Below are 43,532 nucleotides of genomic sequence, written 5' to 3'. Positions count from 1 at the left end.
CCGATGGCATGCATGTCGCCTGTAAAATGCAGGTTAATGTCTTCCATTGGCACTACCTGGGCATATCCGCCGCCTGCGGCTCCGCCCTTTACGCCGAATACAGGTCCTAAGGATGGCTCACGGAGCGCAACCATAACGTTTTTGCCAATCTTGCGCATACCGTCTGCCAGACCTACGGTAGTTGTTGTCTTGCCCTCACCGGCCGGTGTCGGAGAAATTGCTGTTACCAGAATTAACTTTCCATCCTTCTTATCGGTGTCACGAAGCATGTTATAGTCAATCTTAGCTTTGTAGTTTCCGTACTGTTCCAAATATTTTGGATCAATACCTGCTGTTTTTGCAACCTCCATAACTGGCTGCATCGTCGTTTCCTGTGCAATTTCGATGTCTGATTTGAATCCCATTGTAAAATCCTCCCTTTCTGAAATAACCGGCTTTCGCCAAATTATTTACAACCAATTGCAAAATTACCGTTTCACTGTCTCCGGTGTCTTTCTCCTCATTTGGGACATAGACTTGGTTACCAGACCAGTCAGCGGGCTTCTGTAAAGCGCAAAAACCAGCATACTGTTCACTGCCGTTAAAAGCAATGTCTGCACAGCTCTTGTAGAATACAAAACTGCCCAGGGCATACCTGTATACAGTCTAAGCCCAAGGGTTGCAAATCCCAGGGACCCCACAATCCCGTGAAGTGCAACAACGCCGAAAAACCGGAAGATATCCGGTTTCCTGGTCACAAACCCTTTTAACAATCCCGGAAGTACTCCTGTAAGTACAGAAGATACCAGAATCAATGGATTTGGCGCATACCCTGAAACCAGGCATCCGAGAAGATCTGACAATCCCCCGCAGATCCCTCCAACGAAAGGTCCAAACCAGAACCCTGCCAGGTAAATAGGTGTAGCGCTGACCGTAATGCGAAGTGAGCTTCCAATATTAATTGCCACCACTCTGGAAAGAATAATATTCATGGCAATCAATACACCGGCAAAAGCGATAACTCTGCTATTCAGTTTTTTCATGATGTATGTTCCTCCTTAGGCATACAAAGGCCTTCTTCAGGTGTATAGTAGATCTACACCAAAGAGGCAATACATCATACTCTTTAATGCAGTAGCGGATGCAATATTACATCGTGGTAGAATTTCACGGCCACCTTCGTCCAAGGGCAACTTCCCATCCCAAGGCACTTTACGCGCAATATTTACTCTACTATATCATGGTTGACAAGTTACAATTTATCAAAGCATCCGTAAGGATGTTTCGACCGGCAGGAAAAGTTACAGCTGTTTCTCCAAAGTTTTCAAAAGGCCGATAGAAATATCGCCCACCACTGCCATATCCTCTGCGGAGAAAGCAATGGGAAAATTATCTGAGAATAGTATCTGGGATGACGGAGGAAATTCCTCATCCCCTTCCCACAAGATAAACCGTACAAACAAGTCATTCATAAATTCAAATTCATAGGAGGCATCTCCCAGATCAAGCTTATTTGCCCCCAGATGTTCCATAATTTCCTGAAATCTGGTAATTTTCGTTCCATAGCCAAATGCCAGCCTTGCCAGGCATCTCCCCTGAAAATTTCTAAAATAGAATTCTCCCCAGGGAACTTCCCGATATGTGAGATATTCGCCGGCAGAGGGTGCCCGGTTTCCCTCCACCAGATAGCGAAGTGCCAGAATCTTGGCATTCATGGCCGTTTCCAGGGGATAACTGCCTACAGCATCCTCTCTGTGTCTGATTTCATACTCCGGATAGGAAATCTCATAGGTGCTTCCCATAAGACGAAGAATAAAATATCTATTCTCTTCGTCATACGGGATCCCGGTTCTCTCACTTATCTCAGCCGGGTCCATACCCTGGTATTTCTTAAAATAATATTCAAACGGCCGTTGTTCTTTACTGTCTTTTGCATAATCAAAATTCATATATCACCTCAGATTATTCAGGATTCTGTCCAGTGAGCTCAACGGATGGGAATAATGCTGCATCTGTATGCGGTATAAAGCAAGAAGCAACAAATTCATCCATATACGTCGGAACTGCACTTAATTCCAGATAAGTCATATTCTTAGCAATTTCATAGCATTTTTTCTCTGCTGCTGTAGACAAGAGCATAGCATAAGAGCCTGACAGAGAAGAATTCCCAATATAGTGGAATTTATCCAGAGGGATGTCAGGAAACATTCCGATTCGGACTGCATTGCCCATATTAATGCCGCTTCCGATCCCTCCTGCTACATATACATCTTCAATCATAGATATATCAAAGTCCACAGAAGAAAGCATTGTCCTGATCGCAGAGAAGATAGCACCCTTGGCTCTTATAAAGTTATCAATATCCACTTCATTGATCTCAACATCCTTTACAGACCCGGCATCCTCGGCAAATGCGAGCACATAGCTTCCCATACCGTATTTGTCATGGCGGACACGCTTGCCGTTTCTGATAAACTTGCCCTTTGGATTAATAATTTTTGTCCGGTAAAGTTCACCGATCACATCGATAATGCCGGAACCGCAGAGTCCGATCGGCTTAGTTCCTTCTTTTCCAATCACATGGAAGCTGGGTTCCATGGTTTCCGCATCTATAGTACAAGCTTCTATAGCCCCGTCCGTGGCCCTCATTCCGCAGCTGATGTCTCCGCCCTCAAAGGCAGGACCTGCAGAACAGGCACAGCTCATTAAAAAGTCTTCATTTCCGAATACCAGCTCTCCGTTGGTTCCCAGATCAATGAAAAGAGAAAATTCCGGACGATTCCAGATCATACTCACCAATGTACCTGCCGTAATGTCACCGCCCACATAGCTGCCGATATTCGGCGCCATAATGATATGGGCATCCGGGTTCACTGTAATACCCAAATCAGAGGCATACAGAGAATTCGTTTTATAGAATGTAGGGATATAAGGTTCCATACGGATAGGATCCCCATTCATCCCTGTCAGTAAATGGTTCATGGTTGTGTTGGACGCCACGCTCATCCTGTAGATATGGCGGGGATCAAACCCCGTAGCACGGCACATCTGCTGAACCATAGGATTAATCGTTTCTTCAATAATCGCCTTCTGCAGTCTCTCGCTGCCTCCGGGCTTCACAGACTCAATGATGCGGTTAATGACATCCGCGCCGTAACGGATCTGTCCGTTTCCTGCGGAAGCTTTGCCGATCACCTCACCGGTCAGCATATTGATCAATAGGGCAGATACTGTAGTTGTACCAATATCGATTGCCAGTCCGCCGATTACAACATTCTCAGTCTGCGGATAAATATCATATACAAAGGCATCATCACCGGCTACCCGTATCACGGCTTTTACTTTAAAATCGCTTTCCCGGAACACATGAGACATTTTTCTCAATGCAGAATAAGGTACCCGGACACTCTTTAGCCCAAGCTCTTTCTTCAATGCTCTGGTAAATCGCTCATTGTCCGGCATCGTGTCATCCAGGGTAGGTACATTCATACACACATCTACCGTTCTCAAACTGTTTTTGAGGACAATACCGGCCTGTTCGATGTCTGATTTTGCTTTCTCGAAGATGGCGATCTCTTCTTTTGAGCTTAAATCCGCAACTTTCATTCTGCTTCGATATGCTGATGCAATATCGGGAACTACCACTTCCACATCGCCGTTTATTTTGCTGACACAAGCCAGCCTCCAGCCCTGCTCGTACTCCTCCTCAAAAATATGGCGCGTCTTCTGGGAGTCTAACATTCCGCTGATTAACCGCACTTTACATTTTCCGCAGGACGCATTGCCGGAACAAGGGGCATCAATGGCAACATTTGCCTTTCTTGCTGTTTCCAGAAGGTTTTCCCCTTCCTGAGCGTAAGTCGTGACCTTTTCGCCGCTCTCGAATCTAAAAGTTACCTGAAACATAGCTTCATTCGCCTTTCTTCAATATAATTTTACAATTATGTATGTTCGCCAAAACCAAGCTGCAACAACTGTAATTGACCAGCAATTTTTTGTCAGATTGACAAATGCTTGTCAATATAAATATACCTTACTCACCCCTTTACTGTCAAGCAAAAGGGCACTATCCAAAGCAAAAAAGAGAGCAGCGTCCAGGCCTTCCCGGGCGCCGTTCTCTTATCCAGATTCCTGCTCTGCCTCTAACCGCAGCCTTTCTTTTTTCTCTAACTCCCGCAGCTCCTTTTCCTTTTTTGCTCTGGCTGCCTTTCTCTTCTTTTTAAGCAGCTCCAGCTGCTTTCTTTTCCTCTCCTCCTCAAACTTTTTAAACTCAATAAGTTTCTTCTCTTCCTCCGCTTTTATCTGTTTTTCCCTCAGTTCCACATCAGCCATCGCCTTGCTCTCCAATACAGGGTCTTCAAACAGCAGAAATTTCTTAAAAGAGTCCGGATAAATAAACTTTTTGGGAACCTCACAGCCGGCAAACTTCACCATTATATGGGAGATACTTGCATCCAGCACTTTTCCCCTACCATATTTCTTATGTACTACCTGTGCACCAACCATATATTCCTGTCACACCTCCAGCTGTCACATTATCAATCTAAGTATCCGTCCGTCTTGTAAGCATTATACTGCTTCTTCAACTTCACAACAATAGAACCGTCCCCCTGCTTTTCCTTACTCTCAATGGTATACTTGGTTCCCTTCTTGTTCAGCTTATTGCAAAAAATTTCTAACTCCTGCTCGGAATTGTCATTATTCATTGCGTCAAACTTCATCGTCTGCAGGAGACATGCACTTGTAATTCTTCTCATAATTCATACACTTCCTTTTCTTTAACTTACTTATATTTTATCATTGCAGATTTAATATTTCTAATTCATTTTTATGTTTTATAAAAACTTTGTAACTTTTTCTAATTGAAACAGGAGGTGTATTTATTCAAAATTACTAAAAAGATAGTTTTGTGTATGTGAAGTTCGGGGCGAAATAGTCGGCCAGCGCAGCGTTGCAGACGGACGGATATAGAAGGGAGCACCGGGGAGACAGGGCCAGGCCGGGGTATAGGGACAAGTCAGCTCGAGGCTCCGTTCTCCTTAGCTAAGTCCTACCAGCTGCTAAACTCGTCAGGAAAGCCTTCCTCGTTAATCAGCTGGTGGACTGGATCTTCGGCTCACTCCGCTTAACCTCCCTGACCTGTCCCTATACCCCGGCCTGGCCCTGTCTCCCCGGTGCTCCCTTCTATATCCTGGCAGAGACTTACTTCACATTCACTGAAAACGGGTGGGGAAGGTCGAGAGTTGTACACTTTTCTTCTTGTTTCGCACGATTTGTAACTCGATGTTTTAGATAACGCCCAAACTCATTACAATGATTAATTCCACTCTATCTGAAGATATCACAGCTATATTCTATCTGACAATTTTACAGCCATTTCCCATGTGCAAAACAACGTTCCCCATCTGATAAATCTCCCCCCTGGAACACCCTATACCCAGGTGAGAGGAATCCTGCGGCAGCGGGCGGGCTGGGTTGGGCGGGAGGAAGGCTTAAGTTCCGCGGACGGTTCCGGAGGAGTGACTAGAGAGTCTTGGGCAAAACCGGGATTCCTGCAGGAGATTTTTTCGGCAGTCCGGGCCGAAAAAAAGTGAGCATGTGCAGAGAATGCACATCAAGCATTCTTTGCACATACGAACGGTGCTCCGGCGGGGATTCCGGTTTTGTCTTAGACCCTCTTCACGACGGAGGTGTCCCCGGAACTTAAGCCTCCCTCCCGCCCAACCCAGCCCGCCCGCTGCCGCAGGATTCCTCTCACCGTCCCCTTACCCCCCATACCTTCCGACTGGGCAGTATCAAGCTTATGAAGTCAAATCCCAATTTCATCCTCTTCGACAATAGTACACCTATATTCTATGTAAAGGACATAAGTTCCCTTTCTGTTAACATGTCTACCCTGAAACCTTCCTATACAAAATAAAAGAAAGCCGCTGCTTTGCAGTCCCCATAAGGTACCTGCTTCACAGCGGCTCAATCACTCACCTATATAACGTTCCAATCCTTATACTAAAATCCCGTAATTACAGTTCCAGATAAGAATCAGCATATAATGTATTATTTTTGAATACATCGCAAGATTTGATGGTTTCCATTAATCTTACGTCGCATGGGTTAACAATTGCAGATGTCAGACCCTGCATCATACACATAGCAACCATTGCGGAGTCCATGATTGGTCTGATGTGTTTTGGCATACCATTGGAGTTGTTGGATAATCCACCGGTAGAATTCAGGCCCATATCGCTGAACATCTTGATAGCTTCCAGAACTTCCATCTGTTTGTCCTGCATACCTTTTACAACTACGAATAATGGGTCAAACCACAGATCCGTTGGTTCCATGCCCAGCATCATACCATGCTCTAACATAGTCTGGCAGTGTACCATACGCTCGTCATTGTCTGCAGCGATTGGTCCATTGGAGCAAAGTGCGATTACGATGGCATCGTTGGCAGCAGCTAAGTCAATGTAGCTCATTCTGTCACCGGCGTCAGCGGAGTTAACGATTGGTTTTCCTTTTGCTCTGTTATATACAGAAATACCTGCCTCAATAGCTTTTTTGTTAGCTGTATCCAGTGCTAACGGAACATTGTCGAAGTTTTCCTGAAGGAGCTGAACTGCCCATTTCATTAAATCTTCACCGTCATTCTCAGCAGGTCCAATATTAACATCTAAGTATGTAGCTCCAGCTTCTAACTGCTCTTTCGCACGTTTTAAAATAGCCTCTGGATTTCTTGTTGCCATTGCCTCACGAATTGCTGGTGAAATACAGTGAATTCTTTCCCCAATTGTAATAAATTTTGCCATGCTCATTCTCCTTTTCATGTAAGAAATTATATTTCATTCCCCGGATCCGGGATTATGCAGATCCGGGGTGCTTTCATGCAGATAAGCCTGTCCTATTAGCCCTGCATATCTTTTAAGAACTTAACTAACTGAACAGCCTCTAAAGGACCAACGATAACTTCCCATCCTGGAAGTTTTGCTTCAATATCGCCCTTCAATACAGCTACTTTACCCGGAATAACCAGTTTTCTGCATTTAATCTTATCTTCAACCTGCTCTGTGATGAACTTAGCAACAGATGTGGAGGATAATTTACCGGCAGCCCAGGCTGTCAGTACGGATAATCCGCCGGCATCGCTGATTAATAAGTTGCATGGTACTCCGGATCTTTCCAGCTCGCCGGAAACGATGAAGTATGTAAGAGCAAAGTCAACGGTTGTCAGGCAGACAGAATTCTCATCAGCACCGTTGATTGGGTAGATGCCAGGCTCAACCTTCATTGGCTTCTGAGGATCTGTAAATACATTCTGTCTTAAGCCGAATAACGGAAGTGCTTCTGCATATCCCAGTTCTTCCATAACAACGATGGAACCATATTTCATGGTGAATAAGGATACCAGAGCCTGCTGTAAATACTTATCTCCCTGCGCTAATTTTGCAACATTTACAAGAGAAGGATAACCGAAGGTTCTGTCCTGATCTTTCACTGCTGCTCTTCTGATCTGAACAGCTGCTGCGAATGCATCCTTAACAGAAGCACATCCAACATCCAGTATCAGATTCTTGTTTCCTAATTTTTCAAGTGCTGCTACTGTATCATATAATTCATTGAGATCAGCTCCGGTTACACCGAGAACAACACCGGCCTCTGCAGCAACAGCATTCATAGCTTCATAGTTAGAAGCGTCAGCGCCGTTTAATACTGGTTTGCCGTCTTTGCATACTGCCAAAGCAGCTTTTGCCACTTCCGGATCCTTACATCCCAGAACTAAAGTTCTTCCTGCAGCGTTTGCCTTTTCAACTAAAGCCACATACTTGTCCTGTCCGGCTTCCTCAGCGTAATTTACATAGAGCATTTCCACGTACATTCTCTCGCCAATACGCTCATAGTCTACTGCTGGAATCTCAGCTAATTTAGCTTCGATGGCTGCATCGTCCATGCCGCTGCACAGAGATACTGCATATCTTGTCTTGCTTACATATGTTTTTTCATGTCTGTAGAGAACAGTCTCTCCGCCTAATGTATATTCACCGTCTCCGGTACCAACTTTAATTGTTTTCATTGGAGGTGCAGTAGCCTCAGATAAAGAAGCCAGTGCTTCCTCTGACATATGCGGGCAGGCTGAGATATCTACAGCGCCCTGGGCAACCTTCATAGAAAATGCCATACATGTTGGTGAACCACAGTCCTTGCAGTTGGTTTTTGGTGTCATTTTAAATATTTGAATACCTGATAAAGCCATAATATTTTATCCTCCTGTTCTTCCGATTATACTAATTCTTTAATCATTTTTGAAATGGTTGCAACAGATTGAGGATGTTTTAATATAACTGCATTAGAACCTGCTGCTAAGTCAGCGGAAGCTGTCATGATCTCCATGGCAATACCTCTTTCTTCCTTGGAACCCCATTCTGGCATATCATCTTCAGAAGCCATGGACTCTTTTACGTTCCATGTTTCATCTGCTACTGGTGTAATGATAGGCATCTGAAGCATAGCATCATCCTGAGATAATGCCGCTGCTTTGATTCTGTCCATGGTAGATACCACGTATTCATAACCATAACCTGCAGCTGCAGTACCAACGTTCATAACAATACTCTCAGCTTTTACGCCTAACTGTGTTGTAACAACATTTAACTGTTTTGCAAGGTTGATATCTACGGCTGATTCAGCACCAACTTTCTGATTGTAAGCAAGTCCGGCAGCTGCGCCCACTGCTTTGTAATTCTCTTCTCTTGCAGAGAGAAGCAGCACGTTCTTTCCCTGAAGGGCGTCTGCTACCTTGGCTAATAAGTCAGCATCTTTTTCTACGTTCTTGCAGCCTTCTACTACTAAAGGACAGGTAACAGCATCTGCCACCTCTTTAGCAACTGCAACTAATTCTTCTACAGATTTGTTCTCTCCGTTTGGATCTCCGCCTTCCAAACGCAGACAGATAAAATCAGCACCTTCCATAGCTTCAGCTTTTTTCGCCATCTCAGCAGGTGTCGCTGCATCTCCATAGAATTCTTTCAGTCCCGGAACAGCATCTCCCAGTCCTAAATCAGAGATTTCCACACCTACCTTAGGTGCATTGTCTATTGGGCCGTCAAATGTGTAGAAAGGAAATACACTTTCTCCACCTAATTTGATAGCTTTTTCCCCGCATCCAATCTCAACTGTGTTAATGGTTGCATTGAACTTTTGTGGTTTTTGATTAAACGGCATTTTAATTAGCCTCCTTTAATAATTTTAGTGCGTACGCCGATAGAAATTCACGCACACTCTCGTAAAATAATTATACTACATCATAGGGTTCATTGACAAGGCTGGATGACCTTGTTCTGTCAAAAATGCAACAAGGGTTTCCGGATCCTGAGCAATGGTTTCGTCTGCCACCATTCCGGTGAAATTATCGATGCCGTAGAGCTCTTTGGCAGTCTCGTTCAGACGCTCTGCCACCATATCCTTCAATTCCTTGGGCATCCATACAATTCTCTCAATCCCGCCCTCTGCCTTCATGAATTTCTTAGATGCAATAAAGTGCTTTCCATGTCCCATAAAGCCGGGTGTCTGCACACCGCCGCCGGTCATGGAAGCCAGTTCCGGGAAGGTCATACCAAGAGGAGTCATACCCGCATACTCCCTGTTCGTAATCACAACGCCGTTTGAGAATGGCTCAATGCCGCAGATACACTCAAAGCATCCGCAGGACGTCATCGGCTTTTCCATGATGGAATACAGTGACACTTCTTCCAGCGCCCCCTGGGACAGCTTATGAACTGCCTCATTCACATCCTCAAACTCGCCGATTCTGTCGTCAATACATTTTTCTTTTGTGATTACCTGGCAGGGTCCGTTGGGATCCAGCTCATTGGTAGCTTTTGCATCCAGCCAGGATACCGCTCCGCACAGTCCCAGTCTCTCCGGCGTCACTACGCATACATGTGAAGGCGAGAACGCCTGGCACAGAATACAGCTGTAATAAACATCTACCGATTCATCTGTCAGATTGCGCAGTCTGTCATCTCTCTTGTCAAATGCAGGTACGGCAAGTTCATGGCGCAGCTTTGTACAGTCTTCCGGCATTGTATAGATCTTTACCTGGCACTTGTCAACCACTGCCTCAAACTCACTCTTTACCTTTGCGTAAAGCACCTCACCGATGTGTTTTGCACGAAAACCTACCTGATATGCGTCCTTGCTGATACGCACCCGGATCATATCTCTCTGGCCTGTATGCATCACACCTTCAATACAGTTAATGTAGCTGTGGAACTTACGTTCAAATACCGGCTCAAAGTCCGGCTGCATATTTTTCCCTGCCACCTCTACAATATAAGCGATACTCTGTTTGCTCCCCTCAGGGAACTCGTCGATCTCAGGACCAATGATCTCAATCCTGTGATCCTCGATCTCTTCCATATCTTTAGACTGCACTAACTCAAAACAGTCTACCCTGGAGCCGTCGAATTCCACCTGCATATCGCCCCGGCGGATAATTTCTCCTTCAAAAGCAGAGGCAAAGGCTACAGGAATATCAATGTTTGTAATCTTAATCTTTATATTCCGCGCTTCCAGAGAAGTCTTATTAAAGTCTTCCACCTTTGCAGGAATCAGTGCGCCCGGAACCTCCGCGATTCCTTCTGTCTCATTGGAGATTACAGGGAATCCCAGCTTGATTGCACCTGCGCCTGCAGCCAGAATCACGTCGTCAATCGGTGCGAAAGCGTTCACAAATGCGGGAACCCTCTCCGCAGTATAGGCCAGAAGAGCACCTGCATCCCCGGGCGTTACATTTCCGAAGATCAGAGCAGCACGAATAGCCACGGATACAACGTGGATGACAGATGTAACATCTTTCCCCAGAGGAATGACACGGACGTTCGCCCCTGTCTTATATCCCAGTTCTTCACACTGATCAATAATTCCCCCTACCAAAGTCACCAGAATTCCCTGTGCCTGATAGCTCTTGATGAGGTCAACCCCTTCTTTAGCTGTAGGAGCACTTCCCAGGACAACTGCCACACCCGGGATATCCCCGGTTACCAGAGGCACACCTAATTCACGAATCACCGCATCTGCAAGATGACCGTAGCAGGGTTCTTCATAGGGAACTGCTCCGTCCACATATTTCAGAGCCTCGATAAACTCCGCACACAGTGCAGTGGCAACCCCTGACATCAGCGCATCATCCAGTGCATGTTCTCTTGTCATCAGTGTTTTCACAACGCCGACAGCTTCTTTCAAATCTCCCAGTGTCTTGACTTTCACACCGGTTACAGCATAATAACACGGCAGACAATAGGCTGTATTTGGAAATCCAACCGCCTTATCTGCCCCGTTTTTTGCTATTGCATCGTCAATAGCTCCCACTGTTAACCCGTAAACCGCATCATTTCCGTTAAAGATTCTGTTAATTAACAAATTCTCATCTCCAATCCAAGTCCTTTGCGATTTTAGCACTGCCCCCGAAGGGGCAATGCTAATTGTCCTACAAGTTCACTATAGAATTACATCATCGGATCCATGCTTAATGCAGGATGATTCTTTTCTGTCAGGAATGCTACCAGTGTCTCAGGATCTTCTGCAATTGTCTCATCTCCCACCATATCTGTGAAGTTGTCAATTCCATAAAGTTCCTTAGCGGTTGCATTTAATCTTTCAGCAACTGTCTCTTTCAGTTCCTTAGGCATCCATACGATTCTTTCGATACCGCCTTCTGCCTTCATGAACTTCTTGGAAGCAATGAAGTGTTTTCCATGTCCCATGAAGCCAGGTGTCTGTACACCGCCGCCGGTCATGGAAGCCAGCTCTGGGAAGGTCATTCCAAGAGGAGTCATACCAGAGTACTCACGGTTGGCAATGATAACACCGTTGGAGAATGGCTCGATACCGCAGATACACTCAAAGCATCCGCAGGATGTCATCGGTTTTTCCATAATGGAGTACAGGGATACGTCTTCCAGAGCACCCTGGGAGAATTTGCGAACTGCTTCGTTAACATCTTCGTACTCACCGATTCTTTCATCGATACATTTTTCTTTTGTGATAACCTGACATGGTCCAGCCGGATCCAGTTCGTTGGTAGCCTTAGCATCCAGCCATGAAACAGCACCGCACAGACCAAGTCTCTCAGGTGTTACCACGCAAACGTGGGACGGAGAGAATGCCTGGCAGAGGATACAGCTGTAGTATACGTCTACAGACTCATCGGTCAGTGTCAGAAGTCTTGCATCACGTTTGTCAAATGCAGGGATCGCTAACTCATGACGGAGTTTTGTACAGTCTTCCGGATTTGTGTAAATCTTAACCTGACACTTGTCAACAACAGCGTCAAATTCATTTTTAATCTTAGCATACAGCACTTCACCGATATGCTCCAGTTCAAATCCTGCTGCATGGGCATCCTTGCTGATACGCACACGGATCATATCTCTCTGGCCTGTGTGCATCACACCTTCGATACAGTTGATGTAGCTGTGGAATTTACGCTCGAATACAGGCTCAAAGTCAGACTGCATGTTCTTTCCTGCTACCTCTACAATGTAAGCAATGCTCTGCTTGCTTCCAACTTCGAAATCGTCGATCTTCGGTCCGATCACTTCGATCTTATGATCTTCTACTTCTGAAAGTTCTTTAGTCTGAACTAACTCGAAGCAGTCCACTCTGGAACCGTCGAATTCGATCTGCATATCGCCGCGGCGGATAATCTCGCCTTCGAACGCAGATGCAAAAGCAACCGGAATATCAATATTTGTAATTTTCAGTTTGATGTTTCTGGCTTCCAGAGAAATTGGGTTGAACTGAGAAACATCTTCGTATTTGATCAAGCTCTTAGGTACTGCCGGTGTGTAATCCATGTCGTTTGTAACAACAGGGAAGCCGTAGTAGATAGCACCTGCACCGCAGGCAACTGTCTTCTCATCCAAATTCTTGAATGCGTTGACAAAAGCAAAGATTCTGTCAAATGTATATTTCTGTAATGCTGCTCTGTCTCCAGGTGTTACATTACCGAAGATAAGAGCTGCTCTTAAAGCAACGGATACAATGTGGATAACGGAAGCAATGTCCTCTCCCAGGGGAACCACACGTACGTTGAAACCAGTCTTATAGCCCAGTTCTTTGATCTGCTCGATGCATTTTCCAACCAGAGCTACAAAGATACCCTGTGACTGATAACTCTTAACCAGATCTACTGCTTCCTGCGCAGTGGGAGCTTCACCGATAATAACGGCTACACCCGGGATATCGCCTGTTACCAGGGGCACACCCAGTTCACGGATCTTGGCATCAGAAAAGTGTCCTTCGTATGGCAGTTCGTATGGCTGCGCACCATCAATATATTTTAAAGCCTCAATAAACTCAGCGGAAAGTGCTGTGGCAACACCTGACTGGAACGCGCTGTCCAGACGTCTCTCTCTTGTCATAAGAGATTTAATGTATCCCAGAGCTTCTTTCATTTCTTTTAATGTAGAGATCTTAGTACCTGTCTCTGAGTAATAGCATGGTAAGCTGTAAGCAGTCTCAGGGAATCCAACCGCCTTGTCCTCACCGTATTTTGCAATAGCGTCATCGCATGCTTTTACCGCTTCTTCATACATGGCATCATTACCATTAAATACGATATCAAATAATAACACTGTTATACCTCCTATCAGATCATTGATCCTGATCGATTCTATCTTTGATTTTTATAATTTCTTCTGTTGCCGTTTTGCTGACATCATAGGGGGATTTGCCCTGACGGTCAGCGTCAATCACTTCCTGATTGTAGTGAATAAAGCCAAGTAAATCCTCAGCCGGGATCTTGCTCTTGATAAATTCCTCGTCCTCTTCGTCCCGAACCTTATTGGCAACCACACGCACCTGCTTTACGCCCAGGTCTTTAGCCAGACGCTTCACATTCTTGTATGTCTGGATACTTCTGGCTCCGGGTTCAATGACAACGATAAACTGATCCATCCCTTCGGTAGTTCCCCGCCCCATGTGTTCCAGGCCGGCTTCCATATCCATGATTACCACGTCATCCCTGTGAAGCACCATATTGTTTAAAATACGCTTCAGCATCACGTGCTCGGGGCATACGCATCCGCCGCCCCCTGTCTCTACAGTTCCAAGCACAAGAAGCTTCACTCCGTTGCAGGACTTTCCGTAGGTGTCCGGTATGTCATCTACCTTTGGGTTCAGTTTATAAAATTTATTGTCGCTGCTGGCTCCGGTTCTTTCTTCTACCAATTTTCTCATTTTTGAGATTGGTACAATAGAATCCAGAACTTCCTCTGAAAATCCTAAAGCCAGCCCAAGATTTGCATCCGGGTCTACATCTGCAGCCAGCACCTTTCTGCCTTCTTCAGCATAAAGTCTTGCCAGTGTCGCCGCAAAAGTTGTCTTTCCAACTCCGCCCTTTCCCGTTACTGCAATTTTCATGTCTATTCACCTTTCTATTACACGATTTTGAGAAGCTGTTAGATACCTAACGCAGCTCTCTTTTCTTCAATTCTTTCAATCATAAGATCGCCTAATTTATCAATATCTGATTCTACAGTATAAGCTGCCTCTACCCAGTCTCTTAATCCGCCCTTCAGCAGAGCATCTACTTCGCTGGAGCCTGTTGCATAAGGTTCAACGCCAAGATAAGTGTCAATACCGGTAGATACAACGTAGTTACCGATAGATACCGCTTTTTCGGACATCCATTCAGGAGCACAGCCCACAACAGGTACCTGGGAGATATTCCAGCCGGAATCTTTTGCAATTTCAGATGCAAGAATCATCATACGGCTGATATCTACACAGGATCCCATATGAAGAACCGGAGGAATGTCTGCCAGTTCGCAGACTCTCTTCAGGCCGGCACCGCAGAGTTCTTTTGCTCTCTTGTCCATCAGACCTGCTTTTGCAGCAGCCTGTGCGGAACATCCGGATACAATGAGGATAACGTCGTTGGCAATTAATTTCTTCATTAATTCGATGTGAGCAGCATCAGGTCTGATCTTGGGATTGTTACATCCAACCATAGCTACCGCACCGCGGAGAACGCCGGATTTCACACAGTCAACCAGCGGCATTGTAGTTCCTGTCTTGTCAACGAAGGAGTTGGTAACACCGTCTAATTTGTGGATAATTTCCTCGAAGGAATATCCTACGAATGCTTTCTGTTTCATATCTGGAATGTGAACTAATTCCGGATTTCTGTTTTTGAAGTTCTCAATTGCTGTCTTAACGATTAATTTTGCATTTTCTCCTGCGGACTCAGATGAGAAACGGATGAAGTCAGATTCCGGCATCTGGGCTACAGGTGAAGTGGTGATGAATTTTGTGTGGAAACATTTGCTTAACGGGCCTAATGCCGGGAAGATACACTGAACGTCTACAACGATAGCTTCGCAGGCGCCTGTAAGCACTACGTTTTCCTGCTGTAAGAAGTTACCTGCCATAGGAATACCGCGGCGCATTGCAACTTCGTTGGAGGTACAGCATACACCGGAGATTGTGATTCCTTTTGCGCCTACAGATTTTGCAAGTGCAATCATTTCAGGATCTTCTGCATATTCACAGATCATTTCTGAGAGTGAAGGATCATGTCCGTGAACAACGATGTTTACGTTTTCCTCTTCCATAACACCTAAGTTAGCTTCTGTTTCCATTTCCTTGGGTGTTCCGAACAATACGTCAGAGAATTCTGTTCCCATCATGGAACCGCCCCAGCCGTCAGATAAACCGCAGCGAAGAGCCTGTCTTACCAAAGCTTCCGGCTTGGAAGAACATCCCATATGAGTCATATGTAATGCCTGAGATACCTCACGGTCGATTGCTCTTGGCTCAATCTCTTCTCTCTTCCAGATTTCCTGTGTATGCTCTGGTGCTCTCTTGATGAATTTCTGTGTTCCAAATGGTTTGCCGTACTCTAACAGACCTGTTTCCGCAACTTCATGAGCCAGATCGTAGATATCTTTGCCTTCTGTCTCAATGCCCCATTCCTGAGCAATTCTTTTTAATTTTGCAGGATCCTTAACTGTGTAGTTTCCGCCTTCTCTTGTCTCATATAACGTATGGCAGATTTCACGTCCGTGGTCAGAGTGAGTAGCAGATCCACCTGCTGTAAAACGAAGGAAGTTTCTTCCTACGATACCATGTACATCACATCCACAGATTCCTCTAGGTGCTTTTTTTGTAATACGGCAAGGTCCCATAGAACAGATTCTACAGCAGACACCCTCCTCACCGAACTTACAGTGCGGTGTCTGATTTTTAACTCTTAACTGCCAGGAATCTGCACCAACTTTTGCACCTGTCTCCAACAGTCTCGCGGTAGCCGCTTCGAATTCTTCTACTGTGGTTAATTTGAATTCACTCATTAATATCCTCCTTTTAGAGCATTACCTTAAATTAACTCTTAGTTTTTGAGCGCTTGTAACCCATCCGCCCCCAGGGGTTATTGTTTTGTTTAAAAAAACCTCTCTCACACAGAGCAGTCATCACTTCACCTTGCAAGAGGGGAATTTCCAAATACTACAGGTTTAATTTGTCCACAATGTCGCGCAGAGCCTTCTTTACCGGATTGCTTTCAGGCAGTTCAACTGTTGGCTTTCCGTCGCAGTCGTACTCATACACACTCTCATCTTGTGGCACCACACCAAGAAGAGTCAGTCCTTGCTTTTCAATCTCTTCTTTTGTTCCTTCATTCAATTCTCCATTCGGTGCACGGTTGACAATCAGACCGATGGTCTTAGGCTTCATGCCGCATTCCTCAATTAATTTTGCAATCCGGCCAACTGCCTGCACACCACGCCGTGAACAATCGCTGACCAGGATAGCGGTCTGCATGCTCGGAAGCACTCCGCGGCTGATATGCTCCATACCCGCCTCGTTGTCCACTACAATAAAAGGATAATTTTTCTGATACTTGGCCAGCTGAGCCTGAAGAAGGCCGTTCACATAACAGTAACACCCTTTCCCCTGAGTTCTTCCCATTACCAGCAGATCAAAATCATCGTCCTCTACCAGTGCAGAATTAAACTTGAATTCCGCATAATCCGCTTTGGAGACACCTGCAGGAATCGGATTCTCTTTTGCAAGCTCCGCCTGCGCTATCTCCTCCCGCACATCTCCCAGTGTAGCTTCCACTTCTACTCCCAACACTTCATTCAGATTGGAATTGGCATCCGCATCCACAGCGAGAATCGGACCTTTCCCCTTTTCTCCCAGATACTGGATTAATAATCCGCATAAAGTTGTCTTTCCCACACCGCCTTTACCGGCTACAGCAATTACATGTGCCATTACGGGCACCTCCTATTTCTATCTAATCTAGTCTCTGTCCCCGGACTGTTCCCGCGCCTGCGTCGCCGCAGTCTTGTGTGACAGTTTGGGACTTGTTCCATGCATACAGATGCAATCCCCAGATACCGCTTTCCTTGTTGCTGCGGAACCAGCTGATTCCCCCTGCACGTCCTACGTCGCTGTTCCTTTACACCTTCATAATCTGTTCTCCATCTTTTATCCTCCACTCTCTTTTAATGATTTGCTTTTATCTTCAGGGCTTTCGCCCAAAAGCCCGTGCTTCTACCGGCAGTCCAGCTTCACAATACTGTTAGCCAGGTCTACCATAAGAATCCTTCCTTCAATCACCTGTTCTTCCCCAAGGATATCCCGGAGGATTACTTTATCCCCATCCACATCAATACGGCTGATGTTTCTGCAGATCACAGTGTCATCACTTTTCTGTACAGTTGCCAAACACATAATTATGCCTCCTTCTGATGTTCTTTTACCAGTGTCAGTGCAAGGCTCAGGCGCATATTGCCCTTTTGGAAGTCCGCGACACCCTCCTCAATGGTTCTGGCTGCATCCTCCATGCCTAATTTGCGGAGATTTTTGGCCATCTGGTCCAGTTCCTCCGCGTGATGCTGATTATGCTGAAGCATATAGTTCAGTAAAGCTGTAGTCTCATCTGCACAGCTGCCATTGCATTTCTCATTCCTGCAATCACATCCATGAGCATGAACATGGTCATGTTCCCCTTCATGCGTATGTTCGTGAGTATGAACATTTCCATCAGTGTGAACATGTTCATGAGTATGTTCACCATCATGTGCATGAGATATAACATGACCATTCTCGTCTTTCACTAAATGCATGTCTTATGTTCTCCTTTCCATAGCTAAATCCACTCAAGACAAACTTTGTGACAATTATTTATCAATTGTTTTCATTATAACTTGTTTCCAAATATTTAGCAAGAAATTCTTATTGGAAAGTTTATAAAAAAATCTTAATATTGTTTTTATTTCTAAACAATTTGACGTAAACTAAAAATATCCAATTTTACTTTGTTTATCAATTAACAAACTATTGAATTCTGCTTCCTTTTTTGCCTTTGCATACCTGTATCTGGTTATCAATGCGCTCTTTTAGCTCATTAACGTGGGAAATAATCCCCACCAGCCGGTTGCCGTCGGCCAGGGTGGCCAAAGTGGCTATTGACTGTTCCAGAGATTCCTGATCCAGACTTCCGAACCCTTCATCAATGAATATAGTCTCTACCCATACGCCGCCGGCAAAGCTCTGAATCACAGCCGACACACCCAGTGCAAGAGCAAGGGCTGCTTTAAAAGCCTCGCCTCCGGACAGTGTTTTCACGGTTCTGACCTTTCCTGTATTGTAATCATACACATCCAGATCCAGACCAATCTGGCTCTGCCGGTTGCTGGTCTCCTCTCTCACCAAAAGTTCGTAGCGCCCATTGGTCATTGCTTCCAGCCTGATATTGGCTTCCGCCACAATCATCCGGAAATAGGCAGACTGCACATACCGCTCCAGGGAAAGCTTTGGCTTGCCGTTCAGCGTACCGTTGGCCGTATCGGAAAGAGTCTGAAGGCTTATCCGGTATTCCTCACTGCCTCTGCTCTCTTTTGCAAGGCGTTCCAGCTGCTTCTCAAGCTGCAGCAGCTGCCGTATTTCATTATAAATCTGCTTTCTCTCTCTGGAAATTGTTTTTCTCTGGCTGTCCATATCCCCCAGACTTTTTTGGTAATAATCCTCTTCCCGGTATATCCTGCCCCGCAGCCGTTTTCCAAGACTGCGGATCTGCACCTGAAGCTCCTGTATTTCCTGCTGGTATCTGCGGACCGCATTCTCCATTTCCCCCAGCTCTTCCTGGGTGCAAAAAGCTTCTCTGGCCATTTTTTCGCTGCCAAAGCCCTGTTTTTTTATTTGATTCATATACATCTGTCTGGAGCTCTTAACCGCCTCTTTAGCCTGGGGAAGCTTCTTTTCCTGCTCTGCCAGGCGGCCCAGACACAGATGATATTCATTTGTAGTCTCTTCCAGATGGTTTTTGATCTCTCTGCTCTCAGGGATATCACTTCGGATCCTGGATTTCTGTTTCATAATTCTGTCCTGCTGTTCTTCCAGTCTTTTCTGGATCCAGGAGAGCATAGTCCTGCCGTCCTTCTTTCTCCCAAGCCCCTGCACCTGCTCCAGCTGGCCCTTTCGCATCTCCCACTCTTTTTGATTCAGAGCGCATCTGTGTAAGGTTTCCTGCATTTTTTTCTGCAATGCGTCTTTTTTGGCTTCCAGCTTTCTCAGGGTTTCCTCATTCACATCCTTATGCAGAAGAGGAGCGGGAGCAGGGTGCTCCAGAGAGCCGCACACCGGGCAGGGACTTTTATCCTGCAGGGTTCTGCTCAGGATTCCGGCCTGGCTCTTCAGAAAATCGGCCCTGTAGTTCTCATACTGTACAGAGATTTTATTCACTTCATCAATCCGCTGTTCCAGCGCTTCCTTCAGTCCAGCCTGATCCTCTTCCAGTTTTATAACAGCCCTGGCCTCTTTCTCTTTTTCATTCCAGAAATCCAGCTGCTGCTCCATATCCTCCAGAAGATGCATTTCTTTCTCCTGCCGTTCCCTCAGCTCTTCCAACCTCTCCCAGTTCCTTTTTTCTTTCTCCAGCTCTTTCTTTCTCTCCCTGAACTCCCCGTACAGGCTCTGCAGGCCCTCCAGTTCGGCAATTCTCTGCTCATGCTGTTCCAGCAGAGGCTTGACATATGTCACAGCCTTCTGTCCGTCTCTTCTTCTCTTCTCCAACGCTTTCATAGGAACCGCCTCTTCTTTCTTGCTCTCCAGCCGTTCCCGCAGCTCCCCAAGGCGTTTCAGTTCCTGATTCTCCAGCTTGATCCGCTCATATTCCCGGAGCAGCTGCTCCCTCCTCTGCTCCAGCATCCCTTCTTCTTTTTTCAGCCTCTGATCCTTTTTCCGGTTTTTTTCCAGAATTTCTTCCAGGCCCCGGAGCAGCTCCCCCTCCGGCAGTTCCCGCAGGGAAGCCGGGAGTCCTTCAAGCACCTGTTTTCTCCTCTCCTGCCGATACCGTTCCTCATCTCTGGCATGCGCAGCCATACTCTTTAACAAGTCCGATACCGTTTTATAGTATTCTGTGCAAAATACCTTGCGGAACACTTCTCCCCGCACATCACTTCTGGCAAAAAGAAGGTCCAAAAATTCCCCCTGGGCAATCATGGAGACCTGCTTAAACTGCCGGTAGTCCAGACCCAGCAAGTCCACTACAGCCTGATTCACATTTTTCTTTCCGGTAATCACACTGCCGTCGGGGAGCGTAAGGACCGCCTCTGCCCGCCGTGTCTCTGAAAAATACCGTTCCGCCTCGTATTCCTTGTCTTTGTGCAAAAACTTCAGGCGGACCCTGGTAAGAGTTTTGCTGTCCGCATAATCACTTCTCAGATTTTCCGCTTTTCTGCTGCTGCCGCTGGTCTCGTCGTACAGGGCATACATAATCCCGTCAAAGATGGTAGTTTTTCCTGCCCCTGTATCCCCGCTGATTAAAAACAGGCCCTGGCGGTAAAAGGGTGTAAAATCAATGGTTACAGGGTCAGCATAAGGCCCGAAAGCCTGCATCATCAGTTCTGTGGGTTTCATAATACATGTTCTCCTACTCTCTGCAGCACTTCCTCCAGAATCCTTTTTTCCGCCGGGGACATTTCTACGTGGTTCTGCTTCTTATAAAACTCCTGAAATAATTCCCGGGGTGTGCGCAGCAAAATCTGTTCGGTCTTAAGGCCGCTCTCCTTTCGCTCCCTTGTCCTTGCGTTATCAACGGCAAATTCCAAAAGCCCCGGAAAATACTCCCTGAGCTTCTCTACCGGCTGTTCCACCGGCTGTTCATCAGTTAGGACGACTGATAGATAATATCCGCTGCGGTACTCTCTGTACGCCTCCCCGGTCAGCTCCTCCATCGTTCCCCTAAGGACGGCCATCTCGTGAAGAGGCGCAAGAGGCAGCTTCCGCAGGGATACCTGTCCTTTCTCCTCTATATCTACGACGGTAATTGCCTTTTTATGATGAATCTCCGAAAATGAATACTTCAGAGGGGAGCCGGCATACCGGACTTCCGGTCTTCCTATCTTCTGCGGCCTGTGAATATGTCCCAGGGCCACATAATCAAAAGCGTCAAAACAGGAGGCATCCACCTGTTCCAGCCCTCCCAGAGACAGCTGCTCAGAAGCTGAGGGAAGAGGCTTTTCCCCCTGCCACACCACATACTGGTGGGCTAACAGGATATTTCTTTTCCTGCTGTCAATCTCTGCCGTCCGAAGCACTGCCGATACAGCCTCCTCGTACGTCTCAGGGGATTCTTCAGTGTAAGGTCTGAGTACTGCCGGCTTAATAAAAGGCATCTGCCACACAGTCAGCTCCCCCCACTCGTCACAGAGCACGGTATGGGGAAGCTCTCCTTTAAATCCCCCGGCAATATGCACTTTATTCTTTGCCAAAAGGTTTTTGGCAAAATCCAGGCGTTCCGGGGAATCATGATTTCCGCTGATGATAAAAATCTCCAGACCGGCCTCTGCCAGCCTTTCCAAAAAAGAGTCAAACAGTACCACAGCTTCCCCGGAGGGAATGCTTTTATCATAAATGTCCCCGGCAATTAGAATGCCCTGGGGCTGTTCCTTTTTTATCTCCAGTAACACGTTATCCAGAATATACCTCTGGTCCTCCAGCAGGCTTTCCCCCAGGAGTTTTTTCCCAAGGTGTAAGTCTGCGATATGAAAAAATCTCATAGACAGCCTCCTTTGCCGCAAATGCATTCCGGTGCAGCTATTACTCTGCACCGGCCATCCACCCTCATAGTACCATGGATTTATTAAAAAGTTAATAAATACCTATCATTTCTTTCATAATTTTGTGATATACTGCACAAGAATATAATATAAGGAGGGATGGTATGTCCTTAGAAACACATTCAATTTTACTGAATAACGAAAGAGAAATGCCGATGTTGGGCTTAGGAGTATATAAAGCAACCGGGAACAACGAAGTAGAGAACGCCATCTGCTGGGCTGTGGAGGCCGGATACCGCCTCATAGATACAGCCTCTGTCTATAAAAATGAAGAAGGCGTTGGCCGGGGAATTAAAGCTGCTTCTGTAAAGCGCGAGGAATTATTTGTCACCACCAAGGTCTGGAATAACGCCCAGCGTATGAACGACGTAGAAGGAGCATTTAACCGAAGCCTGGAACGCCTGGGGCTGGAATACGTGGATCTCTATCTGATTCACTGGCCGGTGGCGGGCTGTTACATCGGTACCTGGAAAGCGCTGGAAAAGATATACAGTTCAGGCCGCGCCAAGTCCATCGGTGTGAGCAACTTTTCTGTTCAGGATCTGGAAAAGCTGAACGAGCAGTGCGGCATTGTTCCCGCGGTGAATCAGATAGAATTCCACCCGCTTTTCAACCACCCTGAGCTGCTCTCTTACTGCAGAGCACACCGCATCGCGGTACAGGCATATGCTCCCCTTGCCCGGGGCGCCTACTTAAACGAGGAGACAATAGCCCAAATCGCTGCCCGCCGGGGCAAAACCCCAGCCCAGATCGGTCTTCGCTGGTCCGTACAGCAGGGCATATCCGTCATTCCCAAATCATCTAAAAAAGAGCGCATCTGCAGCAATGCACAGATCTTTGACTTTTCCCTCACCCCGGAAGAAATGGAGGCGCTGACCGCTCTGGACCGCCAGCAGCGCACTGCCAGCATCCCCGAAGATCTCCTGGGCCAATATGAAATCCTTTCAAAATAATTATCTAAGTTTCCGGACATTAAAAGACGGCGCATCTGCGGATACACCGTCTTTCATTGTCAGTTCACCTTTTCTTCCCATCTGCTGTCCCAGGACTCTATTTTCTTATCCCGAAGCATCAGCTCCTGAACTGCCTCCCCGGGGGATTTCCCCTGAAAGAGCACTTTATTTACCTGGGAAATAATGGGCAGCTCCACCTGGTATTTCTCTGCCAGCCCTATGGCAGCCTTAGCGGAATACACCCCTTCCACTACCATCTTCACTTCTTCCATGGCCTGTTCCGTGGTTTTCCCCTGTCCAATCAGATAGCCGGCCTTCCGGTTCCTGCTGTGGACACTGGCACAGGTTACAATCAGATCCCCGATTCCGGAGAGGCCGTAGAAGGTATCTGCCTTTGCCCCCATGGCAATGCCCAGACGCGATATCTCCGTAATTCCTCTGGTAATCAAAGCTGCTTTTGTGTTGTCGCCGTAACCAAGTCCGTCTGCGGTTCCCGCCGCCAGGGCAATTACATTCTTCAGCGCCGCTCCCAGCTCAATCCCCAGGATGTCCGGGCTGATATAGACCCTGAATACGGGACTCATAAAAATATTCTGGAGAATCTCGGCAGTCTCCTTGTGGTGCGCGCCAATCACGCAGGTTGTGGGGAGTTTGCGCCCAACTTCCTCCGCATGGCTGGGGCCGGATAAAACTGCAACGTCTGCCTGGGGAATTTCTTCTTCGATCTGCTCGCTCAGCGTGAGCAATGTCTCCTCCTCAATCCCCTTGGCCACGTTCACAATCAGCTGTCCCTTCGGAAGTCCGGGACCTATCCTGCGGGCCAGTCCCCGGGCCGCGATAGATGGAACCGCCATAACCAGAAGATCTCTGTCCGGGAGTGCCTCATCCAGATCGGAAGTAAACATCATGCCGTCCGGAAGCCTTACTCCGGGAAGCTTTGACACATGCTCTCTCTTCTCCCTGAGTTCGTCTGCCTCCTCTTTTCTCCTGGACCACAGAATCACCTCATGTCCGTTGTCGCACAGCAGGACAGACAGCGCAGTTCCCCAGCTTCCCGCTCCAAGTACACTGATTTTTGCCATATGAACACCCCTTTACTTTTCACTCTTACGGTTCAGATAGGTCCTTCGCTCAGTCCCCCTGAACAGCCTTACAATATTTTCCCTGTGGCGGTAGAAGGCAAGACACGCCAAAAGCGCCACTACCACATACAGCTCCCTAAGCTCCGCCTGGGGCATATGGAACAGTCCCATCTGCCCCATAACCAGCGTACTCCCCAAAAATGCCAGATAGCCCGTCAGAGAACTCAGCGATACATAGTGCGTTGTAAAAAACAGAACCAGAAACACGGTTCCTGCAATAAGTAACACTCTCCAGTCAAAGGATGCCACCAGTCCCACAGAGGCAGCAATCCCCTTTCCTCCCCGGAATCCCAGATTCACAGGGAAATTATGTCCAAGAATACAGCCTGCCGCCGCATACATTCCCAGCAGCCGTATGGTATCCGGATGGCTGCTCCCAAAGATAGCCCGCACAAGAAGTACGGCAAACACACATTTAAAACAATCTCCCAGCAGGGTAATAATCCCTGCCTTTTTTCCCAGGGTCCGCAGGGCATTTGTTGTCCCTGCATTCCCGCTGCCATGCTCCCGGATATCTATGCCGTTCATTCTTCCGTAGATATAAGAAGTCTGAAACAGTCCAAACACATAACCGATTGCCAGACAAATGATACGTACCATGGTTCCCTTACTCCTTCTCTTTCCGTTCTCGAATAATAAATTTCAGAGAGGTTCCTCTGAATCCAAAAGCTTCCCTTATTTTATTTTCCAGATAACGGGTATAGGAGAAGTGCATCAGTTCTTTATCGTTTACAAAAATAACAAAAGTAGGCGGTTTCACCGACACCTGGGTAATGTAATACAGCTTCAGCCGTTTCCCCTTGTCGGAAGGAGGCTGCTGCAGAGCAATGGCTTCTGCCATTATTTCATTGAGCACCCCTGTCTGAATCCGGAGAGTCTGGTTCTCCAGAACCATATCAATGGTATCAAATAGCTTCGGCAGTCTCTGGCCTGTCTCCGCGGAGATGAACATTAGTTCCGCATAGGGCATATACGAGAGGAATTCCCTTACCTTACTGGTATACTTGTATATAGTTTTGTCATTCTTCTCTACTGCGTCCCACTTATTGACGGCAATGATGATCCCTTTTCCTCTTTCGTGGGCAATCCCGGCGATTTTCGCATCCTGCTCCGTGATCCCCTCCACCGCGTCAATAACCACAATCACCACATCCGCCCGGTCAACTGCTGTCACGGTACGGATAATGCTGTATCTCTCCAGTTCTTCTTTGATCTTGTTCTTTCTGCGGAGACCTGCTGTGTCTATAAAGATATATTCCCGCCCCTGCCACATAATATTCGTGTCAATGGCATCTCTGGTGGTTCCCGCAATATCTGAGACAATTACTCTGGACTGTCCCAGCAGCTTGTTGATGATGGAAGATTTCCCTACATTGGGCTTGCCCACAATAGCAACCCTTGGTATGTCGTCCTCTTCCTCTTCTTCCTCTTCCTCCTCAAAGTGGCGCACCACTTCATCCAGCATATCTCCCAAGCCCAGCTTGGAAGATGCCGAGATGGGGAATGGCTCCCCGATTCCAAGGTTATAAAACTCATATACGTCCATGAGCAGTTTGTCAAAATTATCCACCTTATTCACGGCAAGGACTACGGGCTTGCCGCTTCTGCGGAGCATGTCCGCCACCTTTGCATCGGCATCCACCAGCCCCTGGCGCACATCGGTTATAAAAATAATCACGTCAGCCGTATCAATGGCGATCTGCGCCTGTTCCCTCATCTGGGACAGAATGATATCCTTGCTTTCCGGTTCAATCCCTCCGGTATCAATCATGGTAAATCCATGATTCAGCCAGTTGACGTCTGCATAGATACGGTCTCTGGTAACCCCGGGGGTATCTTTTACGATAGAAATATTCTGACCTGCCAGGGCATTAAACAGCGTTGATTTGCCCACATTAGGGCGTCCCACGATTGCTACTATTGGTTTGCTCATATATTTGTCTCCTTCTATGTTCTCTTCCTGTTGTCTCTCCCAGAAGCGCCTTCACTAAGTCTGCGCCCTGCGTGTCTACCACACTTACAGGAACCTGAAGGGTCCCTTCCAGTTCTTCCACGGTCACGTCATCCAGGAAAACATTCTCTCCGCTTCGGAGCATATTGCAGGGCAGCAGCAGCTCTTCTCCCAGATTCCGCCCCGTGAGCTGTTTTTTCAGATCCTGGCCGGTGAGAAGGCCTGACACTGTAATGCTCTCTCCGAAGAAAAAATTAGTCACCGGATATACACTGCAGTTTACGTTGGGGTATTTTTTCTTAAGGCGCCTCACATGTCTGCAGATATGAGGATAGGCCAGTTTCCCGGTGGCTATGGAAAGATTCCTCTCCCTGCCGTCGCCTTCCCTGTCCGCAAGGGCTTCTGTCACCTCTTCTTCCAGCAGCCGGAGCATTCCCACTCCGTTTTCCAGCTGGAGGTATCCATCGTACCGTTCTTCCGGGGGAAGCTCCTCCCCTGCCAGAAGATACCATTCATCGCTGGCATGGATAAAGTGCAGGCCGTAAGCGTCATACAGCTTCTTCTGCCATCGGTGTATGGTTTCCAGCACCCGGACGGCATCCTCCTGCTGAAACGGCTCCAGCCGGGTAAGCCCCTCCCGATAGCGGCTGAGTCCAACCGGCACCACCGAAACACTGCGCAGATGGGGCAGGTACTCAGCCAGATCCCGGATGCTGTTTTCCAGCTCCTGGCCGTCATTATAGCCTTTACAGAGCACAATCTGCCCGTTCATCTCTATACCGGCCTCGTACAGCCTGTCTACCTTGGAAAAAATATCCCCGGCAAAACGGTTATTCAGCATCTTACAGCGAAGTTCGGGATTTGTTGTCTGAAATGATATATTTATAGGAGAAAGATGGTAGTGAATAATTCTGTCAATATCATGGTCACTCATGTTCGTGAGGGTCACATAATTGCCCTGCAAAAAGGAAAGCCTGGAATCATCGTCTTTAAAATAAAGAGTCTCCCGCATTCCAGGCGGCATCTGGTCAATAAAGCAGAAAATACACCGGTTCCTGCAGGAACGGTAATCATCCATCAGGCTGTTCTGGAACTCGATCCCCAGATCCTCCTGGGCATCCTTTTCTATTTCCAGCAGCCATTCCTCCCCGTCAGCCTTTCGAACCAGCAGTTCTATATACTCATCATTTACCAGGTAGTGGTAATCAAATACATCTTCTATCTCCTGCCCATTGATGGCCAGCACCTCATCCATGGGTTCCAGATTCATCTCTTCTGCTATACTGTCTCCGGCAATCTGCCGGATGATATGCTTTGTTTTTTTCATAATTTACTCGACCTTTCATCTTTTATATCATACCAACTTTGTAGTAAAAAAGCAATAATTTCCTTGACGGGGGCAAGTCACTGATGATATAACTACTATAGTATGACAAAATAGTGTAATTCTGTCAAAATAACACACAAACTGTCGGAGGTTATTATGGTTGATATCAGCTTACTGGAGAAATCCATTCCGGTTGCGCCTATAAAGATCGCAGCATTGGCCGGCTGCAGGGAACTGGCATCGCAAGTGGATTCTTATCTGGTTCAATTTCGGAAAGAGCTTATAGCTCACAATACATCAGGGGTGACACTGCACGGTTACTCCGAGGACTCTTTTCTTGCGGACTGCGAATGCCCCAGATTTGGTACCGGAGAGGGAAAGGGCCAGTACAAGGAGTCTATCCGCGGAGTAGATTTATACATTATGGTAGACGTATGCAATTACAGCATTACCTACAAGGTGTGCGGCTATGAGAATCATATGTCACCGGACGATCATTATCAGGATCTGAAGCGCATGATTTCTGCCGCTACGGGGAAAGCACACCGTATTAATGTTATTATGCCCTTTTTATACGAAAGCAGACAGCACCGCCGCTCAAAAAGGGAATCCCTTGACTGCGCGCTGGCATTAGAGGAACTGGTGAATATGGGAGTGAGCAACATTATAACCTTTGATGCTCACGATCCCAGGGTACAGAATTCCATTCCTCTGTCAGGCTTTGACAATTTTATGCCCACCTATCAGTTCCTGAAAACCCTTACCTCCAGTGTGGAAGACTTCCACATGGACAACGATCATCTGATGGTTATCAGCCCTGACGAGGGCGCTATGCCGAGGGCAGTATATTTCTCCAATATACTAGGCGTAGACATGGGCATGTTCTATAAGCGCAGGGACTATTCCACCGTAGTAGACGGAAGAAATCCAATTGTCGCCCATGAGTTCCTGGGAGATTCTGTGGAGGGAAAAGATGTAATCATCATTGACGACATGATATCCTCCGGGGAAAGTATGCTGGATGTAGCCAAGCAGCTGAAAGAAAGAAAAGCCGGGCGGGTATTTGTATGCACTACCTTCGGCCTCTTTACCAACGGCATGGAAAAGTTCGACGAATACTATGAAAAGGGGTATATCTCTAAAGTAATCACAACGAATCTGAATTACCGGAATCCTGAGGTGTTAAAACGCCCTTACTATCTTGAAGCTGATATGAGCAAATACCTGGCAAGCATTATGGATACTCTGAACCACGATGTTTCCGTGGAAAAGGTTCGCTCCACCACTAAGAAAATCAATCAGCTGCTAAAACGGGAAAAATAAGTGTAAAAAAGAACCGCTGTAAGCGGTTCTTTTTTACGTCTCACACGTTGCAGTGATTAATTCAGGCGGTAAACATCAGCGTACTTCACACCAAACCCATAGGTATCGGAATGGTTATTCATATAGACATCCACATGTCCGTATGCGGTACCTCTGTCTTCTACGGTATATACATTGCCGTTAATCAATAGCTTTGTCCCAAAAGGAACTCCGCCCATAGCTACGGTTCTGCCCTCAGAAGGTGTGGTTCCTGACGCCGTCAGTCCGTTGGCCCACTGCCCGCAGCACTGTTCACAGTTGCAGTAGGCAGTTAATTTAAATTTACCTAAATACTCCCCTTGTGAGGAATTGGAAGAAGAACTGCTTTCCTCAGAAGAATCCTCTTTTGCTGTCTCTTCTTGCTTGCTCTCCTCTTTGGAAGTATTCTCTTTTTCGGTGTCTTCTTTTTTGCTTTCCTCTTTGGATGGCTGCTTATCGGACGCGCCGCTCTCCTTGGCGGATGCGGTCTGTACGGCTTCCCTGGAAGCCTGTTCCTGTTTCTTGGCAGCCAGAGTTGCGGCGGCCTCCTCATCCTTTGCCTGCTTTAACAGGCCGTTCAGAGTCTCCTCCTGGCTGTTTACCTTAGCCAGCAGCGCTTTTGCCTCAGATTCAGATTCTGTAATCTGACCGGCATATGTATTAATCTGATCATAAGTAGAAGCCACCAGTTCTTCCACTTCTTCCTGCTTTGCCGTACTCTCCTGCTGAAGGGTCTCAATTGCCTGCTGTTCTGTCTTTACTTTCTCTTCCTGCTGGGCAATCTGTTCCTTTGTCTTCGTGTACTCAGCCAGCTTGTCCCTGTCATAACGGGACATCTGCGCAATATTATCTGCACGGTTCAGAAAATCTGTAAAGCTTTCAGCGGCAAAAAGTACTTCTATGTAACTTGAGTTATTCTTCTCATACATGTACTGGATGCGGACCTTCATGGCCTCGTACTGCTCTTTTTCTAATTCCTTTGCAGCCTCCAGCTCTTTTTCCACTTCCTGCAGCTCTTTCTGCTTGTCCTCATACTTATCCTGAAGATCCGAAAGACTGTTGCTCAAATCAGAAAGCTGTTGATTCAAGTCTGTCAAATAATTCTCTAACTCACCTTTTTTGGTTTCCAGATTGCTGATTTTATCTTTTGTCTGGTTCAGCGTGGATTGTGTCTCCTGCTTTTGTGCCTTGGTATCAGAGATTTTATCCTGAGTAGAGGCGTAGCAGGGTAATACAGAGCCTGTCAGCATTAAGGAAGCCAAAAATACGCTCATTATTTTTTTATTCTTCATAAATAAATCTCCCATACTTTTCTAACGTGCAATCATTATAGCACACTTTTTTAATAAAAGGTAGCGTTTTTCTCCATTTTTGTAACATATGCGTAACATTTTGTTACACTTTAGAAATTTTTATGCAGTTAGTCTATATCCAGCTGGATAAATATGGAAATTTTGTTACTTATGACCTAATATCTGATTGACATAAAAATTACAATTTTTTAGAACTGTGAATTATCACGAAGTTGCAGAAAGGCAGCCAGATTGCCTCTTTTTCCCTTGCTTGCCCTGTGGGAAAACAGTTGCCGGGGATTGCAGCAGGTGCAAAGATTGGGAAGAGAAATGTTTTCTTCCGGGATCCCTGCCTCTCTCAACACCAGTTCATTGGCTTTCCAAAGATTTAGCTGATACTTTCCGTTCTTCTTATCCTGTATGATATCCGAGTGTGTCTCCCGGGAAAATGCGCTTTTAAATGCATCCGCCACATCCTGGCTTACCTCATAACAGTCCTGGCAGATAGACGGCCCGACAGCAGCGATGATATCTTTCGGATCCGTCCCGTATTCCCTGGTCATTGCCTCTGCCGTTGCCTTTCCCATCTTGTTCACCGTTCCCCGCCATCCCGAATGGCTCAGACCAATGGCTTTTCTTCTGGGATCCAGAAAGTACAGGGGCACGCAGTCTGCATAGAAGGTTGCAAGAACCAGCCCCGGAACATTGGTAATCAGTCCGTCTATGTCTCTGTAATCCTTCTCCTTCGTAATCCCTTTCCCTCTGTCTTCCGCTGCCGCCACACGGATATTGGTTGTGTGTGTCTGATCCGTACAGACGATAGAATCATAAGAAAAGCCCATAGCATCGGCAATCCTATGATAATTCTCCCTCACAGCCTCCGGATCATCGCCTCTCGTAAAACTCAAATTCATAGAGGAATAAATCCCGCGGCTCACTCCTCCCCAGCGGGTTGTAAACCCATGGGTTACCAGGCCTGTCTCCTCCAGCGCCTGAAAGCCGAGATATATGACACCTTTGTTCTCGTGCACCTGCATCCTGGGCATACGACTGTCTTTCCAAATCCAATCTACCATCTGTTATCCTCCTGCCTGCTCTTATATATGGAAGGGAAATGCATCTTTAATCAAAAAAATCTCCGCCGGCGTGATTCCCACCACATCAAAACGGCAGGGAACAAACTCTCCCAGCCCCCTGCCTGTCAGATAATACGATGCCGTCCTGCAGATTCTTCTCTGTTTACTGCTGTTCACTGCCAAAAGAGGCCCTCCCTGCCTCACCGAGGTTCTGTATTTTACCTCCACAAAACACAGATACCTGCCGTCCCTGGCGATGATATCAATCTCCCCCAGCGCGCAGCGGTAATTCTTTGTCAGGATCCGGTATCCCTGCTCTGCGAGATAACGGGCGGCAAGCTCCTCATACTGCGTTCCGGTTTTACGGGTGTTTTCTCTCATATAGTTTTAAACTCTTCCTCTGATCCCTGATTCTATGATACAAAATTATGTATGAAACTCCGTCTGTGGATGGGACTCGGTCCATACTGTTTCAGAGCCTCTATGTGACGGGCGGAGCCATAGCCTTTGTTAGAGGCAAAATCATATTCCGGCATTACCTGGTCATATTCTTCCATCATCCGGTCCCGGGTTACCTTTGCCACTATGCTGGCAGCTGCAATGGAGATACTTTTCGCGTCTCCTTTTATAATAGGTACCTGAGGAATGATAATCTCCGGAATCGTCACTGCGTCATTTAAAAGGATCTGGGGCACTGTCTTCAGATTCGATACCGCCTCACGCATGGCCTCATAGGTGGCCTGGAGGATGTTGATCTCATCAATCCTGGCAGGACCTGCCATTCCCAGGCCAACTGCCACCGCCTCCTCCATAATCACCTGATACAGCTCCTCCCGCCTGGCGGCAGAAAGCTTTTTAGAGTCATTCAGCCATAGAATCTCCTTGTCTCTGGGCAGAATCACTGCCCCGGCGACCACAGGTCCGGCCAGAGGTCCTCTTCCCACTTCATCGATGCCGCAGACCAGTCCCAGATCGCCGTATTTCTCTTCGTATACAGACATAAGGCGGATCCGGGCTCTCTCTGCTTCCAGCTTTTCCCCGTCCTTTTTAACCTTCTGAATCAGGGCTTTCACTCCGGCCCTGGGATCCGCCGCATAGATTCCGCAGAGCTCTCTTTTTTGCTTCTCTCCTGCGGCGCCGAATTCCGCCTTGATTTCTCCTATTGTTTTCATCTGCTAAAACCTCACTGTTCCTGTGTCTCTTCTGTCTGCTCCGCAGGGAATTCCAGGGTGATCCGCCCGATTTTGCCGCTGCGGAAGTCATCCAGAATCAGGCCGGCTGCCTTTGGATAGTCCAGTTCTCCGCCCTTTTTCAGGCATTTTCTGTTCATGGCGATGGCATTGAGCATCTGCAGTCCGTCCGGGCACTCTTCAATCTCATACCGGCCGTTTAAAACCCCGGAATACCTATTTCCGAGGAACTTCAGCAGTTCCAGAGACAATTCCTCAATATTCAGCAGTTCATCTTTAATGGAGCCGATGGTAGCCAGTTTCAGCCCTACGGTTTGATCTTCAAACTTGGGCCAGAGGATTCCCGGCGTATCCAGAAGCTCCACCCCTTTGTTGAGGCGGATCCACTGCTTTCCTTTTGTCACACCGGGCTTATTACCTGTCTTCGTGCATGCTTTTCCTGCAAGGGCATTGATAAACGTAGACTTACCCACGTTGGGGATTCCCACCACCATGGCCCGGATGGGGCGGTTTTTAATGCCTTTTCGTCTGTCCCTCTCCAGCTTTTCCTTGCATGTTTCCTGTATTATGCCGTTCAGGCTTTTAATTCCCGTCCCTGCTTTGGAATTGATCTTTGCCACGTAATATCCTTTTTCCTGAAAATACTTCATCCAGGCATCGTTGGCGCGTTCGTCCGCCAAATCTGCTTTGTTCAGCAGGATGAGACGTGCCTTATTCTTTCCCAGCTCATCAATGTCAGGATTTCTGCTGGATAACGGCACTCTGGCATCTACCAGCTCAATGATAAGATCTATCAGTTTTATATTTTCCTGCATCATACGCTTTGCTTTTGTCATATGACCGGGATACCATTGAAAATTCATACGGTGTTCTCCTCTCAGCTCTCCAAAAAGCCGAATTTGCTCCGAGGGGAAATTACAAACCACAGCTTTCCTACAATATATTTTTTCTTTACATTTCCCACATCGCCGTACCGGCTGTCCTCACTGTTGTTCCGGTTATCACCCAATACAAAATACTCATCTTTTCCCAGGGTGATCGTCTGTTCGGCGAGACCTCCGTTTGAAATCTGGGGGAAATCCTTTTTTTCCATATACGTCTTTCCGTTAATCAGGATCTGTCCGTCCTTGATCTGGATCTTTTCCCCGGGGAGTCCGATCACTCGTTTAATATGAATGCTGGCATGATCCTCCGGGCTGTTTTTAAAGGCAATGATGTCCCCTCTCTGGGGATCTTTTATCTTATAAATCACTTTATTGATCAGAATCTTGTCCTGGGTGGCCAGGGTTGGCTCCATAGATCCCTCCTGCATGACAATGCTCTGGCAGAAGAAAATAGAAACAACAGCAGCCAGAACCAGAACCACGGCAATCTCAAACACCCACAGAAGGATGCTCTTCATTTTTTTATTCTCTGTTGTACCTTTTGAACCGGCAAATAGTTTTTTCTTCAAAGCATTTTCCTCATAATTCAGAAACAGGGACACATACCTGATGTATTTGTCCCTGTTATCTTACTTCTTATTTTACTAATTCTTTTACCTTAGCTCTCTTACCTACGCGGTCTCTTAAGTAGTACAATTTTGCACGTCTTACCTTACCTCTGCGCACTACATCTACTTTTACTACGTTAGGAGAATGCAGCGGCCATGTCTTTTCTACGCCTACACCGTTGGAATTCTTTCTTACAGTGAAGGTTGCTCTTACGCTTCCGCCCTGCTTTTTAATTACGATTCCCTCGAATACCTGGACTCTCTCGCGGTTACCCTCTTTGATCTTGCCGTGTACTCTTACTGTGTCGCCTACGTTGAACTCAGGCACTTCTGCTTTCATCTGAGCAGCTTCGATGTTCTTAATGATTTCGTTCATTTGTTTTCTCTCCTTAACTCATTTGGATGTTCTTAATACCTTCCGTAACAGAGGACCATCTCTTTTATTCACAACGCTAGTAATTATACTATAAATCTTCTTTTTTTGCAAGCATTTTTTCAGCTAACGCTTGCTCGGACGGGGTCAGCTCCGCCGTTTTCAGCAGATCCGGCCTTCTTTTGGCCGTGCGGATCACAGACTGCTCCCTCCGCCATTTTTCCACATTCTGATGATGGCCGGACAAAAGAACAGGAGGCACTTCTTTTTCCCTCCATACGGCCGGACGGGTGTACTGGGGATACTCCAGCAGGCTGTCCTGAAAGGATTCAAATTGTGCGGACTCCTCATTGCTCAGCACACCGGGAACCAGACGGGATATGGCATCTATCATGACCATAGCCGGAAGCTCACCTCCGGTCAGGACATAATCTCCTATAGAGACCGGGTCTGTCACTATCTCCTCCAACACTCTCTCATCAATCCCCTCGTAGTGGCCGCACAGAAATACAAGTTCTTCCTCCGCGGCCAGTTCTTTTGCCATTGCCTGGGTAAATACGCTTCCCTGGGGAGTCAGATAGATAACTCTTGGTTTTTTCTCCATATCCCCGGCTACAGACTCGTAAGCTTTGCAGACAGGACCTGCCTGCATCACCATACCTGCTCCCCCTCCATAGGGATAATCATCCACCCGGTTATGTTTGTTTTCAGCAAAATCCCTGATATTCACAGCTTCCAGAGAAATATATCCGCTGTCAATGGCCCGTCCTGTGATACTGGTATTAAGCCCCTGAAGTATCATCTCAGGGAACAAGGTTAACACATGAAACTTCATCTTACCCTCCTCAGCCTCTAAAGCAGACCGTCCAGGAGATGGATCTCCATCCTTCTGTTCTCTACGTCTACTTCCAGGATACAGTCATGAATCGCAGGTACCAGCACTTCCTTACCGTCCTCTGTCTCTATGGCATAAACATCATTGGCGCCTGTCTCTATAACGTCTTTTAAGACTCCGAAAAAGCTGCCGTCCTCCAGATACACCTTCATATCCAGGAGATCTGCAATATAATACTCATCCTCCCCCAGGGGCAGTGCGTCTGCTCTGGTAATCCAGAGGCTTTTCCCTTTATATTTTTCTATCTCATTGATTGAGTCTATTCCTTTAAACTTCAGAATTGCAAACTGTTTGAAAAACTTGACTCCCTGGATCTCCAGGGGGATCTGCTCCCTTCCGGTATCCAGAATCACATTTTTTAGTTCTTTATATCTATTCACATCATCAGTTGTGGGGTATACCTTTACCTCTCCGCGGATTCCGTGGGTGGAAGAGATCACCCCTACCTGTAATAATTCTTCCATATTATATACCTGTTCCTTTGTTTTTCCTGTCCTTCATGCCCTGAATAGAAAGAAAAAAGAAGGACGGGGATCTTATCATCCCTGTCCCCTGTTTCATTCTCCGTCTCCAATTGACACCCGGCTACTGCAGAATATCTACAACAACCTTTTTATCACTCTTGGAAGATGCGGCTTTTACTACAGTACGAAGTGCTTTGGCAATCCGCCCCTGACGGCCAATTACCTTGCCCATATCAGAGGGTGCCACGCGCAGTTCTACTAAAACAGAATCATCCTCTTCTGTTTCTGTTACAATAACTTCTTCAGGATGTTCTACCAGAGACTTTGCAATTACTTCTACCAGTTCTTTCATCACACACCTCCGAGACCCTTATTTTTCAATACCAGCCATTTTGAAGATCTTACCTACAGTTTCCGTAGGCTGTGCACCGTCTGCTAACCATCTCTTAGCTGCCTCTTCGTCTACCTTGTAAACGCTTGGGTCACAAGTTGGGTCGTAGGTTCCGATCTCTTCGATGAACTTACCGTCTCTCGGGGATCTGGAATCCGCAACAACGATTCTATAGAAAGGAGCCTTTTTCTGTCCCATTCTTCTTAATCTGATTTTAACTGCCATTTATCTTTCACCTCCTTTGTTTTTTTCCATATATCTAAAAGGGTAGCTTAAAGCCGCCTCTTTTACCGAATTTTTTGCCGCCTTTGCCTCCCATGAGGCCGGGCATCTGCTTCATCATCTTTTTTGCCTGTTCAAACTGCTTTACCATACGGTTAACTTCGCTGATATCCACGCCGGCGCCTCTGGCGATCCGGTTCTTTCTGGATACATTCAGGATATCGGGGTTGGCCCGCTCCTGAGGGGTCATGGAAAGTATCATGGCTTCTTTTCTGGCCAGCTCTTTCTCATCAACCATACTCTCGATATCTCCCATCTGTGCGCTCATGCCAGGAAGCATACTGAGAACACTGGAGATACCTCCCATATTCTTCATCTGGTTCATACTCTCCAGATAATCATCAAAGCCGAAGGAAGCTTTCTTAATCTTCTGCTCCATCTGCTTAGCTTTTTCTTCATCAATGTTGGCCTGGGCTTTCTCAATGAGGCTCATGACATCCCCCATCCCCAGAATCCTGGAAGCCATCCGCTCCGGATAAAACTGTTCCAGATCGGAAAGTTTTTCTCCCATACCCACATATAAGATAGGCTTTCCGCTGATTGCTTTAATGGAAAGTGCAGCACCGCCTCTGGTATCACCGTCCAGTTTGGTGAGCACGACTCCGTCAATGCCTACCTTTTCACTGAAGGTCTCGGCCACATTCACCGCATCCTGGCCTGTCATGGCATCTACCACGAGCAAGGTCTGATCCACGGTCAGATTTGACTTAATCTCTTCCAGCTCCGCCATCATATCTTCGTCAATGTGAAGACGCCCGGCAGTATCGATAAGCACAGTATTATAGCTGTTAACCTTAGCATATTCCAGAGCAGCTTTGGCGATATTCACAGGTTTTTGCTTGTCGCCCATGGCAAATACATCAACGCCCTGCTTTTCACCGTTCACCTGAAGCTGTGTGATAGCCGCCGGACGGTATACGTCACAGGCCACCAGCAGTGGCTTCTTTCCCTTTGCTTTCAGCTTCCCTGCCAGCTTTGCCGTTGTTGTTGTCTTGCCGGCGCCCTGAAGCCCCACCATCATCAGTACTGTTATCTCATTGCCCGGTTTGAATGCAATCTCTGTAGTCTCGCTGCCCATAAGTCTGACCAGCTCTTCGTTCACAATCTTAATTACCATCTGACCGGGATTCAGCCCCGTCATAACATCCTGTCCCACCGCACGTTCCTGTACGGCTTTCATGAACTGCTTGACCACCTTATAACTGACATCCGCCTCCAGAAGCGCCATCTTAACTTCTTTGAGAGCCGTCTTGACATCTGCTTCTGTGAGACGCCCTTTACTTCTTAAGTTCTTGAACACATTCTGTAGTTTATCGGTTAAACTTTCAAATGCCATGCACTATAACTCCTCTAATATCTCGTGGGAAATGGCTTCCACACGGTCTGCTAATTCTTTTTTGTCCAATGCTTCGCAGTCTTTTGTCAACTGGTGAATCTCATTCACCTTATGTTTCACAGATTCGAACTTAGCCACCAGATGGAGCTTTTCTTCGTAATCTTTCAATATCTTATGACAGCGCTTTACGTTATCGTGAACTCCCTGACGGCTGATTCCCAGAACCTCAGCCACTTCGCTGAGAGAATAGTCATTCAGCACCACATCCTCATAGATTCTTCTCTGGTGTTCTGTGAGAAGCTCCCCGTAAAAGTCATATAACAAAGCCTGTTCTACAATTTTTTCCATGTGTAATCACCTTAGACATCATAACTGATACCTTTTCAGTTGTCAAGTGTTTTTTCTTGACAATCATATTTTTTAATTTTCTGCCGGAATTTTTTCTGTTCTGTACAGCACCTTGCAGATCCAGCTGCTGTGAAAATCCATAAAAGGCCCGAAGATCAGTGCAGCGATCACGGTTCCCTCCCGCAGGGTCCAGGGCGTATGAAAGATCAGAGTGAGAACAACTGTGAGCACCACCAGACCCACATCTGTCTTCTGACGCAGCCGCCCCATTGTGATGCCTATCCGATCTGCCGCCATCTGGATAAAGCCTTCCAAAGGAGTGCGGATCACTTTCATCTCCAGAACCAGTGTGCACCCAAAGGCACTGACAAAGAAGGCCAGTACACAGATTATGAGACGCGCCGGATACCAGGAAAAGGAAACGCCTCCCAGCACTGTATACAGCATAAAATTCAAAATAGAGCCCCCAAATACAAGATATCCAATCTGCAAAAACTGAATTTTCTTAAAATTTCTCCTTTCTATCAAAATCTGCCCAATAAAAAAGCTTCCATGAAAAATCATGGAAAACGTCCCCACCTTCATATGCAGAAGGCCTGCCAGGGTGGTGATGGCTGCATCCACAGGCAGAACCCCAATCCCGGCTTTGATGGCAAATGCCACAGATCCGTACACCAGCAAAATCCCGGCCAGGGTCAGTGCAATTCTTTTCGTCATATGTATTTCCCCCTGTTGTAAAAGTATTGTTTTTTCATTATAATCATTTCTATAAAGGGGATCTACCAGGATAATCGCTAAAAATAACAGAATCGTACTATAGGAGAAGGAGGGCTCATTATGCAGCTGAATTATATCGAAATCAACGGGAATCTGGAGGAGGTGACCTGCCACGGGACACCCGGATTCCCTATGGAAGTGTATCTGGATGTTCTGGATCTGTACCCGAACCGTTCTATTTCCTGGCACTGGCATAAAGAGGCCGAGCTAATCTATGTCCTGGAAGGGCAGATTGAACTGTACGCAGGGTCCGGCTCCTATCTCATCGGACCCGGACAGGGCGGGATGGTGCCTGCCAGCCTGCTTCACCAGATCTATCCCTACCAGATGATGAGAGGAAGTGAATACTGTGCCATCCTGGCGGATCCCTATCTCTTTCACGGACTCCCCGGAGGTGTGGTGGATGGAAACTATGCGTCCGCCCTGTGGAATGCCAGGAAAGACTTTTTTCTCCTGGACGGGTCGGCAGACTGGCACCGGGAGCCTCTGTCCTGTATCCGCAGGATGTATGCGTGTGACTGCGAGCGTCCTGTGGGTTATCAGTGGGAGCTGCAGATTCTTCTCCAGCGGACCGGACTTGCACTTCTCAGGAATCTCTCCTCTGTGCCGGAGCGGGAATCCCCTGTCTCAGACTTATGTTATCAGAGGGTAAAGTCTGCCATGGAATTTATTCACAGAGAATATCCCCATAAAATATATCTGGAGGATATTGCAAAAGCCGCCTGTGTCAGCCGCAGTGAATGCTGCAGAGACTTTCAGAAGGTCATCCGGCAGTCCCCGGGAGAATACCTGAATGCCTATAGGATCCGCATGGGAGAATACCAGCTTGCCCATACGGAGAAAAGCGTGCTGGACATTGCGCTTAGCATCGGCTTCTCTTCCAGCAGCCACTTTTCTCATGTGTTCACAGAGGCTATGGGATGTACGCCCCTAAAGTACCGAAAAAAAGAGCGCCAAACTCCCGGAGGCGGATGCACGTCGAATGCCGCACTTTAGTTGTCTGCATTACATCTGCTAAATTCTGGTAAATATACCTGCATTTACCTCAAAATTTCTTTCCCGGACTGGGTATACTATAGAGTAAAAACCGTGTATTTCCAGTTTTTTTCTAATCTTGATAATTTTTCTCTATTATTTTCCTTATGTACGCAATTTTAAACATCCGCAAAGGCATTTCTTCTGGTATTCTGTACTTGAAAGAATTATGTTATATTTTTAACAAGAATTGGAAACCACCAAATAAACCATATATTGCAAAAAGGAGGCTGACTTACTATGCAAACTTCATGGAACGGCTTTACCCCGGGAAACTGGACACAGGAAATTGATGTCCGGGACTTTATTCAGCGCAACTACACCCCCTATGAGGGGGATGATTCCTTCCTTGAGGGTCCCTCCCCAGCCACAGAACAGCTCTGGAGACAGGTCATGGATTTGTCGGAAAAGGAACGAAAGGCCGGAGGCGTACTGGACATGGATACACAAATCATTTCCACTATTACCTCCCACGGACCGGGATATCTGGACAAAGAAAAAGAAACCATTGTAGGGTTTCAGACAGACAAGCCCTTTAAACGGGCGCTTCAGCCTTACGGGGGAATCCGGATGGCACAGAAGGCCTGCCAGGACAATGGATATCAGGTAGATCCGGAGATTTCAGAATTTTTCACCAAGCACAGAAAGACACACAATGCGGGGGTATTTGACGCTTACACGCCTGAGATGCGCGCCTGCCGCTCTTCTCATATCATCACAGGACTGCCGGATGCCTATGGCAGAGGGCGGATCATCGGAGACTACCGGAGAGTTGCCCTGTACGGAACCCAAAGACTCATTGAAGATAAAAAGGATCAGTGGAACAGCACCCGGACCGTCATGTATTCCCAGGTCATCCGGGAGCGGGAGGAGCTGATGGAGCAGGTGCGGGCTCTCGAAGAGCTGGAAGAACTGGGGCATATCTACGGTTTTGATATTTCCCGGCCGGCAGAGAACCTTCAGGAGGCCATCCAGTGGCTGTACTTCGGCTACCTGGCAGCTGTCAAAGAGCAAAACGGAGCCGCCATGTCTCTGGGACGCACTTCAACCTTCCTGGATATCTACGCAGAGCGGGATTTGCAGTCAGGGACCTTTACAGAGTGCCAAATTCAGGAGTTTGTAGATCATTTTATTATGAAACTGCGTCTGATAAAATTCGCACGCACGCCGGAGTACAATGCTCTGTTCTCCGGAGACCCCACCTGGGTGACAGAGTCCATCGGCGGGGTAGGGATTGACGGCCGCCCCCTGGTAACAAAGATGTCTTTCCGCTTTCTCCACACCCTCTCCAACCTGGGAACCTCGCCGGAGCCTAATCTCACCGTGCTGTGGTCTGTGCGTCTGCCGGAAAACTTTAAGAGATTCTGTGCAAAAACTTCCATTGAGTCTTCCTCTATTCAGTACGAAAATGACGATCTGATGCGGGTGACCCACGGGGATGACTATGCCATTGCCTGCTGTGTCTCTTCCATGCGTATCGGCAAAGAAATGCAGTTTTTCGGCGCCAGAGCGAATCTGGCCAAATGCCTTCTGTATGCAATCAACGGGGGCGTGGATGAAGTTACAGGGAAACAAGTAGGTCCCAGATACCGCCCCATCACTTCTGAGTATCTCAGCTATGAGGAAGTAATGGAACGCTATGATGATATGATGAAATGGCTGGCGGGAGTCTATGTGAATACCCTCAACATTATCCACTATATGCACGATAAATACAGTTATGAAAGACTGCAGATGGCGCTTCACGATAAAGAGGTAACCCGCTGGTTCGCAACAGGCATTGCCGGCCTGTCTGTGGTGGCAGACTCTCTGTCGGCCATAAAGTATGCCAGAGTAAAAGCCGTCCGAAACGAACAGGGATTAGCCGTGGATTATCAGGTAGAAGGGGATTTTCCAAAATACGGGAATGATGACGACCGGGTAGACAGTATCGCAGGCCAGCTGGTGCGCAAATTTATGAAGTATATCAAGGGAAACCATACCTACCGTGACAGTATTCCAACCACTTCCATCCTGACCATTACTTCTAATGTGGTTTATGGAAAAGCCACTGGGTCCACCCCTGACGGAAGGAAAGCCGGCCAGCCCTTCGCTCCCGGAGCCAACCCTATGCACGGCAGAGACGCCCGGGGAGCAGTCTCCTCTCTGTCGTCCGTATCCAAGCTGCCCTTTATGGATGCCCAGGACGGCATATCCAATACCTTTACCGTAATACCGGGTGCCCTGGGCAAGGATGACAAAGTGTTCGCGGGAGATCTGGATCTGCAGCTGGACTGTCTGGACAGCGCCTGCCGGATTCCAAATCTGGAGGAGGGACTGGATATTGACCTGAAACAGCTGGATGAGGATCTGAAAAACACAAACGGAACTATATAAGAAAAAAATTACTGGAGGATTATAAATTATGAAAGCAAGTACACAGCAAATCGACAATCTTGTCACTCTGTTAGACGGATATGCAGAAAAAGGAGGACATCACCTGAACGTCAATGTGCTGGACAGGGAGATGCTTCTGGATGCCCAGAAACACCCGGAACTCTATCCCCAGCTCACTGTCCGGGTATCGGGATATGCGGTTAATTTTATTAAGCTGACCAAAGAACAGCAGGACGACGTCATCTCCCGCACCTTCCACGAGGGCATATGACCGGGTATATCCACTCACTGGAAACCTTCGGCTCCATGGACGGCCCGGGCATCCGGCTGGTAATCTTTTTTCAGGGCTGTCCTCTGCGGTGCCTGTACTGCCATAATCCCGATACCTGGGCAGTAAAAAAAGGAACCCGTATGAGCGCTGAGGAAATTCTGGATATTTATGAGAAGAATATGTCTTTCTATAAAAAGGGAGGCATCACTGCCACCGGGGGAGAACCCATGCTGCAGCTGGATTTTCTCACAGAACTCTTTGCCGCGGCAAAAAAAAGAGGCATCCACACTTGTCTGGATACCTCCGGAATCACTTATCCCAGGGAGGGCAGTTCCTCTGCCTCCAAAAAAATTGACCAATTGCTTGCGGCTACGGATCTGGTCCTTCTTGACCTCAAACAGATAGACGACGCATCCCACCAGGCCCTGACCGGCCGTTCCAACCAGCCTGTGCTGCACTTCCTCAGGCATCTGGATGAAAAAAAGATACCTGTATGGATCCGTCATGTGCTGGTGCCCGGGATCACCGATTCCCCCTCCCAGCTCTGCGCCCTGGGCTATGCCATTGGGGAATATTCCTGTGTACAGGCCCTGGATGTGCTTCCCTATCACTCTATGGGGAAGGCAAAATACGAGGCTTTACAAATCCCTTACCCTCTCGGGGATACCAGAGAGGCCACAAAGGAAGAGGCAGAGAAGGCCAGGATTCTGATTCTTGCCGGGATGAAAAAAAGAAGGAAGCTTTAGATCCCGGCAAGCTTCTTTGCCCAGTACTTCTCTTACTCATACCAGCTTCTTTTTCTTTACAAAAATCCCTATTCCCATCAGCATAACTGCAGAAACGGCGAAACTCCATACACAGGCGGCTGCAGTGTCCTTATCAAGAGGAGCGTCAGCTTCCGCCGTCCCCCGCTCAGCGGCAGCGGCATCTGCGCCGTTTTCTTCCAGGAGCATAATTCCGTATCCATCTTCTGTAACCTGGACATTATCCTCCTTCCAGTCCAATGAGTACTCTTCGCTGGCCGGCGTGTTCCCGCCATTTTCACCGTTTGTGCTTCCGCCGGAAGGCGTCTCCTCATTTTGGGCCCCGCTCTGAGACTTCCAAGGCTCTCCCG

43 protein-coding genes and 1 riboswitch (1 of these 44 only partly in view) are annotated in these 43,532 nt (G+C 47.2%); of the genes, 6 read left to right on the top strand and 37 right to left on the bottom strand.

Translation table 11 applies throughout. From position 1 onward, the window contains the following. The 18 genes from BUA56_RS14550 to BUA56_RS14465 all read right to left on the bottom strand — a co-directional run. Nucleotides 1-404, bottom strand: a 404-nt coding sequence (locus BUA56_RS14550) for a formate--tetrahydrofolate ligase (RefSeq protein WP_139249495.1), incomplete at its 3' end; no start/stop codon positions are given. A gap of 63 nt (nucleotides 405-467) precedes the next feature. Beyond that, nucleotides 468-1,022, bottom strand: coding sequence for a folate family ECF transporter S component (locus tag BUA56_RS14545; RefSeq protein ID WP_072853025.1), 555 nt, complete (start codon nucleotides 1,020-1,022; stop codon nucleotides 468-470). Nucleotides 1,023-1,112: 90 nt separating this feature from the next. Then, a riboswitch (THF riboswitch) is annotated at nucleotides 1,113-1,214 on the bottom strand. A 66-nt stretch (nucleotides 1,215-1,280) separates the two neighbouring features. Continuing rightward, on the bottom strand, nucleotides 1,281-1,928 hold the full coding sequence (locus tag BUA56_RS14540) for a DUF3786 domain-containing protein (protein WP_072853023.1): 648 nt from the start codon (nucleotides 1,926-1,928) through the stop codon (nucleotides 1,281-1,283). Between the two features lie 13 nt (nucleotides 1,929-1,941). Continuing rightward, nucleotides 1,942-3,885 carry a corrinoid activation/regeneration protein AcsV gene (gene acsV / locus BUA56_RS14535; protein ID WP_072853021.1) on the bottom strand — a complete coding sequence of 648 codons (1,944 nt, stop codon included), beginning with the start codon at nucleotides 3,883-3,885 and terminating at the stop codon, nucleotides 1,942-1,944. Nucleotides 3,886-4,098: 213 nt separating this feature from the next. After that, nucleotides 4,099-4,485: a hypothetical protein gene (locus tag BUA56_RS14530; protein ID WP_072853019.1), complete on the bottom strand. Its 387-nt coding sequence runs from the start codon at nucleotides 4,483-4,485 to the stop codon at nucleotides 4,099-4,101. 32 nt (nucleotides 4,486-4,517) lie between these two features. Continuing rightward, nucleotides 4,518-4,736, bottom strand: coding sequence for a protein pyrBI (locus BUA56_RS14525; protein WP_072853017.1), 219 nt, complete (start codon nucleotides 4,734-4,736; stop codon nucleotides 4,518-4,520). Nucleotides 4,737-5,999: 1,263 nt separating this feature from the next. Then, nucleotides 6,000-6,785 (bottom strand): carbon monoxide dehydrogenase/acetyl-CoA synthase methytransferase subunit, encoded by a 786-nt coding sequence (acsE, locus tag BUA56_RS14520; RefSeq protein ID WP_072853015.1) that lies wholly within the window; start codon nucleotides 6,783-6,785, stop codon nucleotides 6,000-6,002. 95 nt (nucleotides 6,786-6,880) lie between these two features. Next, a complete protein-coding gene (acsC, locus tag BUA56_RS14515) occupies nucleotides 6,881-8,227 on the bottom strand; it encodes an acetyl-CoA decarbonylase/synthase complex subunit gamma (RefSeq protein ID WP_072853013.1) in 1,347 nt (448 codons plus the stop codon). Nucleotides 8,228-8,253: 26 nt separating this feature from the next. Then, entirely contained in the window at nucleotides 8,254-9,195 is a 942-nt protein-coding gene (gene acsD / locus BUA56_RS14510) for an acetyl-CoA decarbonylase/synthase complex subunit delta (protein ID WP_072853010.1), read from the bottom strand. A 75-nt stretch (nucleotides 9,196-9,270) separates the two neighbouring features. Further along, complete coding sequence (gene acsB / locus BUA56_RS14505) at nucleotides 9,271-11,394, bottom strand: acetyl-CoA decarbonylase/synthase complex subunit alpha/beta (RefSeq protein ID WP_072853008.1); 2,124 nt, start codon at nucleotides 11,392-11,394, stop codon at nucleotides 9,271-9,273. 86 nt (nucleotides 11,395-11,480) lie between these two features. Beyond that, on the bottom strand, nucleotides 11,481-13,610 hold the full coding sequence (acsB, locus tag BUA56_RS14500; RefSeq protein ID WP_072853006.1) for an acetyl-CoA decarbonylase/synthase complex subunit alpha/beta: 2,130 nt from the start codon (nucleotides 13,608-13,610) through the stop codon (nucleotides 11,481-11,483). Nucleotides 13,611-13,629: 19 nt separating this feature from the next. After that, a complete protein-coding gene (locus BUA56_RS14495) occupies nucleotides 13,630-14,397 on the bottom strand; it encodes an ATP-binding protein (protein ID WP_072853004.1) in 768 nt (255 codons plus the stop codon). Nucleotides 14,398-14,435: 38 nt separating this feature from the next. Continuing rightward, nucleotides 14,436-16,328, bottom strand: a complete 1,893-nt coding sequence (gene cooS, locus BUA56_RS14490) for an anaerobic carbon-monoxide dehydrogenase catalytic subunit (protein ID WP_072853002.1) — start codon at nucleotides 16,326-16,328, stop codon at nucleotides 14,436-14,438. 154 nt (nucleotides 16,329-16,482) lie between these two features. Next, nucleotides 16,483-17,253, bottom strand: coding sequence for an ATP-binding protein (locus BUA56_RS14485; RefSeq protein WP_072853000.1), 771 nt, complete (start codon nucleotides 17,251-17,253; stop codon nucleotides 16,483-16,485). A gap of 282 nt (nucleotides 17,254-17,535) precedes the next feature. After that, nucleotides 17,536-17,715 (bottom strand): CooT family nickel-binding protein, encoded by a 180-nt coding sequence (locus tag BUA56_RS14480; RefSeq protein WP_072852997.1) that lies wholly within the window; start codon nucleotides 17,713-17,715, stop codon nucleotides 17,536-17,538. A 2-nt stretch (nucleotides 17,716-17,717) separates the two neighbouring features. After that, nucleotides 17,718-18,110: a DUF8180 domain-containing protein gene (locus tag BUA56_RS14475; protein WP_072852995.1), complete on the bottom strand. Its 393-nt coding sequence runs from the start codon at nucleotides 18,108-18,110 to the stop codon at nucleotides 17,718-17,720. Between the two features lie 211 nt (nucleotides 18,111-18,321). Then, complete coding sequence (locus tag BUA56_RS14470; RefSeq protein WP_072852993.1) at nucleotides 18,322-20,904, bottom strand: SbcC/MukB-like Walker B domain-containing protein; 2,583 nt, start codon at nucleotides 20,902-20,904, stop codon at nucleotides 18,322-18,324. After that, nucleotides 20,901-22,046 carry an exonuclease SbcCD subunit D gene (locus BUA56_RS14465; RefSeq protein ID WP_072852991.1) on the bottom strand — a complete coding sequence of 382 codons (1,146 nt, stop codon included), beginning with the start codon at nucleotides 22,044-22,046 and terminating at the stop codon, nucleotides 20,901-20,903. Before BUA56_RS14465 ends, BUA56_RS14470 begins: the two co-directional genes overlap by 4 nt. 164 nt (nucleotides 22,047-22,210) lie before the next feature. Here BUA56_RS14465 and BUA56_RS14460 point away from each other — a divergent pair, with 164 nt between their 5' ends. Beyond that, a complete protein-coding gene (locus BUA56_RS14460; protein ID WP_072852989.1) occupies nucleotides 22,211-23,059 on the top strand; it encodes an aldo/keto reductase in 849 nt (282 codons plus the stop codon). A gap of 59 nt (nucleotides 23,060-23,118) precedes the next feature. Here the strand turns inward: BUA56_RS14460 and BUA56_RS14455 are convergent, their stop codons facing one another. From BUA56_RS14455 to BUA56_RS14440, 4 genes are read right to left on the bottom strand one after another with little or no spacing between them, the layout of a single operon-like run. Continuing rightward, entirely contained in the window at nucleotides 23,119-24,141 is a 1,023-nt protein-coding gene (locus BUA56_RS14455) for an NAD(P)H-dependent glycerol-3-phosphate dehydrogenase (protein ID WP_072852987.1), read from the bottom strand. Nucleotides 24,142-24,153: 12 nt separating this feature from the next. Continuing rightward, on the bottom strand, nucleotides 24,154-24,801 hold the full coding sequence (gene plsY, locus BUA56_RS14450; RefSeq protein ID WP_072852985.1) for a glycerol-3-phosphate 1-O-acyltransferase PlsY: 648 nt from the start codon (nucleotides 24,799-24,801) through the stop codon (nucleotides 24,154-24,156). 7 nt (nucleotides 24,802-24,808) lie between these two features. Further along, nucleotides 24,809-26,134 carry a ribosome biogenesis GTPase Der gene (gene der / locus BUA56_RS14445; RefSeq protein WP_072852983.1) on the bottom strand — a complete coding sequence of 442 codons (1,326 nt, stop codon included), beginning with the start codon at nucleotides 26,132-26,134 and terminating at the stop codon, nucleotides 24,809-24,811. Continuing rightward, complete coding sequence (locus tag BUA56_RS14440) at nucleotides 26,097-27,479, bottom strand: DUF512 domain-containing protein (RefSeq protein WP_072852981.1); 1,383 nt, start codon at nucleotides 27,477-27,479, stop codon at nucleotides 26,097-26,099. The genes der and BUA56_RS14440 overlap by 38 nt, the downstream gene beginning before the upstream one ends. A gap of 156 nt (nucleotides 27,480-27,635) precedes the next feature. Here BUA56_RS14440 and BUA56_RS14435 point away from each other — a divergent pair, with 156 nt between their 5' ends. Next, the gene (locus BUA56_RS14435; protein WP_072852979.1) at nucleotides 27,636-28,802 is read left to right on the top strand and encodes a ribose-phosphate pyrophosphokinase; all 1,167 of its coding nucleotides are present in this window, start codon (nucleotides 27,636-27,638) and stop codon (nucleotides 28,800-28,802) included. 56 nt (nucleotides 28,803-28,858) lie between these two features. Here the strand turns inward: BUA56_RS14435 and BUA56_RS14430 are convergent, their stop codons facing one another. The 14 genes from BUA56_RS14430 to BUA56_RS14365 form a co-directional block, all read right to left on the bottom strand. Then, the gene (locus tag BUA56_RS14430) at nucleotides 28,859-30,112 is read right to left on the bottom strand and encodes a PcsB-like coiled-coil domain-containing protein (protein WP_072852976.1); all 1,254 of its coding nucleotides are present in this window, start codon (nucleotides 30,110-30,112) and stop codon (nucleotides 28,859-28,861) included. A 209-nt stretch (nucleotides 30,113-30,321) separates the two neighbouring features. Then, nucleotides 30,322-31,188, bottom strand: coding sequence for a peptidoglycan editing factor PgeF (pgeF, locus tag BUA56_RS14425; protein ID WP_072852974.1), 867 nt, complete (start codon nucleotides 31,186-31,188; stop codon nucleotides 30,322-30,324). Between the two features lie 21 nt (nucleotides 31,189-31,209). After that, nucleotides 31,210-31,569 carry a YraN family protein gene (locus BUA56_RS14420; RefSeq protein ID WP_072852971.1) on the bottom strand — a complete coding sequence of 120 codons (360 nt, stop codon included), beginning with the start codon at nucleotides 31,567-31,569 and terminating at the stop codon, nucleotides 31,210-31,212. Between the two features lie 32 nt (nucleotides 31,570-31,601). Next, nucleotides 31,602-32,360 (bottom strand): ribonuclease HII, encoded by a 759-nt coding sequence (locus tag BUA56_RS14415; protein ID WP_072852969.1) that lies wholly within the window; start codon nucleotides 32,358-32,360, stop codon nucleotides 31,602-31,604. Nucleotides 32,361-32,371: 11 nt separating this feature from the next. Further along, nucleotides 32,372-33,241 carry a ribosome biogenesis GTPase YlqF gene (ylqF, locus tag BUA56_RS14410; RefSeq protein WP_072852967.1) on the bottom strand — a complete coding sequence of 290 codons (870 nt, stop codon included), beginning with the start codon at nucleotides 33,239-33,241 and terminating at the stop codon, nucleotides 32,372-32,374. 14 nt (nucleotides 33,242-33,255) lie between these two features. After that, nucleotides 33,256-33,831, bottom strand: a complete 576-nt coding sequence (gene lepB / locus BUA56_RS14405) for a signal peptidase I (protein ID WP_072853029.1) — start codon at nucleotides 33,829-33,831, stop codon at nucleotides 33,256-33,258. A gap of 67 nt (nucleotides 33,832-33,898) precedes the next feature. Next, nucleotides 33,899-34,246: a 50S ribosomal protein L19 gene (gene rplS, locus BUA56_RS14400; protein WP_072852965.1), complete on the bottom strand. Its 348-nt coding sequence runs from the start codon at nucleotides 34,244-34,246 to the stop codon at nucleotides 33,899-33,901. Nucleotides 34,247-34,334: 88 nt separating this feature from the next. Beyond that, nucleotides 34,335-35,078 (bottom strand): tRNA (guanosine(37)-N1)-methyltransferase TrmD, encoded by a 744-nt coding sequence (trmD, locus tag BUA56_RS14395; protein ID WP_072852963.1) that lies wholly within the window; start codon nucleotides 35,076-35,078, stop codon nucleotides 34,335-34,337. Nucleotides 35,079-35,095: 17 nt separating this feature from the next. Beyond that, nucleotides 35,096-35,602, bottom strand: a complete 507-nt coding sequence (gene rimM, locus BUA56_RS14390; RefSeq protein ID WP_072852961.1) for a ribosome maturation factor RimM — start codon at nucleotides 35,600-35,602, stop codon at nucleotides 35,096-35,098. Nucleotides 35,603-35,723: 121 nt separating this feature from the next. Next, entirely contained in the window at nucleotides 35,724-35,954 is a 231-nt protein-coding gene (locus BUA56_RS14385) for a KH domain-containing protein (protein WP_072852959.1), read from the bottom strand. Nucleotides 35,955-35,972: 18 nt separating this feature from the next. Beyond that, nucleotides 35,973-36,218 carry a 30S ribosomal protein S16 gene (gene rpsP, locus BUA56_RS14380; protein WP_072852957.1) on the bottom strand — a complete coding sequence of 82 codons (246 nt, stop codon included), beginning with the start codon at nucleotides 36,216-36,218 and terminating at the stop codon, nucleotides 35,973-35,975. A gap of 34 nt (nucleotides 36,219-36,252) precedes the next feature. Beyond that, entirely contained in the window at nucleotides 36,253-37,611 is a 1,359-nt protein-coding gene (gene ffh / locus BUA56_RS14375) for a signal recognition particle protein (RefSeq protein ID WP_072852955.1), read from the bottom strand. Nucleotides 37,612-37,614: 3 nt separating this feature from the next. Then, the gene (ylxM, locus tag BUA56_RS14370; protein ID WP_072852953.1) at nucleotides 37,615-37,959 is read right to left on the bottom strand and encodes a YlxM family DNA-binding protein; all 345 of its coding nucleotides are present in this window, start codon (nucleotides 37,957-37,959) and stop codon (nucleotides 37,615-37,617) included. Nucleotides 37,960-38,031: 72 nt separating this feature from the next. Continuing rightward, the gene (locus tag BUA56_RS14365) at nucleotides 38,032-38,676 is read right to left on the bottom strand and encodes a DUF6198 family protein (RefSeq protein WP_072852951.1); all 645 of its coding nucleotides are present in this window, start codon (nucleotides 38,674-38,676) and stop codon (nucleotides 38,032-38,034) included. Between the two features lie 120 nt (nucleotides 38,677-38,796). Between BUA56_RS14365 and BUA56_RS14360 the strand changes: the two genes are divergently transcribed. The 4 genes from BUA56_RS14360 (at nucleotide 38,797) to pflA (ending at nucleotide 43,164) form a co-directional block, all read left to right on the top strand. Beyond that, nucleotides 38,797-39,732 (top strand): AraC family transcriptional regulator, encoded by a 936-nt coding sequence (locus BUA56_RS14360; protein ID WP_072852949.1) that lies wholly within the window; start codon nucleotides 38,797-38,799, stop codon nucleotides 39,730-39,732. A gap of 279 nt (nucleotides 39,733-40,011) precedes the next feature. Beyond that, nucleotides 40,012-42,147, top strand: a complete 2,136-nt coding sequence (pflB, locus tag BUA56_RS14355) for a formate C-acetyltransferase (protein ID WP_072852947.1) — start codon at nucleotides 40,012-40,014, stop codon at nucleotides 42,145-42,147. A 28-nt stretch (nucleotides 42,148-42,175) separates the two neighbouring features. Continuing rightward, a complete protein-coding gene (grcA3, locus tag BUA56_RS14350) occupies nucleotides 42,176-42,418 on the top strand; it encodes an autonomous glycyl radical cofactor GrcA3 (RefSeq protein WP_072852945.1) in 243 nt (80 codons plus the stop codon). Next, nucleotides 42,415-43,164, top strand: coding sequence for a pyruvate formate-lyase-activating protein (pflA, locus tag BUA56_RS14345; RefSeq protein WP_072852943.1), 750 nt, complete (start codon nucleotides 42,415-42,417; stop codon nucleotides 43,162-43,164). The genes grcA3 and pflA overlap by 4 nt, the downstream gene beginning before the upstream one ends. 36 nt (nucleotides 43,165-43,200) lie before the next feature. On the opposite strand, the gene BUA56_RS14340 is transcribed toward pflA, so the two are convergent. Beyond that, nucleotides 43,201-43,532 carry the 3' portion of a hypothetical protein gene (locus tag BUA56_RS14340; protein ID WP_072852941.1) on the bottom strand. Its footprint extends 445 nt past the window's final position, so only the last 332 of its 777 coding nucleotides appear in the window; its start codon lies beyond the right edge, outside the window — the gene reads right to left on this strand; the stop codon is at nucleotides 43,201-43,203.

Source organism: Lactonifactor longoviformis DSM 17459 (genome assembly GCF_900129135.1).
GTDB classification, from domain to species: Bacteria; Bacillota; Clostridia; order Lachnospirales; family Lachnospiraceae; genus Lactonifactor; species Lactonifactor longoviformis.
Note: the sequence above shows the minus strand (reverse complement) of the source record. Positions and strands in the feature narration are given on the sequence as shown.

What these genes read in the sequence shown, in the direction of transcription:
- BUA56_RS14545 (WP_072853025.1), bottom strand. Translation starts at nt 1,022, where the DNA reads ATGAAAAAACTGAATAGCAGAGTTATCGCTTTTGCCGGTGTATTGATT.
- BUA56_RS14540 (WP_072853023.1), bottom strand. Translation starts at nt 1,928, where the DNA reads ATGAATTTTGATTATGCAAAAGACAGTAAAGAACAACGGCCGTTTGAA.
- acsV (WP_072853021.1), bottom strand. Translation starts at nt 3,885, where the DNA reads ATGTTTCAGGTAACTTTTAGATTCGAGAGCGGCGAAAAGGTCACGACT.
- BUA56_RS14530 (WP_072853019.1), bottom strand. Translation starts at nt 4,485, where the DNA reads ATGGTTGGTGCACAGGTAGTACATAAGAAATATGGTAGGGGAAAAGTG.
- BUA56_RS14525 (WP_072853017.1), bottom strand. Translation starts at nt 4,736, where the DNA reads ATGAGAAGAATTACAAGTGCATGTCTCCTGCAGACGATGAAGTTTGAC.
- acsE (WP_072853015.1), bottom strand. Translation starts at nt 6,785, where the DNA reads ATGGCAAAATTTATTACAATTGGGGAAAGAATTCACTGTATTTCACCA.
- acsC (WP_072853013.1), bottom strand. Translation starts at nt 8,227, where the DNA reads ATGGCTTTATCAGGTATTCAAATATTTAAAATGACACCAAAAACCAAC.
- acsD (WP_072853010.1), bottom strand. Translation starts at nt 9,195, where the DNA reads ATGCCGTTTAATCAAAAACCACAAAAGTTCAATGCAACCATTAACACA.
- BUA56_RS14495 (WP_072853004.1), bottom strand. Translation starts at nt 14,397, where the DNA reads ATGAAAATTGCAGTAACGGGAAAGGGCGGAGTTGGAAAGACAACTTTT.
- cooS (WP_072853002.1), bottom strand. Translation starts at nt 16,328, where the DNA reads ATGAGTGAATTCAAATTAACCACAGTAGAAGAATTCGAAGCGGCTACC.
- BUA56_RS14485 (WP_072853000.1), bottom strand. Translation starts at nt 17,253, where the DNA reads ATGGCACATGTAATTGCTGTAGCCGGTAAAGGCGGTGTGGGAAAGACA.
- BUA56_RS14480 (WP_072852997.1), bottom strand. Translation starts at nt 17,715, where the DNA reads ATGTGTTTGGCAACTGTACAGAAAAGTGATGACACTGTGATCTGCAGA.
- BUA56_RS14475 (WP_072852995.1), bottom strand. Translation starts at nt 18,110, where the DNA reads ATGCATTTAGTGAAAGACGAGAATGGTCATGTTATATCTCATGCACAT.
- BUA56_RS14470 (WP_072852993.1), bottom strand. Translation starts at nt 20,904, where the DNA reads ATGAAACCCACAGAACTGATGATGCAGGCTTTCGGGCCTTATGCTGAC.
- BUA56_RS14465 (WP_072852991.1), bottom strand. Translation starts at nt 22,046, where the DNA reads ATGAGATTTTTTCATATCGCAGACTTACACCTTGGGAAAAAACTCCTG.
- BUA56_RS14460 (WP_072852989.1), top strand. Translation starts at nt 22,211, where the DNA reads ATGTCCTTAGAAACACATTCAATTTTACTGAATAACGAAAGAGAAATG.
- BUA56_RS14455 (WP_072852987.1), bottom strand. Translation starts at nt 24,141, where the DNA reads ATGGCAAAAATCAGTGTACTTGGAGCGGGAAGCTGGGGAACTGCGCTG.
- plsY (WP_072852985.1), bottom strand. Translation starts at nt 24,801, where the DNA reads ATGGTACGTATCATTTGTCTGGCAATCGGTTATGTGTTTGGACTGTTT.
- der (WP_072852983.1), bottom strand. Translation starts at nt 26,134, where the DNA reads ATGAGCAAACCAATAGTAGCAATCGTGGGACGCCCTAATGTGGGCAAA.
- BUA56_RS14440 (WP_072852981.1), bottom strand. Translation starts at nt 27,479, where the DNA reads ATGAAAAAAACAAAGCATATCATCCGGCAGATTGCCGGAGACAGTATA.
- BUA56_RS14435 (WP_072852979.1), top strand. Translation starts at nt 27,636, where the DNA reads ATGGTTGATATCAGCTTACTGGAGAAATCCATTCCGGTTGCGCCTATA.
- BUA56_RS14430 (WP_072852976.1), bottom strand. Translation starts at nt 30,112, where the DNA reads ATGAAGAATAAAAAAATAATGAGCGTATTTTTGGCTTCCTTAATGCTG.
- pgeF (WP_072852974.1), bottom strand. Translation starts at nt 31,188, where the DNA reads ATGGTAGATTGGATTTGGAAAGACAGTCGTATGCCCAGGATGCAGGTG.
- BUA56_RS14420 (WP_072852971.1), bottom strand. Translation starts at nt 31,569, where the DNA reads ATGAGAGAAAACACCCGTAAAACCGGAACGCAGTATGAGGAGCTTGCC.
- BUA56_RS14415 (WP_072852969.1), bottom strand. Translation starts at nt 32,360, where the DNA reads ATGAAAACAATAGGAGAAATCAAGGCGGAATTCGGCGCCGCAGGAGAG.
- ylqF (WP_072852967.1), bottom strand. Translation starts at nt 33,241, where the DNA reads ATGAATTTTCAATGGTATCCCGGTCATATGACAAAAGCAAAGCGTATG.
- rplS (WP_072852965.1), bottom strand. Translation starts at nt 34,246, where the DNA reads ATGAACGAAATCATTAAGAACATCGAAGCTGCTCAGATGAAAGCAGAA.
- trmD (WP_072852963.1), bottom strand. Translation starts at nt 35,078, where the DNA reads ATGAAGTTTCATGTGTTAACCTTGTTCCCTGAGATGATACTTCAGGGG.
- rimM (WP_072852961.1), bottom strand. Translation starts at nt 35,602, where the DNA reads ATGGAAGAATTATTACAGGTAGGGGTGATCTCTTCCACCCACGGAATC.
- BUA56_RS14385 (WP_072852959.1), bottom strand. Translation starts at nt 35,954, where the DNA reads ATGAAAGAACTGGTAGAAGTAATTGCAAAGTCTCTGGTAGAACATCCT.
- rpsP (WP_072852957.1), bottom strand. Translation starts at nt 36,218, where the DNA reads ATGGCAGTTAAAATCAGATTAAGAAGAATGGGACAGAAAAAGGCTCCT.
- ffh (WP_072852955.1), bottom strand. Translation starts at nt 37,611, where the DNA reads ATGGCATTTGAAAGTTTAACCGATAAACTACAGAATGTGTTCAAGAAC.
- ylxM (WP_072852953.1), bottom strand. Translation starts at nt 37,959, where the DNA reads ATGGAAAAAATTGTAGAACAGGCTTTGTTATATGACTTTTACGGGGAG.
- BUA56_RS14365 (WP_072852951.1), bottom strand. Translation starts at nt 38,676, where the DNA reads ATGACGAAAAGAATTGCACTGACCCTGGCCGGGATTTTGCTGGTGTAC.
- BUA56_RS14360 (WP_072852949.1), top strand. Translation starts at nt 38,797, where the DNA reads ATGCAGCTGAATTATATCGAAATCAACGGGAATCTGGAGGAGGTGACC.
- pflB (WP_072852947.1), top strand. Translation starts at nt 40,012, where the DNA reads ATGCAAACTTCATGGAACGGCTTTACCCCGGGAAACTGGACACAGGAA.
- grcA3 (WP_072852945.1), top strand. Translation starts at nt 42,176, where the DNA reads ATGAAAGCAAGTACACAGCAAATCGACAATCTTGTCACTCTGTTAGAC.
- pflA (WP_072852943.1), top strand. Translation starts at nt 42,415, where the DNA reads ATGACCGGGTATATCCACTCACTGGAAACCTTCGGCTCCATGGACGGC.